Source organism: Chromobacterium sp. S0633 (genome assembly GCF_024158805.1).
Lineage (GTDB): Bacteria > Pseudomonadota > Gammaproteobacteria > Burkholderiales > Chromobacteriaceae > Chromobacterium.
The window spans coordinates 56165-111511 of record NZ_JAMZGH010000024.1; the positions used below are offsets into that span (position 1 = coordinate 56165).

The window sequence follows — 55347 nt, forward strand, 5'->3', positions numbered from 1 at the left end:
TTTCAGGAACTGCTGCGGCGCCACGATGTCCAGCTTTACCGCGGGGCCTATAATCTGGCCGCCCGCGAGCGGGCGGGGTTTTCAGCCAAGGAGCTGGAAGCGCTGCGCGCCTTGTGCGAAGACGACACAGCTCCAGCCGGCTAGAATGCCGGCGGCCTCACCTGGAACGATGAAACATGCTATTGAATTTGTTTAAGAAGATGCAAAGGCAGCGGCGCTTCGCCATGACGGTGCTGCTGCTCAGCACCTTGGCCTTTGCGCTCAGCTCGGCGCTGTGGCGCGGCCTGGACGGCGGCCCCGGCCCCTTGCTGGCCATTCTGTGTCCGCTGGCGATGCTGCTGGCCCTGATCTGCCAGTTCAGCGCTTTGTTGGCATTGGCGAAAAGACCTTAAACCGGAAAAGGATTTTTAAAACAGCGGCTTAAAGTGTTGCTTGCGGACGGCGCGCGGACTTGACTGCCACCGGCAGGCCGCGCATAATCGCCCCCGTATCGATAAGGGTCAGGGCTCCACATTGGGTGGAGCCTTTGCTTTTTGGAATTTTCGGAGAAACCGAGTCATGGACCATCAGGCATTCCTGCGCCAATTGGAAACCAACGCGCTGCCTGCATCCGACTTCAACCACCGCGCGCACCTGTACGCCGCCTGGGCCTACCGCCGCCAATACCCGGCGCCGGAAGCCGCCGCCCGCTGCGCGCGCGCGCTGTCCCGTTTCGCCATGGTGAACGGCGCGGCGATGAAGTACCACCACACCCTGACCATGGCCATCCTGGTGATTCTGTACAGCCGGATGGCCAGCCAGCCGCAGTTGCTGGACGATTGGGAGGCGTTCGCCAGCCACTGCCCGGACATGCTGGCCGACCCCCGCGCCGTGATTCTGCAACACTATTCTTCAGAGCGCCTGGACGACGATTCGGCGCGCAAAGGCTTTGTCGAGCCGGACCGCGAGCCGCTGCCGATGTCCTGTCTGCTGCACTGAGCCCACCGCTCAACGAACCCACAGAATAAACAATGAAAGCACCAGAACTTCTGTTGCCGGCCGGCACGCTGGACAAGATGCGCGCCGCCTACGACTTCGGCGCCGACGCCGTCTACGCCGGCCAGCCGCGCTACAGCCTGCGCGCCCGCAACAACGACTTCAAGCTGGAAGAGCTGAAGCAGGGCATAGACGAAGCCCACGCGCGCGGCAAACTGTTCTTCGTCGCCAGCAACCTCTTGCCGCACAATAGCAAGATCAAGACCTATATGGCCGATATGGAGCCGGTGATCGCGATGAAGCCGGACGCGCTGATCATGGCCGATCCCGGCCTGATCATGATGGTGCGCGAAAAATGGCCGGAAGTGCCCATCCATTTGTCGGTGCAGGCCAATACCGTCAATTACATGGGCGTCAAGTTCTGGCAGAAGCTGGGCGTGTCGCGCATCATTCTGTCGCGCGAACTGAGCCTGGACGAGATCGCCGAAATCCGCCAGCAATGCCCGGACATCGAGCTGGAAGTCTTCGTGCACGGCGCGCTGTGCATCGCTTACTCCGGCCGCTGCCTGCTGTCCGGCTACTTCAATCACCGCGATCCGAACCAGGGCACCTGTACCAACGCCTGCCGCTGGGATTACAAGGTGCACGACACTCAGGGCGACGACGCCGGCGATGTGCAGACCATCCAGTTCGACTTCAACAAGGCGCTGGAAGAGGCCAATCAGAGTTTCGCCTCCTGCGGCGGCGCCGAGCGCCATCCGCTGGCGGACAAGACCTATCTGATCGAAGAAGGCAGCCGTCCCGGCGAACTGATGCCCATCATCGAAGACGAGCACGGCACCTACATCATGAACTCCAAGGACCTGCGCGCGGTGGAGCAGGTGGAGAAGCTGGCCAAAATCGGCGTGGATTCGCTGAAGATCGAGGGCCGCACCAAGAGCTTGTACTACGTGGCGCGCGCGGCCCAGGTCTACCGCAAGGCGATCGACGACGCCGTGGCCGGCCGCCCGTTCGACCTCGGCCTGCTGGCCGAGCTGGACGGCCTCGCCAACCGCGGCTACACCCCGGGCTTCCTGGAGCGTCACCAGACCCAGGAATACCAGAACTACCTCACCGGCCATTCCAAGGCCAAGCAGAGCCAGTACGTCGGCGACGTGCTGTCGGTGGACGCCGACGGCTGGGCGCTGATCGAGGTGAAGAACCGCTTCGCGGTGGGCGATCGCATCGAAGTGATCCACCCCAGCGGCAATCAGATCATCGAGCTGGCGCAGATGACGCGCAAGGACCAGCCGGTGGAAGTGGCGGCCGGCAACGGCATGCAGGTCAAGATCCCCGGCATGCATGGCAAGGAAAAGGCCTTGCTGGCGCGGCTGTTCTGAAGCGCGTCGACGCGGATTTTCGCCTAAGCGGGCGGCCATTGCGGCCGCCCGTTTTTCATGGCCGCCAGCTTGGGAAACGGGCTGTTGAATGTTGAACATAGTTAACGTGACGAGCACAGTCTGTGGTAATCGTGTTTATTTTTTTGCGCGGCAGCATCGATAAAAGTTGCACAGCTCTAAAAACATGGTTAAAAAGTAATGGCGTTACAGATAGATGTGTGAATTTTATTAAACACACACTGGACGCGGAGAGATGAGAAAGAAGAGGGGACGATGGAGGCCGGCCGCAGCCTGTTGGGGGCGGCGCCAGCCGGTTTTCCGCACAGGTTTCCCTTGTCCGCGCGTCGTCGTTTCGACGGCGCGCGGGCCATAATGACCCTTGGCACCTTGTCGCTTGGAGCAGGCGCGTGGAAGTTGTCCGCGATCTCGGGAGCGCTCGCGAGCCGCGCGCCTCATTCCGATGCGCGGCGGCTTGCGGGCCGGCTCTTACAAATCGTAGCGAACGGACAGCTGGAATCTCGCGCGATGCAGTGTAAGTTGGCAATGCGGCGCGTGTCGTCGGCAGTCGCCGGCAACGGCGTTTCGGCGCGCAGGCATCGCCTTGGGCCTTGGGCGGCTTCCGCCGCCAAGGGAGAGGGAGCGGCGTCATGGCCCGGCAACGGGAGAGGAGGGCGGCGCTGAACTTGTCGTCGGTCAGGCCGCGCCTACGCCGGCTGCGGTCGTTCCATTGAGGAAACCTGTCATGAAGAAGCTGGTTCGCAATCTGTGTTGTTCGCTGCTGCTGCTCCCCGCGATGGGCGCGCAGGCGGAAGACAAGGCGCTGAACGTGTACAACTGGTCGGACTACATCGCCAAGTCCACCATCCCCGGGTTTGAAAAACAGAGCGGCATCAAGGTCAAGTACGACGTTTACGACAGCGACGACACCTTGCAGGCCAAGATGCTGACAGGGCGCGCCGGTTACGACGTCGTGGCGCCCACGTCCAACTTCATGGCCAAGCAGATCGAGGCCGGCATCTATCAGAAGCTGGACAAATCCAAGCTGCCCAATCTGGCCAATCTGGACAAGGCCTTGATGGCCAAGATCGTCGACGCGGACCCGGGCAACGCCCACGGCGTGCCCTGGGCCTACGGCACCGACGGCCTGGGCTATAACCTGAACAAGGTCAAGGCGGCGCTGGGCAAGGACACGCCGCTGGACAGCTGGGACATCCTGTTCGATCCCAAATACGTGTCCAAGCTGAAAGGCTGCGGCGTGTCGGTGCTGGACCAGGCCAACGACGTGTTCGCCGTCGCCTTGCACCATCTGGGCAAGGACCCGAACAGCAAGAACCCCGCCGACTACCAGGCCGCCTTCGCCGCGCTGAAGAAAATCCGGCCCTACATCACCCAGTTCAACTCCTCGGGCTACATCAACGACCTGGCCAACGGCGACATCTGCCTGGCGCTGGGCTTCTCCGGCGACATCAACATCGCCAAGCACCGCGCCCGCGAGGCCAAGCGGCCTTACCAGCTGGCTTATGTGATCCCCAAGAGCGGCGCGCCGCTCTGGTTCGACGTGATGGTGGTGCCCAAGGACGCGCCGCATCCGGAGGCGGCGCACAAATGGATCAATTACATCCAGTCGCCGGAAGTCAACGCCGCGATCACCAATGAAGTGTTCTATCCCACCGCCAACGCCGCCGCGCGCAAATTCGTGAAGCCGGAAATCGCCAACGATCCGGCGGTGTATCCGCCGGAGGCGGTGGTGAAGACGCTGTTCCTGCTCAAGCCCTTGCCGGCGGACATCATGCGCCTGCAAAACCGGCTGTGGACACAGCTTAAGACCGGTCATTGACCGCAAGACCGGACCTGACGAACCCATGCCGATCCGCCACCCCGGGCCCGCGTCGCGCGGCCCGCGGGCGGCCGCGTCCGGCGCAGCGTGGAGAATAGTCCCGGGCCATCCAGCCGTCGGCTGTGGGTGGCCTGGAGCCGGCTTTCCGGCCTAGCGAGCAGCGGGCCGGACCGGACTCCGAGGAGAGATCAAGAGGAAGCCGCCCAGCCACCGCCCGCGTCAGACGGGAGGGGCCGCCGGCAAGACAAGCAATGCAAGCCAAGCCGGAACGCGCCGGCCACGTGGTGCTGACATGAAAAGTTTAAAATTAAAACAATGGTTGCCCAGCGGACGGACCACCGTCATCGGCATCCCGTTCATCTTCCTGTTCGTGTTTTTCCTGCTGCCCTTCCTGCTGGTGGTGGGCATCAGTTTCTCGCAGCAGCAACTGGGCATCCCGCCCTACACCCCGCTCACCAAGCTGGAAGACGACGTCTTCTCCATCGCGCTGAACATCAGTCACTACAAGTTCATGTTGAGCGACGACTTGTACTTCGCCACCTACATCAGTTCGGTGAAGATGGCCTTCGTCTCCACGCTGCTCTGTCTGTTGATCGGCTATCCGATGGCTTATTACATCGCCCGGGCCTCAGACCGCGCGCGCGACACCCTGATGATGCTGGTGATTCTGCCGTTCTGGACCTCTTACCTGATCCGGGTTTACGCCTGGATCGGCATTTTGAAGAACGACGGCTTTCTTAATCAGTTCCTGTTGTGGCTGGGCGTGATCGACACGCCGCTGAGGCTGTATCACACCAATTGGGCGGTGTATATCGGCATGGTGTTCTCCTACCTGCCGTTCATGATCATGCCCTTGTACGCCCATCTGGTGAAAATGGACCTGCGCTTGCTGGAGGCGGCCTACGATCTGGGCGCCAAGCCGTGGAAGGCCTTTGTCCAGGTGACCTTGCCGCTGTCCAAGAACGGCATCATCGCCGGCAGCCTGCTGGTGTTCATTCCGGCGGTGGGCGAGTACGTGATTCCGGAGCTGCTGGGCGGTTCCGACACGCTGATGATAGGCCGCGTGATGTGGGACGAGTTCTTCAACAATATGGACTGGCCGATGGCGGCGACGGTGACTTGCGCGATGGTGCTGCTGTTGCTGGTGCCGATGGCGCTGTTCCAGCACTACCAGGTCAAGAATATGGAGGCCGCGAAATGATCAAGCCGAACAAGCCGCTGTCCTTCCTGGTGCTGGGCCTGGGCTACGCCTTTCTCTATCTGCCCATCGCGCTGCTGATTCTGTTCTCTTTCAACGAATCCAAGCTGGTGACGGTGTGGTCCGGGTTCTCCACCAAGTGGTACGCCGCGCTGCTGGAGGACGAGGAGTTGATCAACGCGGCCTGGCTCAGCGTCAAGATCGCCCTGATGACCGCCACCGCCTCGGTGGTGATCGGCACCTGGGCCGGTTTCGTGCTGGCGCGTTTTGGCCGCTTCCGCATGTTTCCCTTGTTCGCCGGCATGGTCAACGCGCCGCTGGTGATTCCGGAAGTGATTCAGGGCATCTCGCTGTTGCTGCTCTTCGTCGCCATGGAGCAGGCTTTTGGCTGGCCGGAGGGCCGAGGGGTGTTCACCATCTGGATCGGTCATGTGATGTTGTGCGTGTCCTATGTCGCCATCGTGGTGCAGTCGCGGGTGAGAGAGCTCAATCTGTCGCTGGAAGAGGCGGCGATGGACTTGGGGGCGCGGCCTTTGAAGGTGTTCTTCGTGATCACACTGCCGCTGATCTCCCAGGCGCTGATTTCCGGCTGGCTGCTGTCGTTCACGCTGTCGCTGGACGATCTGGTGCTGACCGCCTTCCTGTCCGGCCCCGGCTCCACCACCTTGCCCATGGTGATCTTCTCGCGGGTGAGGTTGGGCTTGAACCCGGAAATGAACGCGCTGGCCACCTTGTTCATTCTCTTCGTCTCCGTCGGCGTCATCGCCGCCAACTTCTATATGCGTGCGGCGGAACGCAAGCGCGAGCGCGAAATGAAGCTGGCCTTCGCCCAAGGCTGACCGCGGGGGAGGCGGGCCGGCGCCGTCGGCGAGACGGCGGCGCCGGCCGTCTTTTGTTTTCCTCTTTCATCGGCGACAATGCCGGAATTCTTTCGGTATGGTGACGTCATGTCGCGATTGAAGTCCTGGCTGCAAGACCGCTGGCCGCTGCCCGTCTACCGGCCGGACCCGCGGCAGCCGCATCATCAGGCGGACGGCTACCGCAATCTGTTTCCGTTTCGGCAACCAAGCCTGGCCGACGTGTTGCGCTGGGAGTGGCAGCGCAGCCGCATGCCGGCGGTGAAGCACAGGCTGGAGCGTATCCCGCGCCAGGCGCCGGAGCTGGCCGCGCTGAACGCCAACCGGGACCGGCCGTCGCTGACCTGGGTCGCCCACGCCACCAGCTTCATCCAGCTGTGCGGCAAGAACATTCTGATCGACCCGATCTGGTCGCAACGCGCTTCTCCGTTTCAGTGGGCGGGGCCGGCGCGGCAGTCGCCGCCGCCGATGGCTTTGCGGGAGCTGCCGGCCATCGATCTGGTGCTGATCACCCACAACCATTACGATCATCTCGATTTCAACACCGTGCGCAGTCTGGCGCGCCAGCCGGCCGGCTGTCCGCAGTTCGCCGCGCCGCTGGGCGTGGGCGCGACCCTGCGGCGCGCCGGCGTGCCGGCGTCGCGGATTCAGGAGTTGGACTGGTGGCAGCGTTGCCGTCTGGGCGGCGTGGAGGCGGAACTGACGCCGGCTCATCATTGGAGCAAGCGCTGGATGATGGGCGATGAAAACCGCGCGCTGTGGGGCGGCTTCGCCGTGCGCGGCGACGGGCTTCAGTTCTGGTATCCGGGCGACACCGGTTATCAGGAGTCCTTGTTCCGGCTGATCGGCGAGCGTATCGGCGCTGTGGACCTTGCCTTGCTGCCGATAGGCGCTTACGAGCCGCGCTGGTTTCTTCATCCTCAGCATGTGAATCCGGAAGAGGCGGTGCGCATTCTGCTGGATACCGGCGCGCGAGCCGCCTGGGCGGTGCATTGGGGCAGCTTCATTCTGACCGACGAGCCGCTGGACCAACCACAGGACGATCTCGCCGCCGCGCTAGCGCAATGGAATATCCCCGCATCGAGGTTCCAACTGCCGGCCATGGGCGAAACCCGCTGGTTTTAAGCCCTATCTTGGCAGGAAATCCCAAACGCCGCCGCTTGAGGCTTATTTTACCGACGCGGCTTGGTTGCAAGCATTGCCCCTGATGGCAAGCGGGAATACAATCAACAAGTAGTTTTTTTCAGAAGCGAAGACTAATTTTCGTTTTCGCGGCAATTCTTGGGGCTCTAATGACTATTCTTCAACTCATCAATCAACGGGTGCAGGCCGCTCTGGCGGCAGCCGGCGCGCCGGACGCGCCCGCCGTGGTGCAGCCGGCGTCCAAGCCGGAATTCGGCGACTATCAGGCCAACGGCGTCATGAGCGCCGCCAAACTGCTGAAAACCAACCCGCGCGAACTGGCCCAGAAAGTGGTCGCCGCGCTGGATCTTGCCGGCATCGCCGACAAGGTGGAAATCGCCGGCCCGGGTTTCATCAATATTCATCTAGCCCCTGAATATCTTGCCCGACGAAGCGAAGCCGCCCTGAAAGACGACAAGCTTGGCATCAGCCGCGTTGCGCCGCAGCGCGTGATGGTGGAGTACTCCTCGCCCAACCTGGCCAAGGAAATGCACGTTGGCCATCTGCGTTCCAGCATCATCGGCGACGCGCTGGCCCGGGTGATGGAGTTTGTCGGCCACGACGTGGTGCGCGCCAACCACGTGGGCGACTGGGGCACCCAGTTCGGCATGCTGACCGCCTACCTGGTGGAAACCAGCCACGCCGGCGACGCCGAATTGCAGCTGTCCGACCTGGAAACCTTCTACCGCAACGCCAAAGTGCGTTTCGACGAAAGCGAAGACTTCGCCAACCGCGCCCGCGACTACGTGGTCAAGCTGCAAGGCGGCGACCAGGACGTGCTGAAGCTGTGGGAGCAGTTCGTCGACGTGTCGCTGAAGCATTGCGAGGCGGTGTACCAGAAGCTCAACGTCGGCCTCAAGCGCGAGCACGTGCGCGGCGAGTCCTCGTACAACGACGACCTGCCGGTCATCGTCGACGAATTGCGCGCGGCCAGCCTGCTGAGCGAGGACGACGGCGCCCAAGTGGTGTTCCTGGAAGAGTTCCGCACCCAGGAAGACAAGCCCATGGGCGTGATCATCCAGAAAAAGGACGGCGGCTATCTGTACACCACCACCGATCTGGGCGCGGTGCGTTATCGCCATAAGACCCTGAACCTGGACCGCGTGATCTACGTGGTGGACGCGCGCCAGAGCCAGCATTTCGCCCAGATGTTCTCCATCTGCCGCAAGGCCGGCTTCGCGCCGGAGAGCATGAAGTTGGAGCACGTCGGCTTCGGCGTGATGATGGGCGACGACGGCAAGCCGTTCAAGACCCGTTCCGGCGGCACCGTCAAGCTGATCGAGCTGTTGCAGGAAGCGGAAGAGCGCGCTTTCGCGCTGGTGACGGAGAAGAATCCGGATCTGTCGGAAGCGGAGCGCCGCGACATCGCCGCCGCCGTGGGCATCGGTGCGGTCAAGTACGCCGATCTGTCCAAGAACCGCATGAGCGACTACATCTTCAACTGGGACACCATGCTGGCCTTCGAGGGCAATACTGCGCCCTATCTGCAATACGCCTACACTCGCGTGCAGAGCGTGTTCCGCAAGGCCGACGGCTACGACGCCAACGCCGCCATCGTCATCACAGAGCCGGCGGAGAAGCATCTGGCCGCCGCGCTGGCTCAGTTCGAAGACACTTTGCAGGCGGTGGTGGACGGTTGCTATCCGCACTACCTGTCCCAGTATCTGTACAACATCGCCACGCTGTTCTCGCGCTTCTACGAGGCTTGCCCCATTCTCAAGAGCGAGGGCGAAGTTCGCGCCAGCCGTCTGCAGCTGGCCGCTTTGACCGGCAAGACGCTGAAAACCGGTCTGGATCTGTTGGGCATCAAGGTGTTGGCCTCGATGTAAACCGGTCTTCCCGCTTCAAGCATGCCGCCCGCGCTTTGCGCCGGCGGCATTTTTCATGCGCGTCGGGCGTTCAGCGCGCCGGGGGCGGTTCGCCGGTGCCGGCTTCCGCGTTTGCGCCCGCCGCCGGCTCAGCCTCTTTGGCGCGCGTCGCGTCGCTGAGCATATCCAGCACCTTGGACAGGCCCGCCGGCAGGGGCGGGGTTGAGGTTTCAGGTTTGATCTGATATTTGGGCGGCGGCATTTGCTCTTTCATCTTCACATCCTTGGCGTTGGGGGTGGCGGGCGCGGTCAGTACCGGGCGGAATCTCTTTGTCATGATTCGGCCGGGCCGATGGCTCACTTTTAATGCGATCCGTCCGTGGTGTCCAGCGCAACCTGGTTGCGGCCGTTGGCCTTGGCGCGGTACAGGGCCTGGTCGGCGCGCTTGACCACCGCTTCAGGCTGGGCGTCGGCGGGCCGGGCCATGGCCAGGCCGATGCTGAGGGTGACCTTGCCGGCGTCCGGCGCCGGCGAATGTTCGACGGCGGCGCGGATTTTTTCGGCCAGCACCGCGGCGCCCTTGTCGTCGGTGTCGGGCAGCAGCAGCAGGAACTCTTCACCGCCGTAGCGGGCGGTGAAGTCCGTGAGGCGGGCGGTGGCTTGCAGGAGTCGGGCGATGTGGCATAGCACGCGGTCGCCGGCGTCGTGTCCAAAATGATCGTTGACGCGCTTGAAGTGGTCGACGTCCAGCAACAACACCGAGTAGGGCGCGCCGCTGCGCCCGTAGCGCAGATGCTCTTCCCTGAGCTGCTCGTTGCAGGCCATGCGGTTGTTCAGTCCGGTGAGCGCGTCGCTGCGCGCCTGCTGCGCCAATCGCGTGGCGGTGCGCACCAGCTCGTGGTTGACCTCGCGCAGGGACTCGGTTCGCTCCTCCACGAGCTGCTCCAGCTTGGCGTTGATGTCGGTCAGCTCCTGTTTGCGGGCCAGCAGGGCGGTGGCCATGCTTCGCATCGCCTGCGATAGCTGGCGCAGTTCCTGGGCGCCGCTGGGCAGCGTCCAATCGGCGTGTTCGTCTCCCTGGCCGATGCGTCGGGCGATGCCGGCCAATTGTTCCAGCGGTGTGCTGAACAGGGCGGCCAGCCGATAAACGGCGACCATCAGCAGCAAGGTGGCGACCAGGCCCAGCAGGATCAGGCTGGCGCGCAACTGGTTCAAGGCCGCCAAGGCCTGCCCTTGCGGCTGTCGGACGACCACGCGCCAGTCCAGCCCGGCCTCGCGCACCCAGGCCTCGCTATACAGGTAATTCTTGCCGTCGGGCCAGACGCCGAGCTGAAAATCCCGGCCGGAAGGCAGGGGCGTGGGCGGGCGCTCCTTGCCTATCGCCTCGAAGGGCGACAGCGTATTGTCGCGCTTGTCGATGATGAAGACCTGCTGAGACGTCTTGGCGGGCAGGCGTTCCCGTATCGTTTCCTCCACCCAGGCCCAGAGCGCGTGCGTGGCCAGCACCCCGCGCAATTTGCCGGCGGGGTCGTAAATCGGCGAGGCGAAGTCGACGAAGCGCAGCGGCTCTCCATGGTTCGCGGCGGAGGGCATGAGCTTGGCCAAGAGCACGGCCTGGTGTACGTCGCCGACAAAGGGAGCCTGGCGGCCGTGGATGAACCAGGGGCGCTTGGCCGCGCTTTGGCCCTGCAGCATGCCGCTGGTGGCGGAAACGATGTTGCCGTCCGGGTCGGTGATGCCAATCCAGGCGTAGTAGCGGTAGGCCCGCTTGGTGCGTTCCAGGCTTTGGCGCAGGTCGTCGCCGTCCAGCGGCGCGCGGACGTAGGCGGGCGTCTGCGCCAGCAGCAAGACTTCGCGATGGCGTTCCTGCAGATTGGTGGAGATGGCCTTGGCGATGTTGTCGGCCAGCGCATGCATGGCCACGCCCTGGTTCTGCACGATGCGGCTGCTCAGCACTTGATCCAGGAAGAGCGCGGCCAGCAGCGCCGAGGCGAGAAACAGCCCGCCGAACAGCGCGGTCAGCCGTAGCCGGAAACTGTCCGGCAAATTGGGCAACAGGCGAGGCATGGTCGCTTTGCGGAGATGGGGATGACTGGATTATAGATGGGCGGCGGGGCGGGGGCCGCCTTGCGGAGGCTGAGGCGACAAAAAACCCCGAAAGCTTTGAGCTATCGGGGTTTCCGAGTCTTCATGACGGATCATGAAGCAGTGTGGTGGTGGAGGCGGCGGGAATCGAACCCGCGTCCGAAAGTCCTCTACAGTGAGTTCTACATACTTAGTCGTGTCATTTGGATTTAACCGCTGCCACGCCGACGGACAGGCTGGACTTTGGCGAGTTACCTATTGTTTCGCACTATGCCAAGTAACCCGACATAGCACTAGCAGATGTAAAGTGACACTACAGGGTTTTGACGCCCCCGGCCCATCTGCGAACCGTTGTAGTGTCTAGCTAGCCCTTAGGCTGCCAGAGCGTAAGTTTCGTCGTTTGCGACTAAATAAACTCAGTGTTTTACGGGGTGACTGAAATCCCGGTATGCCCTCATCTGCTTCGCAACCCTCGTCGAAACCAGGTCGCCCCCAGATAAGAATCCAGATTATATAGACAATGCGCGGCCAAGGCTAGTTCCGCGGCGCTTTTCGTACGAATTCAAGCGCCGTCGGGGGCCGGAGCAGGGCGCGGCGTCGGAGAAAGACGACGATTGTCATAGGGTTCCGCTTGAAACAGATTCTAGATTTCCCTTGCAAGCGTCGCCGCGCGGAAAGGGAGAAATCAGACTTTCGGGAATCAAGACCGTGGTCTAGATTGATAGATTTATCGATGCGCCTTTGAGCGGGGCGTCCCGGATTTTCACTTTCCGCTTTTCTGGGACGCGCCGGGTCTTCCGGGAAATTTCAGTTTTTAAGCGTTGTTCCTTCAAGCGTCGAATTCGGCCAGGGCCATTTCAAATTAATGGGCTTTTTACGCGTCAATATTTGCAACTTCAGTTGGATTGACTATGTTGACTTCATGACTGGCCGCAAATGCGTACTTCTCAGCGAGGAGGAAATATGATGGATAAAGAGGCGCTCAGGCAGGAAGCCATGAGATGGCGAAACTGGTTTAGCAAAGGTCAGCGGCTTTGGAGCTTCGCCCATCATACGGCCATTTTCGGATCGATTCTCTGCAGCGTGGTGGTGGGCGGCTTGCTGCAGGTGCAAGGGCATGACCTGAAGGGTTATTCCACGGTGTTGACCTCGATCGCCGCGGCCTTGTCCAGCCTGGCCGCCGCGGGCGGCTTCGAGCGTAAGTGGAAAAGCAACCGCATGAGCCGCAGCCGGGTGGACGGTTTGCTGATCGATATTGAAGCGGGCTCGTACAGCATGTCGGAATTGGCTTGCCAATTGAAGGAAATCATTTCCAAGCATGATCTGGACGTGACTAAAAGAGACAGTATGGAGCCCTTGCTGGTGGAGCATAAAACCAGCAGCACCGTTAAATCTCTGCTTTCCTAAACGGCGTCCCCGCAAATGAAAAAGCACTGAGGGCGGCCATGGCGCTTTGATTGGAATGTAAAAACAGCCTTCGCCGTTTATCCGGCGCGGGCTGTTTTTTTATTGCTTACGGAAAAGCTGCGACGCCGCTAGTGACCGCGGTCCAGTATCAGCTTCAAGCCCAGCGCGATGAACACGCTGCCGGCGATGCGGTCCAGCCACTGGCTGGCGCGGCGGCTCTTGGACAGCCATTGGCCGATGGTGCCGGAGAAATAGCCGAGGCAGCCGAAGATCAGCGCGCCTTGCAGCGTGAAGACCAGGCCGAGCGCGGCGATCTGCAGCCCGGCCGGACCCTGGGCCGGGTTGACGAATTGCGGCAGGAAGGCGAGGAAGAACAGCACCACCTTGGGGTTGATCGCATTGGCGATCAGGCCTTTGCGGAAGGTGGCGGCCAGCGGCGCGGCGTCCCGCCCGGCGGCGCCGGCCTGGAAGCTGGCGCCGGGGCTGCGCAGCGCCTGCCAGCCCAGATAGATCAGATAGCCGCCGCCGGCGAACTTCAGCAGCGTGAAGGCCAGCGGGGAGGCGGCGATCAGCGCGCTGACGCCGAGCGCGGCCAGCACCGTGTGGTTCAGGCAGCCCAAGGCGCAGCCCAGGCCGAAGGCCATGCCCTGGCGGCGGCCGCGGGCGATGCCCTGGCTCAGCACCATCAGATTGTCCGGGCCGGGCGACAGCGTGATCAGCATCGCGGCGGCGGTGAAGGCGAGCAATTGTTCCGGGGTGACGAGCATGGGCTTCTCTGGCGGTGGTTCGTGTCCGGATGATTCCGCATTTGCCGCCGGGAGACAAGCGCTTTGTCCGGCCGCGCCGGTCTCCCTTTGGACTGCGCGTTCAGCCGGCCTCGTCCAGCGCGCTTTCGATTTCGCGGATATGCGCTTGATGGCCCTGGATGCGCTGGCCGGTGGGCGGTCCCTTGAATTGCTTGCGCACGCCCAGCGCGAACCAGAACAAGGCCAGCACCAGCAGCAGCGCGACGGTCAGGTACAAGACCTTCTCATTCGGCGGCTGGATGCCGACGAAGACCAGCACCGCGCCGCCCAGCGTGGCCAGCGCGGCGATGGGTTTGGACGCCCGGCCCAGATCGAACGGCCCCTTGTGGGTCCAGCTGCGGCCCTCGGCGAACAGGCCGGCGGCGGACGGCAAGATGTAGGAGATGTACAGGAACACCGCGGCGCCGGTGGACAGCACCAGGAAGGCGTCGCCGTACAAGGTGGCGGCAATGGCGAGCGCGGCGCTGACCCAGATCGCCGGGCCCGGAGTGCGGTGTTGCGGATGCACCTGGCGCAGCCAGCGCGAGGCCGGCAGGCCGCCGTCGCGGGCGAAGGCGTACATCATGCGCGAGGTGGAGGTCAGGCAGGCCAGGCCGCACAGATAGTTGACCAGAAAGATGCCTATGCCCAGCGCCGCCTTCAAGGCCGGCGGCAGCGCGCTCAGCAGCAGATCGAAAAAGCCCATGCCGGCCTTGACTCCAGCGCCCAGGTCCGGCAGCACCAGCACGAAGGCGCAGATCATCAGATAGCCGAACACGCCGGACCACAGCACCGAGCGCAAGATGCCCTTGGGCACATTGCGCGCCGCTTCGCGGGTCTCCTCCGAGGTGTGGGCGGAGGCATCGTAGCCGGTCAGGGTATAGACGGTGAGCAGCAGGCCGGCCAGGAACACCATCACCGTGTTGTCCATCCGCGGCCAGGCGCCGCCGTCGGCGCCGCTGTAATTGTGGAAGGTCCACAAGCGGGAGAAATCCAGCGGCCCGGGCGCGTAGATCAGCAGCGACACCACCAAGGCCAGGGTGACGACGAAGATCAGATAGCCGGACAGATCGGTCAGCCGGGTGGTGAGCTTGATGCCCAGGTGGTTGAGCCAGGCCTGGCTCAGCGCCACCACGGCGAGGAACAAGGTCTGATGGCCCCAGCCCAGCTGTTCCGGATTCAGGCCCAGCAGCGGCGCGACCAGGGTTTTGAAGAAGGGATCGTAAACGCCGAAATTGACCGCGGCGGTGACGAAGATCAGTCCCAGCAGATTGATCCAGGCGGTGGTCCAGCCCAGGCCCTTGCCGCCCAGAATGGACGCCCAGTGGTAAAGCCCGCCGGCGGTGGGGTAGGCGGAGGCGATCTGGGCCATGGCCGCGGCGACGATGGCGGCGAACAGCGCGCCCAGCGGCCAGCCTATGCCGATGGCCGCGCCGCCGCCGGCGCTGAGTCCGGCCGGGAAGGCGGTGATGCCGCCGGCCAGCACGCAGATGATGGAAAAGGAGATGGCGAAGTTGGAAAAGCCGCTCATGCGTCGGGACAACTCCTGAGCGTAACCCATGCTGTGCAACAGTTTCTCGTCCTCGCCGACGGGCGCGGACTCATGCCGAACTGGTTCCATGATGTTCCTCTCTCATTGTGCATGTCTGTGGTTTTCCGCCTAGGCGCGCGTACGCGCCGGCGCCCGAACGGCGGCGGAGGCCGGCCGGGCCCTGGCCCGGTGATCCGGGCTTCGTGTCTATTTCGGAAGCGAGGCGCGGCGGCGCTCAGCCGGGCGGCGGCGTTCCGCTCATGGTGACCAGCGCGTCGAACAGCCTTTGCTGGCCGCTGTCGCGCTCGGCGGAGAGCTCGGGGTGCCATTGCACCGCGATCAACTGGGGAAAATCGGCGATTTCTATCGCCTCGATCACGCCGTCCGGCGCCCAGGCCACCGGCACCACGCCGTGGCCGGGGCGGTCTATCGCCTGGTGGTGCCAGGACTGGGTGAGGACTTCGGTGCCGATCAGGCCCGCCAGGCAGGAATCGGCGGCGACGCGCACCGGGTGCGGCGTCGGCACGCGCGGCGGCGCGCGATGGGGCACGGCTTCGCCCACCACGTCCGGCAGGTGCAGGTGCAGGCTGCCGCCCAGCACGGTGTTGAGGATTTGCAGGCCGCGGCAGATCGCCAGCGTTGGCAGCTTGCGTTGCAGCAGCGCGCGCGCCAGCGCGATTTCGGTGGCGTCGCGCTCCGGGCTGAGGTTGTAAATGGTCGGGTGGCCGTCGCGGTCGAAGCGGGCCGGATCGATGTCGCCGCCGCCGATCAGCACCACGCCGTCCAGCTTGTCCAGCCAGCCGTCCACCATCTCCGGGCCCAGCGCCGGCAATTGCACCGGCGCGCCGCCGGCGCGCACCACCGCCGCCACGTATTCAAGCGGCGTGTGGTAGCCGTGCTCGGGCGTGGCCGGGTAGGTGGTCAGGCCGATCAGCGGGCGCCTCATCACAGCCTGCCTTGCTGCGCGGCGAGGAAGATCGCGCGGTAGTCGTCGGCGGACAGGGGCAAGGGGTTGCCGCCGTCGCTGGGGTCGGCCTTGGCCATGCGGCCGATGTCGGCGGCGGCGTCCGCGCCGATGCCGATCTCCGCCAGGGTGTGCGGAATGCCCAGGCCGGCGCGCAATTGCAGCACCCAGGCCAGGAAACCGTCGAAGCCGGCGTCGGCCAGGCCCAGGTAGCGGGCGGCGGCGCTCAGCCGTTCGGCTATCGCCGGCCGGTTGCGCACCAGCACATAGGGCAGCAGCACGGCGTTGGCCAGGCCGTGGTGGGTGTCGAACACCGCGCCGATGGGATGCGCCAGCGCGTGCACGCCGCCCAGGCCTTTCTGGAAGGCGGTGGCGCCCATGATGGAACAGGACAGCATCTGGGCGCGGGCTTCCAGATTGCCGCCGTCGGCGTGGGCCGCCGGCAGCCAGTCGTGCGCCAGCCGCATGCCTTCCAGCGCCACGCCCTGGGCGATGGGGTGATAGAACGGGGAGCAGAAGGCTTCCAGATTGTGCACCAGCGCGTCGACGCCGGTGGCGGCGGTCAGCGCCGGCGGCAGGCCGATGGTCAGTTCCGGATCCGCCAGCACCAGCTTGGGCAGCATGGCCGGATGGAAGATGATGACCTTGCGATGCGCGGCCTCGTCGATGATCAGGGACGCTCGGCCCACCTCGGAGCCGGTGCCGGCGGTGGTGGGCACCGCCAGCGTGGGCGCGACGCCGGCGGGATCGACGCGCAGCCAGTTGTCGCCCACGTCCTCGAAGTCCCACAGCGGGCGTTTTTGTCCGGACATCAAAGCGATGGCCTTGCCCACGTCCAGCGCGCTGCCGCCGCCGACGGCGACCACCCCGTCGTGGCGGCCGTCGCGGAAGGCGGCGACCCCGGCGTCGACGTCGCGGCCCACCGGATTGGGGCGCATATCGCTGAACAAGGCCGTCTCCAGGCCGGCGTCGCTCAGCAAGCTCCGCAGCCGGGCCAGCATCGGCAGCCTGGCCAGGCCGGGGTCGGTGACCAGCAGCGGGCGGCGCATGCCCAGTTCGCGGCACAGCGCCGGCAGTTCGGTGGCGCGGCCGGCGCCGAAGCGGATGGCGGTCGGATAGTTCCAGTTGCCTTGCAGTTGCATCGCCTTACCCCTTGAGATGGAAGGATTTGACCCGGGTCAGTTGCTGGTAGCCCAGCGTGGATAGGGAAATGCCGCGGCCGGTGTCTTTGACCCCGGTCCAGGCCAGCGCCGGGTCCAGGTAGTCGCAGCGGTTCATGAACACGGTGCCGGTTTCCAGTTGTTGACCGAGATGGACGGCGGCGTCGCGGTCCGCAGTCCAGATCGAGGCGGTCAGGCCGTAGGCGCTGTCGTTCATCAGCCGCAGCGCCTCCTCGTCGGAGTCCACGGCCATGATGCCGATGACCGGGCCGAAGCTTTCCTCGCGCATCACGCTCATGGCGTGGTTCACGTCCACCAGCACTTGCGGGGCCAGATAGGCGCTGCCGGGCGCGTCGGCGGCGAAATGGCCGGCCGGAATCAGCGCGCGCGCGCCGGCGGCCAGCGCCGCCTGGATCTGGCCGCGCACGAAGTCGGCGGCGCCGGCGCGCACCATGGGCCCCAGATTGGTGTCCGGGTCCAGCGGATGGCCGAAACGATAGGTCCGGGTCAGCTCGACGAAGCCGTCGACGAAGTCGCGGTAGCGCTGGCGCTGCACATAGATGCGCTCGATGCCGCAGCAGGACTGGCCGGAATTGAAGAAAGCGCCGTCCACCAGGTTTTCTATCGCCGCCGGCAGGTCGGCGTCGGCGCGCACATAGGCCGGGTCCTTGCCGCCCAACTCCAGGCCGACGCCGATGAAGCGCTCGGCGGCCGCCCTTTGCACCGCGCGGCCGCCGCTCACCGAGCCGGTGAAGGCGACGAAGTCGATCTCCGGCGCGGCCGTCAGTTTCAAGGTGGCGGCATGGTCCAGTTCCAGGGTCTGGAACACGCCGATGGGCAGGCCGGCGGCGGCGCAGGCCTGGCGGAACAGATCGGCGATCAGCGGGGTTTGCGAGGAATGCTTGAGCAGCACGCAGTTGCCGGCGGCCAGCGCCGGCGCGATGGTGTTGATGGCGGTGAGGAAGGGGTAGTTCCACGGCGCCAGCACCAGCACCGTGCCCAGCGGTTCGCGGCGCAGCCAGCGCTCGAAGCCGGGCTTGGGCGCGGGGTGGAGGTCGGCCAGCGCCTCTTCGGCGATATCCAGCATATGGCGCGCGCGCTCGGCCAGGCCGCCGATCTCGCCGGGGGACTGACGGATGGGCCGGCCTATCTGGCGGGTGACGGCGTCGGCGCAGTCGCTCTTGTGGGCGATCAGCCAGTCCACCGCCCGGCCGATCAAGGCCTTGCGTTCGGCCAGCGGCGTGGTGCGCCAGCCGGCCTGGGCTGCGCGGGCGGCGTCCAGCGCGGCCTGGGTCTGGACCGGGCTGGTGTAGCTGCGCTGCAGCAGGGTGGAACCGTCCAGCGGGGTGATGACGGAGTAGTTTTCGCTCATTTAGATGATCTCGAAGTAGCGTTTCAATTCCCAGTCGGTGACATGGCGCTGGAACTCGCGTTCCTCCCATTCGCGGGTGGCGGCGAAGTGATCGACGAAGTCGTCGCCGAACCAGTCGCGGGCGGCGGCGGAGCCGCGCAGTGCCTGAGCGGCCTCCCACAAGGTGCGGTGAAGTTTCAAATGGGGCGGGGCGTCCAGCAGATAGCCGTTGGCGCTGACCGGTTCTTCCGGCTCGATCCGGTGTTCGATGCCGTAGAGGCCGGCGGCCAGGCCGCTGGCCAGCGCCAGATAGGGGTTGCTGTCGGCGCCGGGCAGGCGGTATTCGACGCGTTGCGATTTGGCGCTGCCGGGAATCGCGCGGATGGCCACGGTGCGGTTGTCCACGCCCCATAGCGAGCTGGTGGGCGCCCAATAGCCGGGCACCAGCCGGCGGAAGCTGTTGACCGTGGGTGCGGCCAGGCTCATGAATTCCGGCATCAGCCGCTGGATGCCGCCGATGAAGTGGCGCATCGCGTCGCTGATCGCGTGTTCGCGGCCCGGCTGGTGGAAGGCGCTGTCGCCGGTGTCGCGGCGGCGCAGCGAGATATGGATGTGGCCGCCCTGGCCAGATTGCTCCTGGTGCCACTTGGCCATATAGCAGAGCATGCGGCCCTGTTTTTCCGCCAGCACCTTGGAGAAGGTCTTGAAACAGACGGCGTTGTCGGCGGCGCGCAAGGCGTTGTCCACGCACAGCGCGGCTTCCAGCGCGCCGGGTCCGGTTTCCTCGTGCAGGCCTTCGATTGGCATCTGCATCTGTTCGCACAGGTCCAGCAGCGCGCGGTAGAAGTCGGTGTTTACCGAGCTGCGCAGAATGGAGTAGCCGAAGGCGCCGCTGCCCAGCGGCTTGGGGTGCTGGTACAGCCGCTGCTGCAGCGCGTCGTTGTCTTCGTCCACCGCCAGAAACTCGTATTCGAAGCCGGCCAGCACGTCGAAGCCCATGTCGCGCGCGCGCTCCAGCACCCGGCGCAGCAGGCCGCGCGGACAGAGGCTTTCCAGCCGGCCCACCACCTCGCCCTGGACGAAGATCATATCGCCTTCCAGCGGCAGGTCGCGGCAGGATGCGGGAATCAGCCGCACCTCGGCGTCGCCGTAGCCGCGGCCCCAGCCGGTGAGCAGGGTGTTGTCGTACAACTTGTCGCCCACGTCCCAGCCGAACACCACGTCGCAGAAGCCGAAGCCGCCTTCCAGGGCGCACAGGAATTTGTCGCGCGACATGTATTTGCCGCACATCACCCCGTCCATGTCCACCAGACCCACCTTGATCTGACTCAGGCGGCGTTCTTCGATCAAAACCTTCAAATCCGCGATTGTCTTTACGTCGCGTGCTTCCATCGCTGTCTCTCCCTGATTGCCGCGGTCTAACTTCCCCGATACCGGCCGAGCGTTCATCGTCTGGCTTGCAACTGTCTGTTTTGGCGGTGATTTGTCGCTGCCTCGTGGGCTGCTTTTTTGTCGCCGCCATGTTGTTTGGGTAGTATTATTCGTTAAAAAAAAATGAATCAAGCCAAATTTGTAATAAATATTAGAATCTGGGCGGCAGTGTGGGCGCAATGACACAATGCCGTTTTTACACCGGCGCTGTTATGCTGCGCGGCACGAGGGCAGTCGTGCATCGCCAAAGGGGCAACAGAATGAGCCAAAGCCGCTCGATCGCGGAGCAAGTCCGCGCGCTGTTCGAAGCGCTGACCCCCACCGAACGCAAGGTGGGACGGGCGCTGCTGGCCAACTATCCGGTGGCCGGCCTGGAAACCATCGCGCAATGGGCGCAGCGCGCCGACGTCAGCGGCCCGACGGTGCTGCGCCTGATCGGCAAGCTGGGTTTCGACAATTACGCCGCCTTCCAGTCCGCGCTGCGCGCAGAACTGGAATTGCGCTTGCAATCGCCGCTGATGCGCCATGATCCGGGGCAGTTGCAGGGTGACCATGATTTTCTGGCCAGCCACGCCGAGCGCATCGCCGAGCTGATGCGCCAGACCGCGGCCCAGGTGCCGCGCGCCGAGTTCGACGGCGCGGTGGACCTGCTGGGCGAGCGCAAGCACCGGATCTGGCTGCTGGGCGGGCGGTTGACCGATCCGCTGGCGGCCTATCTTTGCCACCATCTGAAAGTGGTGCGACCGGACGTGGTGCATTTGCGCGGGGTGCCGGCAAGCTGGGCGGATTCGCTGGTGGACATGGGCCGGCCGGACGTGCTGGTGATCTTCGACATCCGCCGCTACTGGGACGACGCGCTGCGCATCGCGGAAATGGCGGCGCAGCGCAAAGCCAGCGTGCTGTTGTTCACGGATCAGTGGCTGTCGCCGGTGGCGCGCGTGGCGCGCTACACCTTGGCGGCGCACACCGCCGGACCGGCGGGCTGGGACAGCAACACGCCGCTGATGATGCTGGTGGACGCGGTGATCGCCGCCTTGAACGCGCGGCATTGGGACCGCATCAGCGGCCGGCTCAAGGAGGTGGAAGCGATGCGGGCGCGTTTGGGCGAAGGCGGCGAGGGCAACCAACGGGCGGCCGAGTGACAAGGGCGGAGCCAGCCTCTAAAATGTCGGCATCAAGCATTATTAGGAATATTTCATGCCGTCTTTCGATATCGTGTCCGAAGTGAACAAGGTGGAAGTGCGCAACGCCGTGGAGCAAGCCAATAAAGAGGTGTCCACCCGTTACGACTTCAAGGGCAGCGACGCCCGCATCGAAACCGGAGACAAGGAACTGACCTTGTACGCCGACGCCGAGTTTCAACTGGACCAGGTCAACGACATTCTGGTGAACAAGCTGTCCAAGCGCGGCGTGGACGTGCGCTGCATGGAGTACGGCAAACTGGAAAAAGTCAGCGGCAACAAGGTGAAGAAAGTGCTGACGGTGAAGGAAGGGCTGGAATCCGATCTGGCCAAGAAAATCGTCAAGCTGATCAAGGACGCCAAGCTCAAGGTGCAGGCCAGCATCCAGGGCGAAGCGGTGCGCGTGTCCGGCGCCAAGCGCGACGTGCTGCAGGAATGCATCGCGCTGATGCGCAAGGAAATCGCCGACGACAAGGAAAACGGCTTCCCGCTGCAGTTCAACAACTTCCGCGATTGAACGCCGCCGCGCGACATGAACACGCGCGAAATGAAAAAAGGAGCCGACAGGCTCCTTTTTTCATTGCCGTTCCGCTTTAACAGGCGGCGGCGCGGCGCAGCTGCAGCCGCTCCCATACCAGCCGCGCCTGTTCCTCCTCGGCGGCGCCGGTGGGCGGCAGCGGCAGCCGGCATTGGCCCACCGGCAGACCCTGCACCCGCAGCATGGCTTTCACCGACATCGAAAACACCGAAGCGTCGGTGTTGGAGAAGGCGAAGGATTCCTGCAAGCCGGCGTTGACGCGCCGCGCCTGCGCCGTGTCGCCCTGTTCGAAGGCGGCGATCATGCGGGCGAACTCCGGCCCGGTCCAGTGCGTGGAGGTGCCGACCACGCCCACCGCGCCCACCGCCAGCAAGGGCAGGGTCAGCGCGTCGTCGCCGGAGTAGAGCGAGAAATGCTCGCCGGCGGCGGCCAGCAGCGCGGCCGCCGCGGCCGGGTCGCCGGTGGCGTCCTTGAAGGCGACGATATTGTCCACCTCGCGGAACAGCCGCAGCAGCACGTCGGCGGCGATGCGGCGGCCGGTGCGGCCCGGCACGTCGTAGACCATCAGCGGCAGGCGGGTGGCCGCGGCCACCGCGCGGAAATGGGCTTCGATGCCGGCTTGCGGCGGGCGGTTGTAATAGGGGCCGACCACGAAGACGCCGGCGGCGCCCAGGCCGGCGGCCTCGCGCGTTAGCGCGATCGCGTGTTCGGTGTGGCTGCTGCCGGTGCCGGCCAGCACAGGGATGGTGACCGCCTCGCTGACCGCGCGCACCAGATCGCGGCGTTCCTCGTCGCTCAGCGTCGGCGCCTCGCCGGTGGTGGCCGCCACCACCAGGCCGTCGCTGCCGTTGGCCGCCAGATGTCTGGCCAGTTGCCGCGCCGCGTCCAGATTCAGCCGGCCGGCTTCGTCGAAGGGCGTGACCATGGCGGTCAGCACCTTGCCCCAATGTTCTGTCATTTTGCTTCCTTTGTTCTTCTTGGCCGCCTTGGCGGCGGCTGGGGCCGATTCTACTCCTTATTGCGACGCCTTTCCCGCGGTTTCAGCCCAGGCAGGCCTTGAGCGCCGCTTCCAATTCCGGGCGCAGGGCCGCGAGATCCGCGGTCGGCCCTTGGGTCAGCAAGGCCTGCGAAATGCTTCCGTAGCAAAGACAGTGAGCCATGCGCGCGGCGGCGTCCAGCCGCGGCGGCGGCTCGGCGGCGGCGGCCAATGCGGCGCGCCAGATGTCCACGTATTGCTGGTAGTGGCGGCGGTAGGCGTCCATCGGGGAGACCCGGCGCTCCAGCAGGAACAGCGCGTTCCAGGCCGGCGCCTGGCGTTGGATCGTGTCCAGTTGCAAGGCCAGAAGCGCGGCGGCGATATCGCGACGATCCGCGCCTCGGCGGGCGGCGGCGCATTGGCGCAGCGCGCCGGCCAGCGCGTGCACATGCTGATGGATGCACAGCGCGGCCAGGCCGTCCATATTGCGCACGTACTGATAAAAGGTGCCGACCGCCACGCCGGCGATGGCGGCCACCTCGCGCACCGTGGTTTTGGCGTAGCCGCGCGTGAGCAAAACCTGAACAAAGGCCTGTTGCAGCGCGATCAGGCTGGCGCGCGAACGCGACTGGCGCGGACGCCGGCGCGTGGCCGGCGCAGCCTGTTCGGCTTGCTGCGCCGCGGTGGGGGAAACCCGAACATGTCGCATTGCCGCTTTCCTTATACTTTTGTCATGGCCGCGAACGCGGCGCGAGGAGACGGAACGATGATCTGGCAAACCCATGAAGTGAGCAACCAGTACGAAGAACTGGCGGATTACTCGCTGTACGACAGCGACCCGGCTTTGCGCGAGGCGCTGCGGCGCGCCGACGCGGGCTGGGCCGAGGCCGGGCTCAGCGCCTACGGCGAGCGCCTGGGGCGGGCGGACAGCTTCGAACTGGCCGAGCAAGCCAACCGCCATGCGCCGGAGTTGCGGGCTTTCGACCGCCGCGGCCGTCGCGTCGACCAGGTGGATTCCCACCCGGCCTGGCACCAGTTCTTGGCGCTGTATCGTGAGCAAGGCCTGGTGAGCCTGCCTTTCGACAGTCAGCGGCCGGGCCGCTGGACCGCGGCGATGGCCGGCCTCTATCTGCATGGCCAGGTGGAGGCCGGCAGCTTGTGCCCGGCGACGATGACCCAGGCCGCCATTCCCTTGCTGCGGCGCGAGCCGGCGCTGTGGGCGCAGCTGGGCGACAAGCTGTTCAGCCGCGTTCACGACAGCCGCGATCTGCCGCTGGAACGCAAGACGTCGGCCTGGATCGGCATGGGCATGACCGAGAAGCAGGGCGGCTCCGACGTGCGCGCCAACACCACCCAGGCGACGCCCTTGGGCGCCGGGGGCCGCGGCGGAGAATACCTGCTGCGCGGCCATAAGTGGTTCTGGTCGGCGCCGATGTGCGACGCCCATCTGGTGGTGGCCAAGACCGCCGACGGCGCGCCGTGCTGCTTCTATCTGCCGCGCTGGCGGCCGGACGGCGAGCGCAACGCGGTGAGGATCCAGCGCCTGAAGGACAAGGTGGGCAATCGCAGCAACGCCGGTTGCGAGGTGGAGTTCCAGGACGCCTGGGGCGTGCTGATCGGCGAGGAGGGCCGCGGCATTCCCACCATCATCGAAATGGCCGGCTACACCCGGCTCAACTGCGTGATCGGCAGCGCCGCGCTGCTGCGCCAGGGCGCGGTGCAGGCGCTGGCTTACGCGCGGCGGCGCATGGCCTTCGGCAAGCGGCTGGCCGAGCAGCCGCTGATGCGCGCGGTGTTGGCGGACCTAGCGCTGGAAAGCGAGGCGGCGCTGCAATTGGCGGCGCGCTTGTCCGAGGCCTTTGAACGAGAGGATGAGCCGGCGCAGCGGGGTTGGAAGCGCATCGTCACGCCGGCGGCCAAGTTCTGGGTGTGCAAGCGCGCGGTGGAGCTCAGCGGCGAGGCGATGGAAGTGTTCGGTGGCAACGGCTATGTCGACGGACCGATGGCGCGCCTGTATCGCGAAGCGCCGCTGAATTCGATCTGGGAGGGCTCCGGTAATGTGATGTGCCTGGATCTGATCCGCGCGCTGCAGCGCGAGCCCGAAGCCTGGCAGGCGCTGCTGGAGGATTTGGCCGGCCTGTCCGGCGGCGAGCCGGCGCTGGCGGCGGCGCTGGCGCAATTGCGCGAGCTGGCCGCCAGGCCGGCCGAACTTGAGCCTTTGGGGCGGCGTTTCGCCCAATTGCTGGCGCTGACCGCGCAAGCCTGCCTGCTGGCGCGCCATGCGCCGTCGGCTTCGGCCCAGGGTTTTATCGCCAGCCGTTTGGACGACGGGCAATGGGGGCGGGTGGCCGGCGCGCTGAACGGAAGCCGGCTGGATATCGAGGCTATCCTGCAGCGCGCCTTGCCGGTCTGAGTCGGATTCAGAGCGCGTCGCCCGGCACCCGCACCCAACCCTCCATCAACACCCGCGCGCTGCGGCTCATCACCGCCTTGGTCACCGTCCAGGCGCCGTTTTCCTGACGGGCTTCGGCGCCGACGCGCAAGGTGCCGGACGGATGGCCGAAGCGCACCATCCGGCGCTTGCCGCCGCCGGCGGCCAGGTTGACCAGGGTGCCGGGAATGGCCGCCGCGGTGCCTATGGCCACCGCGGCGGTGCCCATCATCGCGTGATGCAGTTTGCCCATGGACATGGCCCGCGCCAGGAGGTCGATGTCGGCGGCGCGCACCGGTTTGCCGCTGGAGGCGGTGTAGTCGGCCGGCGGCGCGACGAAGGCGATCTTGGGCGTGTGCTGGCGGCTGGCGATTTCTCCCAGCGTTTCAATCAACCCCATCTTCAGCGCGCCGTGGGCCCGGATGGCCTCGAGGCGCGCCAGCGCCGCCGGGTCGGCGTTGATCGCGTCCTGCGACTCGGCGCCGCTGTAGCCGATGTCGGCGGCCTTGACGAAGATGGTGGGGATGCCGGCGTTGATCAGCGTGGCCGGGAAGACGCCGACGCCGGGCACTTCCAGCGTGTCCACCAACTGGCCGGTGGGGAACATCGCGCCGCCGTCGCCATCGCCTTCATCGGCCGGGTCCAGGAACTCCAGCGCGATCTCGGCGGCGGGGAAGGTGACGCCGTCCAGCTCGAAATCCCCGGTTTCCTGCACCTGGCCTGCGGTGATGGGCACATGGGCGATGATGGTCTTGCCGATATTGGCCTGCCAGATGCGCACGCTGCACACGCCGTTGGCGGGAATGCGCGCCGGATCGATCAGGCCGCCGGCGATGGCGAAGGGGCCGACTGCGGCGGACAGATTGCCGCAGTTGCCGCTCCAGTCGACGAAGGCTTTGTCTATGCCGACCTGGCCGAACAGATAATCGACGTCGTGACCCGGGCGCGAGGAGGGGGACACGATCACGGTCTTGCTGGTGCTGGAGCTGGCCCCGCCCATGCCGTCTATCTGCTTGCCGTAAGGATCCGGGCTGCCGATCACGCGCAGTAGCAGCGCGTCGCGCGCCGCGCCCGGCCGGCGCGCGGCCTCCGGCAGGTCCTGCAAACGGAAGAACACCCCCTTGCTGGTGCCGCCGCGCATATAGGTGGCGGGGATGCGGATCTGGGCAGACTGAGTCATATGCTGTTTTTCCTGTGCTTGCGGCGGTTCCATGGTCGGGACGCCGCTGTGTTCTATTGTGTCCGGGCGTTTAGCGCTTGCCAGATTGCTTCTAGGACCGCGTCCTGATTGTGCAGAATAGCGTTGTTCCAGAAGCGCATGACTCTGAAGCCCTGCGCCTGCAGCCAAGCGTCGCGAGCGGCGTCGCCGCGGCTTTCATGATGTTGGCCGCCGTCCGCCTCTATGATTAGCCGCGAGCCGAAGTGGACGAAATCGACGATGTAGGGGCCGATCGGCTGTTGGCGGCGGAATTTCTCGCCGTTCAGCCGGTGGGCGCGGAGCTGCTTCCAGAGTCGCTGTTCGGCGTCGGTCATATTGCGCCGTAAGGACTTGGCGAAATCGAGCTGGCCCATACCCCTCTCCCCAACCCCTCTCCCGCAGGGGGAGAGGGGCTTGCTGAGCTGCTGACAGTTAATCTGCCTACCTTACCTTATTGGCAAACCAAGCGATGGAATCATGGGCTCATGCCATAAATAAAATGAAGTTGAAAGTCCCCCTCTCCTGTGAGGGAAGAGGGGCTTGCTGAGTTGCTGACAGTTAACCTGCCTACCTTACCTTGCTTGGCAAACCAAGCGATGGAATCGTCGGCTGATGCCAGAAATAAAATGAAGTTGAAAGTCACCCCTCTCCCCTTGCGGGAGAGGGGCCGGGGGAGAGGGGTTCAGCCTCCCGCCCCCTCCAAAAAGTCCTGCGCGAAACGCTGCAGCACGCCGCCGGCCTCGTAGATCGACACTTCTTCCGCGGTGTCTAGCCTACAGGTTACCGGCGCTTGCTCCGTGCGGCCGTCCTTGCGGTGGATCAGCAGCGTCAGCTCGGCGCGCGGCTGGCGCTGGCCGATCACGTCGTAAGTCTCGCTGCCGTCCAGCGCCAGCGTCTTGCGGTTGACGCCGGGTTTGAACTCCAGCGGCAGCACGCCCATGCCGATCAGATTGGTGCGGTGGATGCGTTCGAAGCCTTCGGCGACAATGGCCTCTACGCCGGCCAGGCGCACGCCCTTGGCCGCCCAGTCGCGCGAGCTGCCCTGGCCATAGTCGGCGCCGGCGACGATGATCAGCGGCTGCTTGCGCCGCATATAGGTTTCGATCGCCTCCCACATCCGCATCGTCTCGCCTTCCGGCTCTACGCGCGCCAGCGAGCCCTGGCGCACCGAGCCGTCTTCGTTCAACACCATTTCATTGAACAGCTTGGGGTTGGCGAAGGTGGCGCGCTGCGCAGTCAGGTGATCGCCGCGGTGGGTGGCGTAGGAGTTGAAGTCCTCCTCCGGCAGGCCCATTTTCGCCAGGTATTCGCCGGCCGCCGAGTCCAGCAGAATGGCGTTGGAAGGCGACAGGTGGTCGGTGGTGATATTGTCCGGCAGCAGGGCCAGCGGACGCATGCCGCGCAGCGTGCGCTCGCCGGCCAGCGCGCCCTCCCAGTACGGCGGGCGGCGGATATAGGTGGACTGCGGCCGCCAGGCGTACAGCGGGCTGGCCTTGGCGGCGCCGTCGCGCCGGATGGCGAACATCGGCTCGTAGACCTGGCGGAAATGTTCAGGCTTGACTGCCTGGCGCAGCACCGCGTCTATTTCCGCGTCGTCCGGCCAGATGTCCTTGAGCCGGATCTCCTTGCCGTCGGCGACGCCGAGCACGTCTTTTTCGATGTCGAAGCGGATGGTGCCGGCGATGGCGTAGGCGATCACCAGCGGCGGCGAGGCCAGGAAGGCCTGTTTGGCGTAGGGGTGGATGCGGCCGTCGAAGTTGCGGTTGCCGGACAGCACCGCCGTCGCGTACAGATCGCGCTCCACGATCTCCTGCTGGATCTTGGGCTCCAGCGCGCCGGACATGCCGTTGCAGGTGGTGCAGGCGAAGGCGACGATGCCGAAGCCCAGCTGTTCCAGCTCGGACAGCAGGCCGGCTTCCTTCAGATAGAGCTCAACCGCCTTGGAGCCGGGCGCCAATGAGGACTTCACCCAGGGTTTGCGGGCGAGGCCCAGCCGGTTGGCCTTGCGCGCCAGCAGGCCGGCGGCGATCACATTGCGCGGGTTGGAGGTATTGGTGCAGCTGGTGATGGCGGCGATGATCACCGCGCCGTCCGGCATCAGGCCTTGGGCCTCCTCCGCGCGCGCCTGCGCCAGATTGACGGCGATGCCGCGTTCGGCCAGCGCCGACACCGGCAGCCGCTTGTGCGGGTTGGACGGGCCGGCCAGGTTGCGGCCGACGCTGGACAGGTCGAAGCGCAGCACTCGCTCGTACACGACGTTTTGCAGCGTGTCGGCCCACAGGCCGGCGGTCTTGGCGTAGCTTTCCACCAGCCGGACCTGCTCATCGCTGCGGCCGGTCAGCTTCAGATAGGAGAGGGTCTGCTCGTCGATGAAGAACAAGGCCGCGGTGGCGCCGTACTCCGGCGCCATATTGGAGATGGTGGCGCGGTCGCCCAGGGTCAGCGCCGCGGCGCCCGGGCCGTAGAACTCCAGATAAGCGCCCACCACTTTCTGCTGGCGCAGGAATTCGGTCAGCGCCAGCACCACGTCGGTGGCGGTGATGCCTGGGCCGGGCTTGCCGGACAGTTCCACGCCGACGATGTCCGGCAGCCGCATCCAGGAGGCGCGGCCCAGCATCACGTTTTCCGCTTCCAGGCCGCCGACGCCGACGGCGATCACGCCCAGCGCGTCCACGTGCGGGGTGTGGCTGTCGGTGCCGACACAGGTGTCCGGGTAGGCCACGCCGTTGTCGGCGTGGATCACCGGCGACATTTTCTCCAGATTGATCTGGTGCATGATGCCGTTGCCGGCGGGGATCACGTCGACATTGTCGAAGGCGCTCTTGGTCCACTCGATGAAATGGAAGCGGTCTTCGTTGCGCCGGTCTTCGATCGCGCGGTTCTTTTCGAAAGCCTGCGGGTCGAAGCCGCCGCACTCCACCGCCAGCGAATGGTCGACGATCAACTGCACCGGCACCACCGGATTGACCTGGGCCGGGTCGCCGCCCTGATCGGCGATGGCGTCGCGCAGGCCGGCCAGGTCCACCAGGGCGGTCTGGCCCAGGATGTCGTGACAGACCACGCGGGCCGGGAACCAGGGGAAATCGCGCTCGCGCTTGCGATGGGCGATCTGCTCCAGGCAGTCGCCCAGCAGCGCCGGTTCGCAGCGGCGCACCAGGTTTTCGGCGTGGACGCGGCCGGTGTAGGGCAGTTGCTCCCAGGCGCCGGGGCGGATGGCGTCGACGGCGGCGCGGGCGTCGAAATAGTCGAGCCCGGTGCCGGGCAGGGGAATGCGGTAAGCGGAATTCATCATGTCTTGGCCAATTTGAAAATCAGGGGCGGGGGCGCGACGGCCCCCGGTCCGGTCAGCGCTGTTCCAGCGGCACGAAGACCTGGTCTTCCGGGCCGACGTAATTGGCGCTGGGGCGGATGATCTTGCCGTCCTGGCGCTGCTCGATCACGTGCGCGCTCCAGCCGCTGGTGCGGGCGATGACGAACAGCGGGGTGAACATGGCGGTGGGCACGCCCATCATGTGGTAACTGACCGCGGAAAACCAGTCCAGATTGGGGAACATCTTCTTGATGTCCCACATCACGGTTTCCAGCCGTTCGGCGATGTCGAACATCTTGCTGTTGCCGGCGGACTTGGACAGTTCGCGCGCCACGTCCTTGATCACCTTGTTGCGCGGATCGGAGATGGTGTAGACCGGGTGGCCGAAGCCGATCACCACTTCCTTGCGCTCCACGCGCTCGCGGATGTCGGCCTCGGCTTCGGCCGGGCTTTCATAGCGTTGCTGAATGTCGAAAGCCACTTCGTTGGCGCCGCCGTGCTTGGGGCCGCGCAAGGCGCCGATGGCGCCGGTGACGGCGCTGTACAAGTCCGAGCCGGTGCCGGCGATGACGCGGGCGGCGAAGGTGGAGGCGTTGAATTCATGCTCGGCGTATAGATTGAGCGAGGTGTGCATCGCGCGTACCCATTCCTGAGACGGTTTTTCGCCGTGCAGCAGGTGCAGGAAGTGGCCGCCTATGCTGTCGTCGTCGGTTTCCACCTCGATGCGCTTGCCGTTGTGGCTGAAATGATGCCAGTACAACAGCATCGAGCCCAGGCTGGCCATCAGCCGGTCGGCGATGTCGCGCGCGCCGGCCTGGTTGTGATCGTCCTTCTCCGGCAGCGCGCAGCCCAGCGCGGACACGCCGCTGCGCATCACGTCCATGGGATGGGCGCTGGCCGGCAGCGCCTCCAGCACCGCCTTCACCGCCGCCGGCAGGCCGCGCAGCGATTTCAGCTTTTTCTTGTAGCCGACCAGCTCGGCCTTGTTCGGCAGCTTGCCGTGAACCAGCAGATAGGCCACTTCCTCGAATTCGCAACGGCCGGCGAGGTCGAGGATGTCGTAGCCGCGGTAGTGCAGATCGTTGCCGCTGCGGCCCACGGTGCACAGCGCGGTATTGCCGGCGGCGACGCCGGACAGGGCTACGGATTTCTTGGGTTTGATGCCAACAACGGTTTCGCTCATGTTTTTCTCCTGATCGCAGACCTGCGGAATGATTATTTTTCGTAGAAAACGGCCAGCCAGACGCTGTCCCGCTCCGGCGCGGTCCAGGCCACGCGGTGGCGTTGGCGCGGCGCTATGGCCACGCAATCGCCCGGCTCCAATCTGAGGCGCCGCGGCGGGTCCTGGTATTCCAGTTCCGCCGCGCCGGACAGCAGCAGCACCCATTCCGCCTCATCCTGTTCGTACCAGAATCCCTCCGGCGAAGCATGGCCGCGCGAGACGATGCGCTCGACGCGGAAGCCTTTCGCGCCGCTGAATAAAGTCTGCAGCAACTCTTCCGGCAACTGCGCCGGGATGTCGCCAAACAGATTATTCAGCACCATGGCCTTCCCGGCGGAACAGCGCGTCCAGTTTTTGTTCGTAGGCGTGGTAGTCCAGATGGCTGTACAGATCGGCGCGCGTCTGCATGGTGTCCAGCACCGCCTGTTGGCCGCCGTCGCGGCGGATCGCGCCGTAAACGCCGAGCGCGGCCTGGCTCATCGCGCGGAAGGCGGACAAGGGATAGAGCACCAGGCCGACGCCGTGTTCGCCCAGCTCGCGGGTATTGAACAGCGGGGTGGCGCCGAACTCGGTGATATTGGCCAGCACCGGCACTTTCACCGCCTCGGCGAAGCGGCGGTACATGGCCAGATCGGTCATCGCCTCCGGGAAGATCATGTCTGCGCCGGCCTCGACGCAGGCGACGGCGCGCGCGATGGCGGCGTCCAGCCCCTCCACCGCCAGCGCGTCGGTGCGCGCCATGATCACGAAGCCGTCGTCGCGGCGCGCGTCCACCGCCGCCTTGACGCGGTCCACCATTTCCTCCTGGCTGACGATGGCCTTGTTGGGGCGATGGCCGCAGCGTTTTTGCTGCACCTGGTCCTCGATATGCACCGCGGCGGCGCCGGCCTTCTCCAGGCTGCGGACCGCGCGGGCGATATTGAAGGCACCGCCCCAGCCGGTGTCGATGTCCACCAGGAGCGGCAGTTCGGTGACGTCGGTGATGCGGCGCACGTCGATCAGCACGTCTTCCAGCGTGGTGATGCCCAAGTCCGGGATGCCGCAGGAGCAGGCGGCCACGCCGCCGCCGGACAGATACAGCGCCTTGAAGCCGGAGTGCTCGGCCAGCCGGGCGGCGTAGGCGTTGACCGCGCCCACCACCTGCAAGGGCTGTTCTTGTGCTACCGCCAGACGGAAGCGTTGGCCGGGAGTGCTCATCGCGTTGGATTCCTAAAAGTTGCGGAGAAACGGCAAAGCCGTGAAGTCGGAAACTATTTGGCTTTGCATTGTTATCTCTATGTCATTCAAGCAAGTGCTTGGTAGGAGTGTAAGGGCTGGTTTGAGCGCTGGCAATACGGTTAAAACAAATGTTCAAGTTTTGTTCGAGGTCTGTTATGTTTCGCTGCTGAATCGCGTGGGGGAACTCATCGCAAGCGCGGTGGTCTAGTCACAGTCCACATACAACGACCACAAACACGACTAGTGGGCAAATCAGGGAGCATAACAACGACATGAGTGATCGGGATCTCGATCAACAGTTGGTGGAGCGTGCCCAGCGAGGTGAAAAAAGAGCTTTCGATCTGCTTGTTGCCAAGTATCAGCGACGTCTCGCCAGGTTGTTGTCGCGGTTTATCCGCGACGGCGCAGACATCGAGGATGTGACGCAAGAGGCGTTTGTCAAAGCGTATCGTGCCTTGCCGTCGTTTCGTGGCGAGAGCGCGTTTTACACATGGCTGTACAGAATCGGCATCAATACTGCCAAGAATTTCCTTAGCGCCTCCGGACGTCGTCCGGTGGTCAACAGCGAGATAGAGGACGAGGACGGCGAGAGCTTCGACATGGCGTCGCAGCTGCCCGACCTGAACACGCCCGAAACCGAGCTGATGAACAAGGAGATTCTGGCAACGGTCAATGCCGCCGTGGAGGCTTTGCCGGAGGAACTAAGAACCGCAATTTCGCTCAGGGAAATGGACGGTCTATCCTACGATGAAATCGCCAAGGTGATGGATTGCCCGATAGGCACCGTGCGCTCGCGGATTTTCCGGGCGCGCGAGGCGATTGCTGCCGAGCTCAGGCCTTTGCTGGATACGGCCAAGAACAGAAGGTGGTAGGTATGAAAGAAACGATATCCGCGATGATGGATGGCGAACTGGACGACTCTGACATAGGCAGAGCCATCGCCTCCATTTCATCTGACAAGCAACTGGATGCCGCCTGGGGCGAGTATCACTTGATTGGCGACGCGATGCGCGCCAACCGCATGGTTGCGCTCAATGTGCGAGAGCAGGTCGCCAGCCGGCTGGCGGACGAGCCCACGGTGCTTGCGCCGCGGCGCTGGTTGCGCCCGGCGCGCGGCCGCGCCGCAGGCGGGGTGGCCTTGGTCGCCAGCGTCCGCACCGCAGGCGCAGTGGCGCTGGCCGCCAGCGTGAGCTTCGCCGCCGTGGTGGGCTGGCAGCAGCTCTCGCATCGCGGCGAGCCGGCCTCGCTGGTGGCGGACAAGGGCGTGCCGGTGCAAGTGGCCCAGCCGGCGCAAGCCAGTCAGCCCGAGCGCGACGACCCCTATCTGCTGGCTCATCAGGAAGTGACCTCCGAACAAGGCAATATGAAAGTATCCTACGGAAACGGAGCTCGCCGTTAAATGCGTGTAATTCCTCTGATCAGTTTGATGGTTGTGGCGGCCGCGCCTGCCGCCCATGCAGAGGATGACTGGCAGCTGCTGCGCAATGTGGCGGCTGCCGGACGCCAGCAGGCGCTGAACGGCACCTATCTGCACCAGATGAACGGCACGCTGGAAACCTTCCACATCGTCAGGGAAGGCCAAGGCGAAGCCATGCGGGAAAAGCGGACGTCCTTGGACGGGCCTTCCCGCGAAATTGTCCGCAAAGGCAATGAGCTGGCCTGTTTCGCGCCGGACAAGAAAGCCTTGAACGCGGCCAAGATCAGCGCGATGCGCCTGTTTCCGGCCTTGCTGCCGGAGGACATGAGCGAGATCAACCAGTCGTATGCGCTCAAGCACGTGGGCAGCGACCGGGTGGCTCAGCGCGATTGCAATCTGCTGGAGCTGCGGCCCAAGGACAGGCAGCGCTACAGCCTGCGCATGTGCGTGGAGCCGCTGACCTCGCTGCCTTTGAAGATGGTGACCTTGTCGCCCAAGGGCGAGGCGGTGGAGCAGTTCACCTTCACCGACATCGACCTGAACGGCCCCAAGGACAAGCGAGCCTATCGGCCCAAGTTCGCGCAGAAGTTTCTGCTGCGCTCCGGCGGCGCGTCGACGCCGCAGGCCGGCGCGCAAGTGGACAACGATGTGTCCGGGCTGCCCAACGGCTTCCATCTGCTGCGCTCGGTGCAGCGCAGTCTGCCGGGCCAGGCGGGCAAGTCGGTGCGCCACATGGTGTATTCCGACGGCTTGGTGATGCTGTCGCTGTTCGTCGAGACGCAGCCGGAAGGCGCGCGGCTGGAACGCAGCAGCAATCTGCACGGCGCCATCAATATGGCCACCGGTCCGCAAGGCAGCTATCAGCTGACCGCGGTGGGCGATATGCCCGAGCCGGCGATGATGGGGCTGCTGAAAGGGTTGAAAGTCAGCCTCAAGCCATGACGGCCAAGCTCGTGGACGTTCCTGCAAGCCCGTCCGGAGGCCCGGCCTCCGGCGGCGCGCTTGCGCGGAACGGACCGGGCGGCGCCGGCGCCTTGACGCCGGCTTTCCAGTTTTTCTCGGCGGCGAACGCCGCGGCCGGGCGCTTGGCGCGCGGCCGGTTCGACGCTGAAATTCCCCAGCCGGCTTCCGCCGGCGCGTCTCAAACACAACATATCAAGATGGAGCGCTCATGCCGGTTAAAAAACTGATTGTTTCCGCCATGCTGGCGGCCTCTATTATGGCGGGCGCGGTGCCCGCTGCAATGGCCGCGGAACTGCCGGACTTCAGCCAGATTGTCTCTAACGAGGGCAAGGCCGTCGTCAACATCAGCACCAAGTCCACGGTGCGCGAGGTTAGCAACGATCTGCCCGAGGGCATGAGCGGCGACCCCTTCTTTGAATTCTTCCGTCGTTTCGCGCCGCCGCGCGCCCAGGAGCGGCAAGAGTCCTCGCTGGGTTCCGGCTTCATCATTTCCGCCGACGGCTATGTGCTGACCAATGCGCACGTGGTGGCCCGCGCCGATGAAATCACCGTCAAGCTGACGGACAAGCGCGAGTACAAGGCCAAGGTGATAGGCTCCGACGCCCGCACCGACGTGGCGTTGTTGAAAATTGAAGCCGACAAGCTGCCGGTGGTGCGCCGCGGCGACGCCAACGCCTTGAAAGTGGGCGAAGGCGTGTTGGCCATCGGCTCGCCGTTCGGCTTCGAGAACACCGCCACGTCCGGCATTGTCTCCGGCAAAAACCGCATGCTGCCGGATGAAACCCTCGTGCCCTTCATTCAGACCGACGCCGCGATCAACCCCGGCAATTCCGGCGGTCCGCTGTTCAACGCCAGGGGCGAAGTGGTGGGCGTCAACTCCCAGATCTTCAGCCGTTCCGGCGGTTTCATGGGCATTTCCTTCGCCATCCCCATTGACGTGGCGATGGACGTGGTGGCTCAGCTGAAGGCCAAGGGCCATGTCAGCCGCGGCAAGATCGGCGTGGTGATCCAGGAGTTGAGCCAGGACCTGGCCGCCTCCTTCGGTCTGGCCAAGCCGGCCGGCGCGCTGATCAACGCGGTGGAGCCGGGCGGGCCGGCGGCCAAGGCCAGCGTCAAACCCGGCGACATCATCCAGCAAGTGGACGGCAAGCCGGTTGAATCCGGCTCCGATCTGCAGCGGCTGATCGGCAGCATTCCGCCCGGCAAGCCGGTGACCTTGGGCCTGTGGCGCGCTCGCGCCGCGGTGTCGGCCAAGGTGGTGCCGGTGGAGCAGCAGGATCAGAATCCGAGGCTGGCGCAGCGCGAATACCGCGGTTCGCAGCAGGAGCGTCCGGCCGAGCAGAGCTTCTCGCAGATCGGCTTGCGCCTGCAGGTGCTGAATCCGGCGCAGTTGCAGCGCGCCGGCATCAAGTACGGCCTGCTGGTGCGCGGCGCCAATAATGTGGCGATGCGCGCGGGCATTCAGCCGGGCGACGTGATCGTGGGCATCGGCAGCGAGCCGCTGGCCAATGTCGAGCAGCTGAAGTCCGCCTTGTCCGCGGCCAAGAAGGGCTCGTCGATCGCGCTGCAAGTGCTGCGTCAGGGGATTACCCAGTTCATCCCGCTGCCGGTGGGCGACGGCAAGTGAGACTGACGCTGTATTTCCGCGAATACTGCAGCTTGTGCCATCAGATGCTGGCCGAGCTGCAGCCCTGGCGCGAGCGCTACGGCTTCGAGCTGGACGTCGTCGATGTCGACGCCGACCCGGAGCTGGAGCGCCGCTTCAACGAACTGGTGCCGGTTCTGATGGCGGATGAGACCGAAATCTGCCATTGGCGCCTGGATCAGGCCGCATTGGCTGCACATTTGGGCGAAATCGGCTAAAATCCGCGCCAGTGTGAGTTTATATCGGGGGCACTTGGGTGCCCCCGCTTGCTGGATGGGCTGTTAACGGCTTTAGAGGTCGCAATCCTGATGATGAGCCGCTTTCATCAGGCCCGCGGCTTCCATCGGCAGTTCCGGGCACGCTAGCGTGCCCTTATCTTTTGCTGGATATCATGAAAAACATTCGAAATTTCTCGATCATTGCCCATATCGACCATGGCAAATCGACCCTGGCCGACCGCTTCATTCAATTCTGTGGCGGCCTGGAAATGCGCGAAATGAGCGCCCAGGTGCTGGACTCGATGGACATCGAGAAAGAGCGCGGCATCACCATCAAGGCGCAGACCGCGGCCTTGAGCTACAAGGCGCGCGACGGTCAGGTCTATAACCTGAACCTGATCGACACCCCCGGGCACGTGGACTTTTCCTATGAAGTGTCGCGCTCGCTGTCCGCCTGCGAAGGCGCGCTGCTGGTGGTGGACGCCTCGCAAGGCGTGGAAGCGCAGACCGTGGCCAACTGCTACACCGCTATCGAGCTGGGCGTGGAAGTGGTGCCGGTGTTGAACAAGATCGACCTGCCGGCCGCCGAGCCGGAGCGCGTCAGCCAGGAAATCGAAGACATTATCGGCATCGAGGCGGCGGACGCGGTGCGCGCTTCGGCCAAGTCCGGCATCGGCATCGAGGACATTCTGGAAGAAGTGGTCAGCAAGGTTCCGCCGCCAAAGGGCGATGCGGGCGGCCCTCTGAAGGCTTTGATCGTCGACTCCTGGTTCGACAACTACGTCGGCGTGGTGATGCTGGTGCGCGTGATCGACGGTTCGCTGAAGCCCAAGGACAAGATCAAGTTCATGGCCACCGGCGCCGAGCATCTGTGCGAGCAGGTGGGCGTGTTCACGCCCAAGTCCGTCCAGCGTCCGAATCTGAACGCGGGCGAGGTGGGTTTCGTCATCGCCGGCATCAAGGAATTGAAATCGGCCAAGGTCGGCGACACCATCACCCTGGTGTCCAAGCCGGCCACCGAGGCGCTGCCGGGCTTCAAGGAAGTGCAGTCCCAGGTATTCGCCGGCCTGTATCCGGTGGAAAGCCACGACTACGAGGCGCTGCGCGACGCGCTGGAAAAACTGCAGCTGAACGACGCTTCGCTGAAGTACGAGCCGGAAGTGTCGCAGGCGCTGGGCTTCGGCTTCCGCTGCGGCTTCCTCGGCCTCCTACACCTGGAGATCGTGCAGGAGCGCCTGGAGCGCGAGTTCGACATGGACCTGATCACCACCGCGCCCACGGTGAACTACGAAGTGGTGATGAAGGACGGCGTGGTGGAAGTGGTGTCCAACCCGTCGCGGATGCCGGACGCCGGCAAGTACGACGAGTTGCGCGAACCCATCATCACCTCCACCATCCTGGTGCCGCAAGACTATGTCGGCGCGGTGATGACGCTGTGCAACCAGAAGCGCGGCGTACAGCGCAATATGCAGTACATGGGCCGTCAGGTGATGCTCACCTACGATCTGCCGATGAACGAAGTGGTGATGGACTTCTTCGACAAGCTGAAGTCCACCAGCCGCGGCTACGCCTCGCTGGATTACGAATTCAAGGAATTCCAGAGCGCCGATCTGGTCAAGCTGGATGTGCTGGTCAATGGTGAGAAGGTCGACGCGCTGTCGCTGATCGTGCACCGCGCCTCCAGCGTCTACCGCGGCCGCGAACTGGTGTCCAAGATGCGCGAACTGATTCCGCGTCAGATGTTCGACATCGCGGTGCAGGCGGCCATCGGCGGCCACATCATCGCGCGCGAGACGGTCAAGGCCTTGCGCAAGAACGTGTTGGCCAAGTGCTACGGCGGCGACATCACCCGTAAGAAAAAACTGCTGGAGAAGCAGAAGGCGGGCAAGAAGCGCATGAAGCAGGTGGGCAATGTGGAAATTCCGCAGGAAGCATTCCTGGCAATCCTTCAAGTAGGGGACAAATAAGTGGGCGGAAATCTGTTCTGGGTGTTTGTCGTGGCGGTGGCGATCGGCGGCATGCTGATCGCTTTTGGCGGCAAGAAGCAAGAGGGCGCCAAGGATTGGCCGCAGGCGGTGCAGTGGGGCTATCTGGCGGTGCTGATCGGCGGCTTCGGCCTGCTGTCCAACTATATGAGCTTCACCGCGGTGATGCTGGTCTTCGTGCTGATCACCGGCGCGGTATGGCTGGCGGACAAGCTGGTGCTGGCCAAGCGCCGCGCGGCGGAGACCCCGGCCGGCCATTTCGTCGACTATTCTCGCGGCTTCTTCCCGGTGATCCTGGTGGTGTTCCTGCTGCGCTCCTTCATCGCCGAGCCGTTCCAGATTCCCAGCAGCTCGATGCGTCCGGGCCTGGTGGTGGGCGATTTCATCTTGGTGAACAAATTCACCTACGGCTTGCGCGTGCCGGTGCTGAACACCGTGTTCGCGCCGGTGGACAAGGTGGAGCGCGGCGACGTGGTGGTGTTCAACTTCCCGCCCAACCCCAAGGTCAACTACATCAAGCGCGCCATCGGTCTGCCGGGCGACGTGGTCGAGTACCGCGACAAGCGCCTGAGCGTCAACGGCAAGCCGCTGCCGGACGCCGACGACGGCAGCTATGAATACCTGGAGCAGGGCCTGATGATGGTCAATGCCCAGCGCTATAAGGAAACCATGGGGCAGCGCACCTACTCGGTGCTGAACAATGCCGGCACCCCGGTGGTGGCCTTGAGCCAGGTGCAGGACTTCCCGTACCGCGACAACTGCCGCTATGATGACAATGGCTTTGTCTGCAAGGTGCCGGCCGGCCATTACTTCATGCTGGGCGACAACCGCGACAACAGCCTGGACGGCCGCTACTGGGGCTTCGTCAACGACAAGCTGATGGTGGGCAAGGCCTTCATGATCTGGATGAACTTTGGCGACCTGTCCCGCATCGGCAAAACCATTCACTGATAAACGCAAGATCGCAAGCTCGGAGCGCATTATGCATTTCAGTCGTCAGAAGGGCCTGTCGCTGTTTTCCGTACTGCTGGTGATGATCGTGCTGGGCGCGGTCCTCGTGCTGGGCATGAAGGTGATGCCGGTGTACTCGGAGTACGCCGAGGTGCGCCAGGCGATCACCGCCTTGTCCGCTCAAAGCAATGTCGGCGAGCTATCCGTTCGCCGGGATTTCAACCAGCGGGCCGCCGTGGCCGGCATCGCCTCGATCAAGGGTGAAAACCTGGTAGTGGTGACCGGCGGCAATTACGTGTACATCCGCGCCGCTTATCAGCGCGAAGTGCCCTTGTTCTCCAATGTCAGTCTGCTGTTCAAATTCGATACCCAAGCGGGCCAGCCCCCGCAATAAGCCAAGTGATACCAACCGACAATAGATTCCGGCGCCTGAGTCAGGCGCTGGATTACGCATTTCAGAAGCCGGAGTTGCTGCGCCAAGCCTTGACGCATCGCAGTTACGGCGCCGGCAACAACGAGCGTTTCGAATTCGTGGGCGACAGCATCCTCAACTACACCGTCGCCCGCATGCTGTTCGATCAATTTCCCAAGCTGACCGAGGGCGAGCTGTCGCGGCTGCGCGCCAATCTGGTCAACCAGAACACCCTGGCCGAAATCGCCCACGAGCTGAAGCTGGGCGATTACCTGTACCTGGGCGAGGGCGAGCTGAAAAGCGGCGGTTTCAACCGTCCGTCCATCCTCGCCGACGCGCTGGAAGCCACTTTCGCCGCGGTCAGCTTCGACTCCGATTTTCTGCGCGCCGAGCAAGTGGTGCGCAGGCTCTACGCCGAACGCGTGTCCTCCATCGACACCAGCCGCCAGGCCAAGGACGCCAAGACCCGTTTGCAAGAAGCGCTGCAGGCGCGCAAGCTGGCCTTGCCCAAATACCGGATACTGTCGCAAAGCGGCGAAGCCCATGAGCAATGGTTCCGCGTGGAATGCGACCTGGGCGAGCTGGCGATAGGCTCCACCGGCGAAGGCGGCAGCCGCCGCGCCGCCGAACAGCAGGCCGCCGAAGCGGCGCTGATCCTGCTGGAACAAAAACTCGCTGCGAGCAAGAAACGTATATGACTGACATCCAATATCACTGCGGCTTCGTCGCCATCGTCGGCCGTCCCAACGTCGGCAAGTCCACGCTGATGAACCATCTGATCGGCCAGAAGATCAGCATCACGTCCAAGAAGGCGCAAACCACGCGTCACCGCGTCACCGGCATCCACACCGAGAACAACGCCCAGTTCGTCTTCGTCGACACCCCGGGTTTCCAGACCTTTCACAAGGGCGCGCTCAATGAAACCCTGAACAAGAGCGTCAAGGACTCGCTGGGCAGCGTCGATTGCGTGCTGTTCGTGCTGGAGGCGATGCGCTTCACCGGCGCGGACCGCGAAGTGATGGCCTTGCTGCCCAAGCGCACCCCGGTGATTCTGGTGGTGAACAAACTGGACAAGGCCAAGGACCGCGACGCGCTGCAGGCCTTCATCGCCGAGGTGCAGGCGGAATTCGCCTTCGCCGGCGTGGAGGTGGTCAGCGCCAAGCACGGCCAGCGCCTGAGCGAGCTGCTGGAGCAAGTGCGTCCGCATCTGCCGGAATCGATGCCGCTGTATCCGGAAGACATGGTCACCGACAAGAGCGAACGCTTCCTGGCCGCCGAGATCGTGCGCGAGAAGCTGTTCCGCTACCTGGGCGAAGAGCTGCCGTACGAAATGAACGTGGAAGTGGAAATGTTCGAAATGGACGGCGAGCTGCGCCGCATCCATATCGGCGTGCTGGTGGACAAGGAAAACCAGAAGCCCATCGTCATCGGCCGCGGCGGGGAGAAGCTGAAGAAAATCTCCACCGAGGCGCGGATGGACATGGAAAAATTGTTCGACGGCAAGGTCTTCCTGCAGGTCTGGGTCAAGGTCAAATCCGGCTGGGCCGACGACGTCCGCTTCCTGCGGGAATTCGGCCTGGACTGAAGCCCTCATGCACTATCATTTGGCGCCGTCCTGTTGGACGGTGATTTTTTCTCTGCAGCAAGGGCAGGACTTGCCCGGCAGCCGCGACTTGCTGGAGCGCATCGCCCGGCTGGCGGCCTGCCAGGCCGGCTTCCTGGGTCTGGAGCGCGGAGAGCCGGGACGGGACACCGTGTCCTACTGGGACAGCGTCGAGGCCATCGCCGCCTGGCGTCAGTGCGCGGAGCGCCTGATCGCCCAGCGCTACGGACCGGAAGCCTGGTATCGGGTGTTCGCCTTCAATGTGAGCGCGGCCGCGGTGTGCCCGCGGCCGGCGGCCGGGGGCGCCGGATGAGCCAGCCGGGCAGGGTGGATCGCCAGCCGGCCTATGTGCTGCACGCGCAGCCCTACCGGGAAACCAGTTTGCTGGTGGAGGTGCTCAGCCGCGATCACGGCCGTTTTTCGGTGGTGGCGCGCGGCGCGCGGCGGCCGCGGGCCGATCTGCGCGGCCTGCTGCTGCCTTTCCAGCCCTTGACCCTGTCCTGGTTCGGCAAGGCCGAACTGCGCACCCTGCACAGCGCGGACTGGGACGGCGGCGTGCCGCAGCTGTCCGGCCTGCCGCTGATCTGCGGTTTTTATCTGAACGAACTGATGATGAAGCTGACCGCGCGCGACGACCCCGAACCGCGCGCCTTCGCGGTTTACGACGCGGCGGTGCGCGGCCTGGCGCGGCAAGGCGGTCTGGCCGCGGTGCTGCGCCGCTACGAATTGCGGCTGATCCAGGTGTTGGGCTATGCGCCCAGCCTGCTGCGCGACGGCGACGGCGCGGACGTGGACGCCGGACTTGATTATTGGTGCCAGGGCAACGCCGCGCCGGAGCGCGACGCCGGCCAGAGCCTGGAGCGCGGGCTGCGGCTCAGCGGCGCCAGCCTGCTGGCGATAGAGGCCGACGATTACGCGGCTGCGGCCACCCGGCTTGAAGCGCGGGCGCTGATGCGAGTATGGTTGACCGCTTTATTGGGCGAGGAGCCGCTGGCTTCGCGCGAACTGTTACAGGCCGTCAATTCGCTGTCGGATTGAGGCCAAGCTATCGGGAGTGAATATGATTCTGTTGGGCGTAAACATCGATCACGTCGCCACCTTGCGCCAGGCGCGCGGCACCCGTTATCCCAGCCCGGTGGAGGCCGCGCTGGTGGCGGAAACCGCCGGCGCCGACCTGATCACTCTGCATCTGCGCGAGGATCGCCGTCACATTCAGGACGCCGACGTGGTGGCGATGCGCCAGGTGGTCAAGACCCGGGTCAACCTGGAAATGGCGATGACCGAGGAAATGCTGGCCAATGCGCTGGCGGTGAAGCCGGAAGACGTGTGCCTGGTGCCGGAAAAGCGCGAGGAAGTCACCACCGAGGGCGGCCTGGACGCCATCGGCCATTTCGCCGATGTCAGCCGCTACACCCGCAGTCTGCTGGACGCCGGCATCCGCGTGTCCATCTTCATCGATCCGGACCGCGCGCAGATCCAGCGCGCCTGGGACGCCGGCGCGCGCGTGGTGGAATTGCACACCGGCGCTTACGCCGACGCCCATGACGCCGCGGCGCGCGACGCCGAGCTGGCGCGCATCCGCGACGCCGCCGCCTTCGCCGCCGAGCTGGGCATGGTGGTCAACGCCGGCCACGGCCTCAACTACCACAATGTGCAGCCGATCGCCGCCATTCCGCAGATCGCGGAACTGAATATCGGCCACGCCATCGTCGCCCAGGCGCTGTTCGTCGGCTTCGCCGAGGCGGTGAAGGAGATGAAGGCGCTGATGGCGGCCGCGCGCGGCTGATTCCGGTGCCCACTGTCGTCACCCACGCCCTGGCCGGCGCGACGCTGGCCGGCCTGTGCGCGCCGCGTCCGCTGCGCGCCCCCGGCATGGCCGGCTGGCTGCTGCTGTGCGGCGCGGCGGCGATGCTGCCGGATCTGGACGTGATCACTTTCAAGCTGGGCATTCCCTATGCCAGTCCCTGGGGGCATCGCGGCATCTCTCATTCGCTGACGCTGGCCTTGATCGCCGGCGGCGTGCTGGCCGCGCTCGGGCGCCGCTGGTGGTCGCGGCTGGGTCTGGGGCCGCTACGCGCTTTTGTCGTGCTGAGCCTGGCGGTGGCCTCCCACGCCTTGCTGGACATGTGGACCGACGCCACCCATGGCCCGGCTTTGGCGATGCCCTGGCATCCGGGGCGCTTCTTGTTTGATTGGCGGCCTATCGAAGGCTCGCCGCTGACGCCCGGCCGCTGGCTGGGCCCCAAGGGGCTGCGGGTGCTGAGTTCGGAGCTGCTTTACGTCTGGCTGCCCTGTCTGCTGCTGTGGCTGTCCCGCGCTTTTTGGCTGCGCGGACGCGGAGAGGGCGGACGATGATTTACGGGATCGGCACCGATCTGGTGGACATCGAGCGCATGCGGGGGATGTTCCAGCGCTGGGGCTTCAAGCTGGGGCGGCACATGCTGGCTCCGGCCGAGCGGCGGGCTTTCGCCGACAGTGCCGATCCGGCGCGCTTTCTGGCCAAGCGCTTCGCGGTTAAGGAGGCTCTGGCCAAGGCGCTGGGCACCGGGGTGCGCGCGCCGGTGTTGCTGACGGCGATCTGGGTCGAGCATGATGAATGGGGCAAGCCGCTATTGGCGCTAAGCCCTGAATTGGAAGAATTTTTAAGCCAGCGCGGCGTGGGCGCGCGTCATCTGTCCATCAGCGACGAACGCGGCCACGCGCTGGCTTTTGTGGTGCTGGAGCGCTCCGCGCCCGGCTAAGAACGTGTTTACGATCTCGCGAGCAAGGGCGAGACAAGGCGTTGCGGCTGAAAAAGCGGAGTGTACACACGGTACATGGGCATTTTGAAGACGTGCTCACCGTGTAACGCTCCACAAGGCGTTGCGGATCGTAAACAGGTTCTAAGAGAGAAAGCAAACCGATGCAGCAGACTCAACAGAGCGCGGCCTTGCCGCGCGGGCCGGTAATGGCGGGCGTGGCCGGCCTGCGGCTGACGGACGAAGAGAAACAGCGCTTGGCGCATCCGCTGGTGGGCGGGGTGATCCTGTTCCGCCGCAACTTCCAGGACATCGAGCAGCTGAAGGCGCTGACTGCGGAAATCCGCGCCTTGCGCAGCCCGCATCTGCTGATCGCGGTGGATCACGAGGGCGGCCGGGTGCAGCGCTTCCTCGACGGCTTCACCCGTCTGCCGCCGATGCAGGTGCTGGGCAGGATGTGGGAGCAGGACCGCGCGGCGGCCTTGGAGCAGGCGGAGAACGTGGGCTATGTATTGGCCGCCGAGCTGTCCGCCTGCGGCGTCGACCTGTCCTTCACCCCGGTGCTTGACCTGGATTGGGGGCGCTGCGCGGTGATAGGCAACCGCAGCTTCCACCGCGATCCGGCCATTGTGGCCGAGTTGGCCGAGGCGCTGCAGCGCGGCCTGGCGCGCGGCGGCATGTCCACTTGCGGCAAGCACTTCCCCGGCCATGGCTTTGTCGAGGGCGACAGCCATCATCTGATGCCGGAGGACGGCCGCAGCCTGGCCGAGCTGGAGGCGGACGATCTGGTGCCCTTCGGCCGCCTGGCGGCCGCCGGCATGGGCTCGGTGATGCCGGCGCATGTTCTGTACCCGGCGGTGGACGCGCAGCCGGCCGGTTTCTCGCCGGTGTGGCTGCAGCAGGTGCTGCGCGGCCGGCTGGGTTTTGACGGCGTGATCTTCTCCGACGCCTTGGACATGGAGGGCGCGGCCGGTGCCGGCGACTTCGTGCAGCGCGCCGACGTGGCCTTGGCCGCTGGTTGCGATATGGTGCTGGTCTGCAACGATCCCCGGCAGACCGATCTGATTCTGGCCCATCTGCGGCCGCCGGCGCAGCCGGAACTGGCGCGGCGGCTGGAGCGCATGGCCGGCAAGGCGGCGGATTGGGCGGCGGAGCTGGCCGGCCCGGCCTTCGCCGCGGCGCGCACCCAGGTGGAGCGTTTGAACATGCCTGCGGACGCGATGCGCGGGCCGGATGTGGGCGAGGCCAATTAAGCGTGACGCTTGCTTAGAGCGGCTAACAAACCCCTGATGCTGCGTTGCGCCGACTTGTCGTACTCAAGTACTGCCTGCCTGCGTCGGCGCGCCTTGTCTCAGCCGTGAAACTGACAATGTTAGCCGCTCTTAAAGGGGGAGCGGAAAACGTCTTTTGCCACGGAAACACACGGAAAAACACGGACCAAAGACGGTAGAAGGTTTCGTGGGTTGCTTGGCCGAAGGAGTTGTCTGTTTCCGTGTCTTCCGTGTGTTTCCGTGGCTAATAAAGGTGGCTAAACAAACTGCACCGGCACGTAGAAGTCTCGCCCCGGGCGGCTGACCAGCACTTGCGGCTGGCCCTGGATCACCGCGCGGAAGGCGCGCGGCAGCCGGCGCCAGTCCATGAACTTCATCTTGATGCTGTCGTACTGCGCTTGAGTGTGTTCCATGGTGTTCTCCCGAAGGTTCAGTCCACTTTGTGGATGACGTTGGTGACGACGCCCCAGATATGGAAGGCGGCGTCTTCCGGCACCGGAATCGGCTGAAATTCCGGGTTTTCCGGCAGCAGGCGGATGCCCTTGGCGGTTTTTTCCAGCCGCTTCACCGTCAGTTCGCCATTGAGCGCCGCTACTACAACCTTGCCGTTGCGCGCCTCCGTCGCGCGGTCCACCACCAGCAGGTCGCCGTCGTGGATGCCGGCGCCCAACATGGATTCGCCCTTGACCGTGACGAGGAAGGTACTGCCCGGCCGCGGCGCCAGCCTGGCGTTGAGGTCCACGTCGTCTTCCTTGAGATCGTCCGCCGCCACTGGCGAGCCGGCCGGCACGCTGTTGGCGAACAGCGGCAGCGAAAGTTCGCTGAGGTGGCGCGCCAGGGTGCGCACGTCGTCGGCCTGGGCGTTGTGGGCGGTGCGCCAGCTGCGGTAATCGCGCAGCCAGTCTTCCAGCACCGGTTTCAACGGCTCCGGCACGCGGAGGGCGACGGTCTTGTCGCCGCCGTAGCTGGATTTGCGGCCGGCGCCGCTGCGTTTGCCCCCATGGCTCATTGGCTAATCCTCTGTAATGCAAGCAGATTTGATTGTGTACATTATCAAAGCCCAGGGCAAGTTTTTTTTGAGCGCGCCGGCGGCGGGCGCAAAAAAGCCCGCTGAGGCGGGCGGGTTTCGGCGGGCGGGCGGCGGCTTCAGAGCCGGTAGAAGCAGCGGGCGCAAACCGCGCGGTAGCGGGCGTTGCCGCCGATTTCCACCTGCGGGCCTTCCTTGACGCGGCGGCCGTCGGCGTCGATGCGAATGTGCATGGTGGCTTTTTTGCCACATTCGCAAATGGTCTTGATCTCTTCGATTTCGTCGGCCAGCGCCAGCAGCATGCCGGAGCCGATGAAGGGCTCGCCGCGGAAATCGGTGCGCAGGCCGAAGCAGATCACCGGGATGTTGCGGGTATGGGCCAGCTCATGCAACTGGTGTACCTGTTCCGGGGTGATGAACTGGGCTTCGTCGATCAGGATGCAGGCGGTCTGGCCGAAATCCTCGGCCAGGAAGTTCAGCTCCGGCGAGAAGGTGCGGGCGTCGCGCTGCAGATTGAGGCGGGAGGTGATCTTGCCGAAGCCGTAGCGGTCGTCCATCGCGCTGGTGAACAGCGCCACGGTCTTGCCCATGGATTCGTAGTTGTTGGCGATTTGCAGCAGCTGGGTGCTCTTGCCGCTGTTCATCGCGGCGTAGCGGAAAAAGAGTTTTGCCATCGATGGGTTCTCGCTGGGGCTTAGAGATCGCCGCCGGTTTCCAGCACATAGCTGGCGCCGGCGTCCTGCGCCAGGTGCTGGGCGAGGTAGGGCAGCACTTCGCGCAGCGTCTGCGGCAGCGTCCACGGCGCGTTGAGGATGAACATGCCGCTGCCGTGCATGCCGAAGCCGTCGCTGGACGGCTTTTGCACATGCAATTCGGCGCGCAGCCAGTTCTTGGCGCCCAGCTTCTTCATTTCCTTGGGCAGCTCCTTCATCTCCGCGCGTTGCAGGCAGGGATACCAGACCGCGTAGACGCCGGTGGCGAAGCGCTTCAGGCTTTCCTTCAGCGCGGTGATCACGTGCTGGTAATCGCGCTTGTCCTCGTAGGGCGGGTCGATCAGCACCAGCGCGCGGCGCGGCGGCGGCGGCAGAATCGCCTTGATCGCCTCGAAGCCGTTGGCTTGCTGGATTTGCACGCGGCGGCCGGCGTCGGCGAAGGTGTCCGCCAGCAGCTGGTGGTCGGTGGGGTGCAGCTCGAACAGACGCAGCTTGTCGCTGGCCGGCATCACTTCCGCCGCGCACCAGGGCGAGCCGGGGTAGAGCTTGAGTTCGCCGTCGGCGTTCAGGCTGCGCACCACGTCGACGTAGTTGGCGACGGCTTCCGGCAGGTCCTCGCGCCGCCACAGGCGGGCGATGCCGGATTCGAATTCGACGTTCTTGGTGGCGTAACCTTCCACCAGCGAGTAGGCGCCGGCGCCGGCATGGGTGTCGATATACCAGTAGGGCTTGGCTTTCTGGCCCAGGTAGTTCAGGAGCTCGATCTGGATCAGATGCTTGAGCACGTCGGCGTGGTTGCCGGCGTGGAAGGCGTGGCGGTAACTAAGCATGGCTGCGGGATATGGCGTTCGTCAGCCGCGAATTGTACCGGATTCGGCGTGGCCGCGCAGCGCGTCCTCCAGCGCGGCGCGCCAGCCCAGTTGTTCTGCAAGCTGCATGAAATCGTCGGCCGGCGGCGCTTGCAGCCAGAGCGGCTGCCCGCTGTCAGGGTGGCTCAGCCGCATTGCGACGCAGGCCAGCAGCAGGCGCCGGCTGCCGAAATGCTCGGCGAACATGCGATTGTGGCGGCCCTTGCCGTGGGTGGCGTCGCCGATGATGGGGTGGGCGATGTGCTTCAGATGACGGCGCAGCTGGTGGCGGCGGCCGGTGTGAGGCGTCAGCTCCAGCAGGCTGTAGCGGCTGCTGGGGTAGCGTTCGACCTCGATCGGCAGCTCGATGCGCGCCAGCGTGCGGTAATCGGTGACGGCGGCCTGCGGCGCGGTGTCCACGGTTTCGCCTATCCATTCCAGATCGTCTGGGCGCCGGCTCAAGGGGTAGTCGATGCGGCCGGCGTCGTCGGCGTGGCCGCGGACCACGGCGACATAGCGTTTGTCCACCTGCTGGCGTTCGAACTGCCAGCTCATTTCGCGGCACATGTCCTTGTCCAGCGCGAACAGCAGCACGCCGGAAGTGCCCTTGTCCAGCCGGTGCACCGGGTAGACCCGCTGGCCGATCTGGTCGCGCAGCAGCTGCACGGCGAAGCGGGTTTCGTTGCGGTCCAGCGCGGTGCGGTGCACCAGCAGGCCGGAGGGCTTGTGAATGGCGATCAGCCGGTCGTCGCGGTAAAGAATGGGCAGCATGGGGCGGCTTGAAGCGGGTGGGGAAGGCCGGCATTGTAGGCGTTGCCGGCCGGCTTTGGAAGGCGCGCGGGCGACGGGCGATGCCCTTGTGCTGTAGTTTTATGTCTTACGCTTCCATTACGCGAAAACAACAGCGTTTTGTCATGCTATTGGCGTTTTTGTGCGCGGACTCGGGCTTTGCCGGCTTTCGTTGCGACATGATATTTCAAAGTAGAGAGGAAGTTGTTTACAGGCCATGGGTGCGTCATTACAATTCGCCGCGCTCAAACAAGAATGACAGGGCGGCGTCTGTGCCGATTGCGATCCCGTTTGCCACGGGATGGCGGCAGGACCGCATCCGCGCAACCAGACGTGTAGTTGCGACGCTACATGACAAAGGGTTGGCGGGCGCTTTGCTTCGCTGCACGACACGGGAACCACAGGGGGTGATCGACGTGCGGGTTGACCAACAAACTCCATAGAGTCATAGAGATGAAAATCCAGCTGAAACGAATGAGCTTTGCCGTAGCGGCCGCGGTGTTGTCCACTTCCGCCTTCGCCAAAGAATTCTCGCCCGCCGTGGTCTACGACATGGCCGGCAAGTTTGACAAGAGCTTCAACGAGTCCGCGTACAACGGCGCCGAGCGTTTCAAGAAGGAATTCAAGATCAACTACCGCGACGGCCAGATCGCGTCCGAAGCCCAGAAAGAACAGCTGCTGCGCAATATGGCGCGCCGCGACGCCGACATCGTGGTGGCGATCGGCTTCTCCTTCACCCAGGCGGTGGAAACCGTGGCCAAGGAGTTCCCCAAGGTCAAGTTCACTCTGATCGACGCCGTGGCAAAAGGTTCCAACGTTCAGAGCATTGTGTTCAAGGAACAAGAAGGCGCCTTCCTGACCGGCGTGGCCGCGGCGATGGCCTCCAAGAGCGGCAAGGTGGGCTTTGTCGGCGGCATGGACGTGCCGCTGATCCGCGCTTTCGGCTGTGGCTATGTGCAGGGCGTGAAGTTCACCAACAAGAACGCCAGCGTGATCCAGAACATGACCGGCACCACTCCGCAGGCCTTCAACGACCCGGCGCGTGGCACTGAGCTGGCCAAGAGCCAGTTCGACCGCGGCGTGGACGTGGTGTTCGCCGCCGCCGGCGGCACCGGCCTGGGCGTGCTGCAAGCCGCCAAGGCCGCCGGCAAGTACTCCATCGGCGTGGACAGCAACCAGAACCATCTGTACCCGGGTTCGGTGCTGACCTCCATGGTCAAGCGCGTGGACGTGGCGGTGTTCAACACCTTCAAGGACGCCAAGAACGGTTCCTGGAAGCCGGAAGTCAAGGTGCTGGGCCTGAAGGAGGCCGGCGTGGATTGGGCGCTGGACGCCAACAACCGCAAAGTGATCACTCCGGCGATGGAGAAGAAGATCAACGCGGCCAAGGCGGACATCATCGGCGGCAAGATCAAGGTGGTGGATTACCGCGCCAACAACAGTTGCCCGATGCAATAAGCTGAGCTGAGTTTTCCCTGATCCGTTTCGGGGACGCAGGCACGATGCATTCCATCGTGCCTGTTTGTTCATGCCGGAGCGGAATCAGGTTGACCCTAACCAGGGAATATGAATAAGCATGACCGAGTTTGCCATTGAGCTGGCGGGCATCAACAAGAGTTTTGGTGCCGTCAAAGCCAACCGCGACGTCTCGATGAAAATCGCCAAGGGCACCGTCCATGGCGTCATCGGCGAAAACGGGGCCGGTAAATCCACGTTGATGAGCATTCTGTACGGCTATTACCAGGCCGACAGCGGCGCCATCCGGGTGAACGGCAAGGAAGCGCCGATCCGCAACAGCCAGGAAGCCATCGCGCTGGGAATCGGCATGGTGCATCAGCATTTCATGCTGGTGGACACCTTTACCGTGCTGGAAAACATCGTGCTGGGCGCCGAAGGCGGCCTGGTGCTGAAAAAGGGGCTGGACGAGGCCCGCGAGCATCTGAAAGAGCTCAACCGCAATTACTCGCTGGAGGTGGATCCGGACGCGCTGGTGGGCGATCTGGGCGTGGGCCTGCAGCAAAGGGTGGAAATCCTCAAGGCGCTGTACCGCGGCGCCGACGTGCTGATTCTGGACGAGCCCACCGCGGTGCTGACGCCGCAGGAAGCCGATCACCTGTTCCACATCCTGCGTTCGCTGAAAGCGCAGGGCAAGACCGTGATCCTGATCACCCACAAGCTGCGCGAGGTGATGGACATCACCGACGGCGTCAGCGTGATGCGCGCCGGCACCGTGGTGGCCAATGTCGCCACCTGCGACGTGGACAAGGAAAAGCTGGCGGACTTGATGGTGGGCCGCAAGGTCAGCCTGAAAGTGGACAAGGCCGAGCGCGAGCCGGGCGCGGCGGTGCTCAGCGTCAAGAATCTGTGCCTGACCGACGCGCGCGCGGTCAAACTGCTGGACCAGCTGAATTTCGAAGTGCGCGCCGGCGAGATCGTCGGCATCGCCGGCGTGTCCGGCAACGGCCAGTCGGAACTGTTGGAAGTGCTGGCCGGCATGCTGGAGCCCAGCGCCGGCGAGATGGTCTACAAGGGCGAAGACCTGCTGCGCCGCCGTTGCGGCGGCGAGCCGCGCGCCGCGCTCTACCGCAAGCTGGGCATCGCCCACGTGCCGGAAGACCGCTCGCGAGAGGGCCTGGTCAAGGCCTTCTCCAGCTATGAAAACGCCATTCTCGGCTATCACGGCGAAACCGGCCTGGGCCGCGGCCCGTGGTATTCGCGCAAGCGGCTGTTGGCGCGCACCCGCGACTTCATCCAGCAATTCGACATCCGCCCGGGCAATCCGCTGCTGCGCGTGGGCCTGCTCTCCGGCGGCAATCAGCAGAAAGTGGTGCTGGCGCGTGAAATCCACGCCAATCCGGACCTGTTGCTGATCGGCCAGCCGACGCGCGGCGTCGACATCGGCGCGATTGAATTCATTCACAAGCGGCTGGTGGAACTGCGCGACGAGGGCAAGGCCATTTTGCTGGTCTCGGTTGAACTAGAAGAAATCCTGGCGCTGGCCGACCGCATCCTGGTCATGGCCGGCGGACAGATCACCGGCGAAGTGGCGGCCAAGGACGCCGACACCATTTCGCTGGGCCTGCTGATGGGAGGGCACAAGCATTGAAATTCGGACAACCTTCCACCTTGCCGCGCTGGGCGCAGCTGACGGTGCTGCCGGCGCTTAATCTGATGGCGGCGCTGCTGGTGACCGGCCTGGTCACCTGGCTGATAGGCGAAGACCCTTGGGAATGCCTGAAGCTGCTGATCAACGGCGCCTTCGGCTACGGCGAGGGCATAGGCTACACCCTGTTCTACACCACCGGCTTCATCTTCACCGGTCTCGCGGTGGCTACCGCCTTCCATGCCGGCCTGTTCAATATCGGCGGCGAAGGCCAGACTTATCTGGCCGGTCTGGGCGTCACCCTGGTGGTGCTGGGCTTCGACCACAGCCTGCCGCCGGCGGTGCTGGTGCCGCTGGCCATCCTGGCGGCGATGGGCTTCGGCGCGGCCTGGGCCTTCGTGCCGGGCTGGTTGCAGGCCAAGCGGGGCAGCCACATCGTGGTGACCACCATCATGTTCAACTTCATCGCTTACTCCTTGATGTTGTACCTGATCAGCCATCACTTGATCGAGGCCGGCTCGCAGAACCCGACCACGCGCGAATTCGGCCAGGCGGCCTGGATTCCCGCCATCCATGAAGTGGCGGCGCGCTTTGGCGTGGAGATTCCCACCTCGCCGCTGAACCTGAGCTTCGTGATGTCCTTGCTGGCCGCCGCGCTGTTCTACCTGGTGGTGTGGCATAGCCGCTGGGGCTTCGAACTGCGCACCGTGGGCACCAGCGAACCGGCCGCCCGCTACGCCGGCATGAGCGTCAGCCGCGTCATCATCCTCGCCATGTGCGTGTCCGGCGCGTTGTCCGGCCTGGCCGCGGTCAACGAGCTGATGGGCTCCGCCCACCGCATGAACGTGATGTTCACCAACGGCGTGGGCTTTGTCGGCATCGCCGTGGCGCTGATGGGGCGCAACCACCCGGTGGGCATCATCCTGTCCGCGCTGTTGTTCGGCGCCTTGACCCAGGGCGGCTCCGATCTGTCCTTCGAGAAGCCGATGATCACCCGCGAGATGATCATCTTCATCCAGGGTCTGATCATCCTGTTCTGCGGCGCGCTGGAAAACCTGTTCGAGCCGTTCATCGCCGGCCTGTTCAAGCGCAAGGACGACAAATAATGGAAATCTTCTTCAGTCTGCTCGATTCCACGCTGCGCGTGGCCACGCCGCTGATCCTGGCCGCGATGGCCGGCATGTTCTCCGAACGTTCCGGCGTGGTGGACATCAGCCTGGAAGGCAAGATGTTGGTGGCGGCCTTTGCCGCGGCCGCCGCGGCCTTCGCCACTCAGAACCCGTGGATAGGCATGGCCTGCGGCATCGCCGCCTCGGTGGCGATGGCGATGATCCACGCCTTCGTGTCCGTCACCTACAACGGCAATCAGCTGATTTCCGGCATGGCGCTCAACACCGTCGCTTCCGGCATCACCCCGGTGCTGGGCCTGGCCTGGTTCCAGCAGGGCGGCAATACCCCGCAGCTGCCGGACGAAGGCCGCTTCCACGAGATCGCGCTGCCGTTCGCCCATGAGCTGCGCGAGGTGCCGCTGCTGGGCCAGCTGTACAGCAAGCTGCTGTCCGGCCACAGCATCCTGGTGTATCTGACTCTGTTCCTGATCGTGCCGCTGGTGGCCTGGGTGCTGTACAAGAGCCGCTTCGGCCTGCGTCTGCGCGCCGTGGGGGAGAACCCGCACGCGGCGGACACCGCCGGCATTTCGGTGGCCAGGGTGCGCTACACCGCCTTGTTCTGGGGCGGCGTGTTGTGCGGCATCGCCGGCACCTATCTGTCCGTGTACCAGACCGGCAGCTTCATCAAGGAAATGACTGCGGGCAAGGGCTTCCTGGCGCTGGCCGCGTTGATTTTCGGCAAATGGAAGCCGCTGCCGGCGGTGCTGGGCTGCCTGGTGTTCGCTTTCGCCGACGCCATCCAGATCCGTCTGGAAGGCGTGGCGCTGCCGGGCATCGGCCAGATCCCGTCCCAGGCCATCGCGGTGATTCCCTATGTGCTGACCGTCTTGCTGCTGGCGGGCTTCGTCGGCCGCGCGGTGGCGCCCAAAGCGATAGGCATTCCCTTCGTCAAGAGCCGTTGACCGGCTTTTGAGCCAGGTCGGAAACCGCCAGTGGGCTTTGCCCCTGGCGGTTTTTTGTTTTATATCGCATACGGGAACCTTGCCGTCGTTTGTTATTCATAGTGATTCCCAATCTCAACTGCCATTGCGTCGCCAGGCGGTTGTTCAGAAAATTTGAATCTTTTGCGCTAATAATTTCGCTATGACGGCAATGGGCGCGCTTTTATGATTAACGGGCATGATAAGTTTTAATCTGCCGCTCATTTGTAATAAGGAATTCGATGCAACGCTACAGTCCGACACAGATAGCCCTGCACTGGCTGATTGCGCTGTTGATCATTGCCGCCCTGATCATGGGCTGGTATTTCAACAGCATGCAAATCACTTCGCCGGCCAGTTTCAAACTGAAAGCCTCTTTGATCGCCTGGCACAAATGGGTGGGCATCAGCGTGCTGGCGCTGGCCGTGCTGCGCCTGGTCTGGCGCGCGCGCCGCGGCGCGCCGGCGCCTTTGCCCGGGCAGCCGGCCTGGCAGCTCAAGGCCGCCGGTCTGATCCACGTGCTGCTGTACGCGCTGATGTTGGCCATGCCCTTGGTGGGCTGGCTGATGAGCTCGGCCAAGGGCTACCCGGTGGTATGGTTCAACCTGGTGCAACTGCCGGACCTGGTGGACAAGAACGAAGCGCTGGGCCATGTGCTGGGCTGGAGCCACGCGCTGATGGCTTACGCCATCGTCGCCATCGTCGGCCTGCACGCGCTGGCGGCATTGAAACATCACTTTATCGATCGCGACGCCACACTGGCGCGGATGTTGCCGTCCTGTCGCAAAGGAGATCCTCAAGCATGAAATTTCTGACTTCCCTCGCCCTGAGCGCCGCCGTGGCGCTGGCCATGGCGCCGGCCCAGGCCGCGCAAACGCTGAACGCGGCCAAGAGCACGCTGGGCTTTACCTTCAAGCAGATGAACGTGCCCACCGAAGGCCGCTTCAAGAGCTTCGCCGCCAACGTCAGCTTCGACGCCGCCAAGCCGGAGGCCACCAAGGCGGTGTTCACCGTGGACCTGGGCAGCGTGGACGTGGGCAGCGCCGACGGCAACACCACGGTGCGCGGCGCGTCCTTCTTCAATATCGCCAGCCTGCCCAAGGCCACCTTCACCGCCAAATCGGTGAAGGCCCTTGGCGGCGGCAAGTTCGAAACCCGCGGCACCCTGAGCCTGAAGGGCGTCAGCCGCGAGGTGGTGTCCACCTTCACCGCCGCCAGCGCGGGCAATGAAACCACGCTGCAAGGCAGCTTCCCGCTGCAACGCCTGCAGTTCAAGGTGGGCGACGGCGCTTGGGACGACACCGAGGCGATCGCCGATCTGGTGACCGTCAAATACAAATTCGTTCTGACCGGCAAGTGATCTTGCCTTTCTTTACCCTGGAGAAAACCGACGTGACGACCAAAATGAAGACTCTGTTTGCCGCCGTGATGACGCTGGGCGTGCTGGGCAGCGCGCAAGCCGCCCCGGTCACTTACGAAGTGGACAGCTCGCACACCCATGCCGGCTACTCGCTGAGCCACCTGGGCTTTTCCACGCTGAGCGGCCGTTTC

General features: G+C 64.6%; 57 protein-coding genes and 1 other RNA gene (2 of these 58 only partly in view). 36 read left to right on the forward strand and 22 right to left on the reverse strand.

Going from position 1 to position 55347, the window contains the following annotated elements:
* The 9 genes from NK214_RS14995 to argS form a co-directional block, all read left to right on the forward strand.
* Window positions 1-144 carry the 3' end of a ferritin-like domain-containing protein gene (locus tag NK214_RS14995; protein WP_227107938.1) on the forward strand. 690 nt of this gene lie to the left of the window's left edge, so the window shows 144 of its 834 coding nt (coding positions 691-834); the start codon falls outside the window, past its left edge; the stop codon is at window positions 142-144.
* Between the two features lie 32 nt (window positions 145-176).
* A complete protein-coding gene (locus NK214_RS15000) occupies window positions 177-392 on the forward strand; it encodes a hypothetical protein (protein WP_227107940.1) in 216 nt (71 codons plus the stop codon).
* A 166-nt stretch (window positions 393-558) separates the two neighbouring features.
* On the forward strand, window positions 559-978 hold the full coding sequence (locus NK214_RS15005; protein ID WP_107799591.1) for a hypothetical protein: 420 nt from the start codon (window positions 559-561) through the stop codon (window positions 976-978).
* 32 nt (window positions 979-1010) lie between these two features.
* Window positions 1011-2354 (forward strand): tRNA 5-hydroxyuridine modification protein YegQ, encoded by a 1344-nt coding sequence (yegQ, locus tag NK214_RS15010; protein WP_107799590.1) that lies wholly within the window; start codon window positions 1011-1013, stop codon window positions 2352-2354.
* A gap of 742 nt (window positions 2355-3096) precedes the next feature.
* Window positions 3097-4191, forward strand: a complete 1095-nt coding sequence (locus NK214_RS15015) for a polyamine ABC transporter substrate-binding protein (RefSeq protein WP_107799589.1) — start codon at window positions 3097-3099, stop codon at window positions 4189-4191.
* Window positions 4192-4483: 292 nt separating this feature from the next.
* Window positions 4484-5392: an ABC transporter permease subunit gene (locus tag NK214_RS15020; protein ID WP_107799588.1), complete on the forward strand. Its 909-nt coding sequence runs from the start codon at window positions 4484-4486 to the stop codon at window positions 5390-5392.
* Entirely contained in the window at window positions 5389-6228 is an 840-nt protein-coding gene (locus NK214_RS15025) for an ABC transporter permease subunit (protein WP_107799587.1), read from the forward strand. The genes NK214_RS15020 and NK214_RS15025 overlap by 4 nt, the downstream gene beginning before the upstream one ends.
* Before the next feature lie 108 nt (window positions 6229-6336).
* Window positions 6337-7371: an MBL fold metallo-hydrolase gene (locus NK214_RS15030; RefSeq protein ID WP_253314888.1), complete on the forward strand. Its 1035-nt coding sequence runs from the start codon at window positions 6337-6339 to the stop codon at window positions 7369-7371.
* A 167-nt stretch (window positions 7372-7538) separates the two neighbouring features.
* A complete protein-coding gene (argS, locus tag NK214_RS15035) occupies window positions 7539-9257 on the forward strand; it encodes an arginine--tRNA ligase (protein ID WP_235088265.1) in 1719 nt (572 codons plus the stop codon).
* Window positions 9258-9327: 70 nt separating this feature from the next.
* Here the strand turns inward: argS and NK214_RS15040 are convergent, their stop codons facing one another.
* From NK214_RS15040 to ssrA, 3 genes are all read right to left on the reverse strand, one after another.
* Window positions 9328-9597, reverse strand: coding sequence for a hypothetical protein (locus NK214_RS15040; RefSeq protein WP_253314889.1), 270 nt, complete (start codon window positions 9595-9597; stop codon window positions 9328-9330).
* 2 nt (window positions 9598-9599) lie between these two features.
* Window positions 9600-11303 (reverse strand): diguanylate cyclase, encoded by a 1704-nt coding sequence (locus tag NK214_RS15045; RefSeq protein WP_253314890.1) that lies wholly within the window; start codon window positions 11301-11303, stop codon window positions 9600-9602.
* Between the two features lie 147 nt (window positions 11304-11450).
* Window positions 11451-11815: a transfer-messenger RNA gene (gene ssrA / locus NK214_RS15050) on the reverse strand.
* Window positions 11816-12284: 469 nt separating this feature from the next.
* Here ssrA and NK214_RS15055 point away from each other — a divergent pair.
* Window positions 12285-12728 carry a hypothetical protein gene (locus NK214_RS15055; RefSeq protein ID WP_146176650.1) on the forward strand — a complete coding sequence of 148 codons (444 nt, stop codon included), beginning with the start codon at window positions 12285-12287 and terminating at the stop codon, window positions 12726-12728.
* Window positions 12729-12856: 128 nt separating this feature from the next.
* On the opposite strand, the gene NK214_RS15060 is transcribed toward NK214_RS15055, so the two are convergent.
* The 6 genes from NK214_RS15060 to NK214_RS15085 all read right to left on the reverse strand — a co-directional run bounded on the left by NK214_RS15060 (window position 12857) and on the right by NK214_RS15085 (window position 19911).
* Window positions 12857-13495 carry a LysE family translocator gene (locus NK214_RS15060; protein ID WP_227107952.1) on the reverse strand — a complete coding sequence of 213 codons (639 nt, stop codon included), beginning with the start codon at window positions 13493-13495 and terminating at the stop codon, window positions 12857-12859.
* A 100-nt stretch (window positions 13496-13595) separates the two neighbouring features.
* On the reverse strand, window positions 13596-15134 hold the full coding sequence (locus NK214_RS15065) for an amino acid permease (RefSeq protein WP_235088968.1): 1539 nt from the start codon (window positions 15132-15134) through the stop codon (window positions 13596-13598).
* Between the two features lie 145 nt (window positions 15135-15279).
* On the reverse strand, window positions 15280-15990 hold the full coding sequence (locus NK214_RS15070) for a gamma-glutamyl-gamma-aminobutyrate hydrolase family protein (protein WP_107799420.1): 711 nt from the start codon (window positions 15988-15990) through the stop codon (window positions 15280-15282).
* Complete coding sequence (locus NK214_RS15075) at window positions 15990-17150, reverse strand: iron-containing alcohol dehydrogenase (RefSeq protein WP_253314891.1); 1161 nt, start codon at window positions 17148-17150, stop codon at window positions 15990-15992. The genes NK214_RS15070 and NK214_RS15075 overlap by 1 nt, the downstream gene beginning before the upstream one ends.
* Before the next feature lie 4 nt (window positions 17151-17154).
* Window positions 17155-18540 carry an aldehyde dehydrogenase family protein gene (locus tag NK214_RS15080; protein WP_253314892.1) on the reverse strand — a complete coding sequence of 462 codons (1386 nt, stop codon included), beginning with the start codon at window positions 18538-18540 and terminating at the stop codon, window positions 17155-17157.
* Window positions 18541-19911, reverse strand: a complete 1371-nt coding sequence (locus NK214_RS15085; protein WP_253314893.1) for a glutamine synthetase family protein — start codon at window positions 19909-19911, stop codon at window positions 18541-18543.
* Between the two features lie 299 nt (window positions 19912-20210).
* On the opposite strand from NK214_RS15085, the gene NK214_RS15090 reads away from it, so the two are divergent.
* Window positions 20211-21092: a MurR/RpiR family transcriptional regulator gene (locus tag NK214_RS15090; RefSeq protein WP_158274281.1), complete on the forward strand. Its 882-nt coding sequence runs from the start codon at window positions 20211-20213 to the stop codon at window positions 21090-21092.
* A 55-nt stretch (window positions 21093-21147) separates the two neighbouring features.
* Window positions 21148-21648, forward strand: coding sequence for a YajQ family cyclic di-GMP-binding protein (locus NK214_RS15095; RefSeq protein WP_019099884.1), 501 nt, complete (start codon window positions 21148-21150; stop codon window positions 21646-21648).
* A 76-nt stretch (window positions 21649-21724) separates the two neighbouring features.
* Here NK214_RS15095 and dapA read toward each other — a convergent pair whose 3' ends face one another.
* Together dapA and NK214_RS15105 are read right to left on the reverse strand one after the other, a co-directional pair.
* Window positions 21725-22627 carry a 4-hydroxy-tetrahydrodipicolinate synthase gene (gene dapA / locus NK214_RS15100; protein WP_227107962.1) on the reverse strand — a complete coding sequence of 301 codons (903 nt, stop codon included), beginning with the start codon at window positions 22625-22627 and terminating at the stop codon, window positions 21725-21727.
* An 82-nt stretch (window positions 22628-22709) separates the two neighbouring features.
* Window positions 22710-23354: a TetR/AcrR family transcriptional regulator gene (locus tag NK214_RS15105; RefSeq protein WP_253314894.1), complete on the reverse strand. Its 645-nt coding sequence runs from the start codon at window positions 23352-23354 to the stop codon at window positions 22710-22712.
* Between the two features lie 57 nt (window positions 23355-23411).
* On the opposite strand from NK214_RS15105, the gene NK214_RS15110 reads away from it, so the two are divergent.
* Window positions 23412-25058, forward strand: a complete 1647-nt coding sequence (locus tag NK214_RS15110; protein WP_253314895.1) for an acyl-CoA dehydrogenase family protein — start codon at window positions 23412-23414, stop codon at window positions 25056-25058.
* 7 nt (window positions 25059-25065) lie between these two features.
* On the opposite strand, the gene prpF is transcribed toward NK214_RS15110, so the two are convergent.
* From prpF to prpB, 6 genes are all read right to left on the reverse strand, one after another.
* Complete coding sequence (gene prpF, locus NK214_RS15115) at window positions 25066-26256, reverse strand: 2-methylaconitate cis-trans isomerase PrpF (RefSeq protein WP_253314896.1); 1191 nt, start codon at window positions 26254-26256, stop codon at window positions 25066-25068.
* Between the two features lie 53 nt (window positions 26257-26309).
* On the reverse strand, window positions 26310-26648 hold the full coding sequence (locus NK214_RS15120) for an endonuclease domain-containing protein (protein ID WP_253314897.1): 339 nt from the start codon (window positions 26646-26648) through the stop codon (window positions 26310-26312).
* Between the two features lie 308 nt (window positions 26649-26956).
* Window positions 26957-29563, reverse strand: coding sequence for a Fe/S-dependent 2-methylisocitrate dehydratase AcnD (gene acnD, locus NK214_RS15125; RefSeq protein ID WP_253314911.1), 2607 nt, complete (start codon window positions 29561-29563; stop codon window positions 26957-26959).
* Window positions 29564-29618: 55 nt separating this feature from the next.
* Window positions 29619-30767, reverse strand: coding sequence for a 2-methylcitrate synthase (gene prpC / locus NK214_RS15130; protein ID WP_253314898.1), 1149 nt, complete (start codon window positions 30765-30767; stop codon window positions 29619-29621).
* 32 nt (window positions 30768-30799) lie between these two features.
* The gene (locus NK214_RS15135) at window positions 30800-31129 is read right to left on the reverse strand and encodes a cupin domain-containing protein (RefSeq protein WP_253314899.1); all 330 of its coding nucleotides are present in this window, start codon (window positions 31127-31129) and stop codon (window positions 30800-30802) included.
* Window positions 31116-32003: a methylisocitrate lyase gene (prpB, locus tag NK214_RS15140; protein WP_253314900.1), complete on the reverse strand. Its 888-nt coding sequence runs from the start codon at window positions 32001-32003 to the stop codon at window positions 31116-31118. Before prpB ends, NK214_RS15135 begins: the two co-directional genes overlap by 14 nt.
* A gap of 293 nt (window positions 32004-32296) precedes the next feature.
* On the opposite strand from prpB, the gene rpoE reads away from it, so the two are divergent.
* From rpoE to nagZ, 16 genes are all read left to right on the forward strand, one after another.
* Window positions 32297-32896 (forward strand): RNA polymerase sigma factor RpoE, encoded by a 600-nt coding sequence (rpoE, locus tag NK214_RS15145; RefSeq protein ID WP_043641588.1) that lies wholly within the window; start codon window positions 32297-32299, stop codon window positions 32894-32896.
* A gap of 2 nt (window positions 32897-32898) precedes the next feature.
* Window positions 32899-33423, forward strand: a complete 525-nt coding sequence (locus tag NK214_RS15150) for a sigma-E factor negative regulatory protein (RefSeq protein WP_107799407.1) — start codon at window positions 32899-32901, stop codon at window positions 33421-33423.
* Window positions 33424-34383 carry a MucB/RseB C-terminal domain-containing protein gene (locus NK214_RS15155; protein ID WP_107799406.1) on the forward strand — a complete coding sequence of 320 codons (960 nt, stop codon included), beginning with the start codon at window positions 33424-33426 and terminating at the stop codon, window positions 34381-34383.
* Between the two features lie 229 nt (window positions 34384-34612).
* On the forward strand, window positions 34613-36031 hold the full coding sequence (locus NK214_RS15160; RefSeq protein WP_253314901.1) for a Do family serine endopeptidase: 1419 nt from the start codon (window positions 34613-34615) through the stop codon (window positions 36029-36031).
* The gene (locus NK214_RS15165; protein WP_107799404.1) at window positions 36028-36267 is read left to right on the forward strand and encodes a glutaredoxin family protein; all 240 of its coding nucleotides are present in this window, start codon (window positions 36028-36030) and stop codon (window positions 36265-36267) included. The genes NK214_RS15160 and NK214_RS15165 overlap by 4 nt, the downstream gene beginning before the upstream one ends.
* Before the next feature lie 173 nt (window positions 36268-36440).
* The gene (gene lepA, locus NK214_RS15170) at window positions 36441-38234 is read left to right on the forward strand and encodes a translation elongation factor 4 (protein ID WP_107799403.1); all 1794 of its coding nucleotides are present in this window, start codon (window positions 36441-36443) and stop codon (window positions 38232-38234) included.
* Complete coding sequence (gene lepB, locus NK214_RS15175; protein ID WP_253314902.1) at window positions 38235-39203, forward strand: signal peptidase I; 969 nt, start codon at window positions 38235-38237, stop codon at window positions 39201-39203.
* A gap of 31 nt (window positions 39204-39234) precedes the next feature.
* Window positions 39235-39597 (forward strand): DUF4845 domain-containing protein, encoded by a 363-nt coding sequence (locus NK214_RS15180; RefSeq protein WP_235088951.1) that lies wholly within the window; start codon window positions 39235-39237, stop codon window positions 39595-39597.
* Window positions 39594-40313 (forward strand): ribonuclease III, encoded by a 720-nt coding sequence (gene rnc, locus NK214_RS15185; RefSeq protein WP_370445214.1) that lies wholly within the window; start codon window positions 39594-39596, stop codon window positions 40311-40313. Before NK214_RS15180 ends, rnc begins: the two co-directional genes overlap by 4 nt.
* Window positions 40310-41200, forward strand: a complete 891-nt coding sequence (era, locus tag NK214_RS15190; RefSeq protein WP_048410780.1) for a GTPase Era — start codon at window positions 40310-40312, stop codon at window positions 41198-41200. Before rnc ends, era begins: the two co-directional genes overlap by 4 nt.
* A gap of 7 nt (window positions 41201-41207) precedes the next feature.
* Window positions 41208-41531 (forward strand): antibiotic biosynthesis monooxygenase, encoded by a 324-nt coding sequence (locus NK214_RS15195; RefSeq protein ID WP_107799400.1) that lies wholly within the window; start codon window positions 41208-41210, stop codon window positions 41529-41531.
* Window positions 41528-42256: a DNA repair protein RecO gene (gene recO / locus NK214_RS15200; RefSeq protein ID WP_107801790.1), complete on the forward strand. Its 729-nt coding sequence runs from the start codon at window positions 41528-41530 to the stop codon at window positions 42254-42256. Before NK214_RS15195 ends, recO begins: the two co-directional genes overlap by 4 nt.
* Window positions 42257-42278: 22 nt before the next feature.
* A complete protein-coding gene (pdxJ, locus tag NK214_RS15205) occupies window positions 42279-43004 on the forward strand; it encodes a pyridoxine 5'-phosphate synthase (RefSeq protein ID WP_107799399.1) in 726 nt (241 codons plus the stop codon).
* Window positions 43005-43009: 5 nt separating this feature from the next.
* Window positions 43010-43573: a metal-dependent hydrolase gene (locus tag NK214_RS15210; protein WP_253314903.1), complete on the forward strand. Its 564-nt coding sequence runs from the start codon at window positions 43010-43012 to the stop codon at window positions 43571-43573.
* Window positions 43570-43959, forward strand: coding sequence for a holo-ACP synthase (acpS, locus tag NK214_RS15215; protein WP_253314904.1), 390 nt, complete (start codon window positions 43570-43572; stop codon window positions 43957-43959). Before NK214_RS15210 ends, acpS begins: the two co-directional genes overlap by 4 nt.
* A 161-nt stretch (window positions 43960-44120) precedes the next feature.
* A complete protein-coding gene (gene nagZ / locus NK214_RS15220) occupies window positions 44121-45209 on the forward strand; it encodes a beta-N-acetylhexosaminidase (protein ID WP_253314905.1) in 1089 nt (362 codons plus the stop codon).
* Between the two features lie 275 nt (window positions 45210-45484).
* On the opposite strand, the gene NK214_RS15225 is transcribed toward nagZ, so the two are convergent.
* The 5 genes from NK214_RS15225 to NK214_RS15245 form a co-directional block, all read right to left on the reverse strand.
* Window positions 45485-45640: a hypothetical protein gene (locus NK214_RS15225; RefSeq protein ID WP_167604380.1), complete on the reverse strand. Its 156-nt coding sequence runs from the start codon at window positions 45638-45640 to the stop codon at window positions 45485-45487.
* Between the two features lie 17 nt (window positions 45641-45657).
* On the reverse strand, window positions 45658-46236 hold the full coding sequence (locus tag NK214_RS15230) for a LexA family transcriptional regulator (protein ID WP_107799396.1): 579 nt from the start codon (window positions 46234-46236) through the stop codon (window positions 45658-45660).
* Window positions 46237-46373: 137 nt separating this feature from the next.
* The gene (locus NK214_RS15235; protein ID WP_227107985.1) at window positions 46374-46928 is read right to left on the reverse strand and encodes a thymidine kinase; all 555 of its coding nucleotides are present in this window, start codon (window positions 46926-46928) and stop codon (window positions 46374-46376) included.
* 20 nt (window positions 46929-46948) lie between these two features.
* Window positions 46949-47797 (reverse strand): 23S rRNA (adenine(2030)-N(6))-methyltransferase RlmJ, encoded by an 849-nt coding sequence (locus NK214_RS15240; protein WP_253314906.1) that lies wholly within the window; start codon window positions 47795-47797, stop codon window positions 46949-46951.
* Window positions 47798-47818: 21 nt separating this feature from the next.
* Complete coding sequence (locus NK214_RS15245; protein ID WP_253314907.1) at window positions 47819-48586, reverse strand: tRNA pseudouridine(65) synthase TruC; 768 nt, start codon at window positions 48584-48586, stop codon at window positions 47819-47821.
* Window positions 48587-49078: 492 nt separating this feature from the next.
* Between NK214_RS15245 and NK214_RS15250 the strand changes: the two genes are divergently transcribed.
* The 7 genes from NK214_RS15250 to NK214_RS15280 all read left to right on the forward strand — a co-directional run.
* The gene (locus NK214_RS15250) at window positions 49079-50062 is read left to right on the forward strand and encodes a BMP family protein (RefSeq protein ID WP_107799392.1); all 984 of its coding nucleotides are present in this window, start codon (window positions 49079-49081) and stop codon (window positions 50060-50062) included.
* Window positions 50063-50180: 118 nt separating this feature from the next.
* Entirely contained in the window at window positions 50181-51710 is a 1530-nt protein-coding gene (locus NK214_RS15255; protein WP_253314908.1) for an ABC transporter ATP-binding protein, read from the forward strand.
* Window positions 51707-52813, forward strand: a complete 1107-nt coding sequence (locus tag NK214_RS15260; protein ID WP_233246676.1) for an ABC transporter permease — start codon at window positions 51707-51709, stop codon at window positions 52811-52813. Before NK214_RS15255 ends, NK214_RS15260 begins: the two co-directional genes overlap by 4 nt.
* Window positions 52813-53778, forward strand: a complete 966-nt coding sequence (locus NK214_RS15265; RefSeq protein ID WP_107799390.1) for an ABC transporter permease — start codon at window positions 52813-52815, stop codon at window positions 53776-53778. The genes NK214_RS15260 and NK214_RS15265 overlap by 1 nt, the downstream gene beginning before the upstream one ends.
* Window positions 53779-54038: 260 nt before the next feature.
* Window positions 54039-54602, forward strand: coding sequence for a cytochrome b (locus NK214_RS15270; protein WP_107799389.1), 564 nt, complete (start codon window positions 54039-54041; stop codon window positions 54600-54602).
* The gene (locus NK214_RS15275; RefSeq protein WP_227107992.1) at window positions 54599-55156 is read left to right on the forward strand and encodes a YceI family protein; all 558 of its coding nucleotides are present in this window, start codon (window positions 54599-54601) and stop codon (window positions 55154-55156) included. Before NK214_RS15270 ends, NK214_RS15275 begins: the two co-directional genes overlap by 4 nt.
* A gap of 32 nt (window positions 55157-55188) precedes the next feature.
* On the forward strand, window positions 55189-55347 hold the 5' portion of the coding sequence (locus NK214_RS15280; protein ID WP_233246675.1) for a YceI family protein. The gene runs 423 nt beyond the window's last position; only the first 159 of its 582 coding nucleotides appear in the window; the start codon lies at window positions 55189-55191; its stop codon lies beyond the right edge, outside the window.

Excerpts from the sequence above, each read along its gene's own strand:
- NK214_RS15030 (WP_253314888.1), top strand. The coding sequence starts at position 6,337 with ATGTCGCGATTGAAGTCCTGGCTGCAAGACCGCTGGCCGCTGCCCGTC.
- rpoE (WP_043641588.1), top strand. The coding sequence starts at position 32,297 with ATGAGTGATCGGGATCTCGATCAACAGTTGGTGGAGCGTGCCCAGCGA.
- NK214_RS15045 (WP_253314890.1), bottom strand. The coding sequence starts at position 11,303 with ATGCCTCGCCTGTTGCCCAATTTGCCGGACAGTTTCCGGCTACGGCTG.
- NK214_RS15245 (WP_253314907.1), bottom strand. The coding sequence starts at position 48,586 with ATGCTGCCCATTCTTTACCGCGACGACCGGCTGATCGCCATTCACAAG.
- NK214_RS15135 (WP_253314899.1), bottom strand. The coding sequence starts at position 31,129 with ATGGTGCTGAATAATCTGTTTGGCGACATCCCGGCGCAGTTGCCGGAA.
- NK214_RS15110 (WP_253314895.1), top strand. The coding sequence starts at position 23,412 with ATGATCTGGCAAACCCATGAAGTGAGCAACCAGTACGAAGAACTGGCG.
- NK214_RS15080 (WP_253314892.1), bottom strand. The coding sequence starts at position 18,540 with ATGAGCGAAAACTACTCCGTCATCACCCCGCTGGACGGTTCCACCCTG.
- NK214_RS15005 (WP_107799591.1), top strand. The coding sequence starts at position 559 with ATGGACCATCAGGCATTCCTGCGCCAATTGGAAACCAACGCGCTGCCT.
- NK214_RS15120 (WP_253314897.1), bottom strand. The coding sequence starts at position 26,648 with ATGGGCCAGCTCGATTTCGCCAAGTCCTTACGGCGCAATATGACCGAC.
- argS (WP_235088265.1), top strand. The coding sequence starts at position 7,539 with ATGACTATTCTTCAACTCATCAATCAACGGGTGCAGGCCGCTCTGGCG.
- acnD (WP_253314911.1), bottom strand. The coding sequence starts at position 29,563 with ATGAATTCCGCTTACCGCATTCCCCTGCCCGGCACCGGGCTCGACTAT.
- era (WP_048410780.1), top strand. The coding sequence starts at position 40,310 with ATGACTGACATCCAATATCACTGCGGCTTCGTCGCCATCGTCGGCCGT.
- NK214_RS15055 (WP_146176650.1), top strand. The coding sequence starts at position 12,285 with ATGATGGATAAAGAGGCGCTCAGGCAGGAAGCCATGAGATGGCGAAAC.
- NK214_RS15240 (WP_253314906.1), bottom strand. The coding sequence starts at position 47,797 with ATGCTTAGTTACCGCCACGCCTTCCACGCCGGCAACCACGCCGACGTG.
- NK214_RS15090 (WP_158274281.1), top strand. The coding sequence starts at position 20,211 with ATGAGCCAAAGCCGCTCGATCGCGGAGCAAGTCCGCGCGCTGTTCGAA.
- NK214_RS15150 (WP_107799407.1), top strand. The coding sequence starts at position 32,899 with ATGAAAGAAACGATATCCGCGATGATGGATGGCGAACTGGACGACTCT.
- NK214_RS15085 (WP_253314893.1), bottom strand. The coding sequence starts at position 19,911 with ATGGAAGCACGCGACGTAAAGACAATCGCGGATTTGAAGGTTTTGATC.
- NK214_RS15265 (WP_107799390.1), top strand. The coding sequence starts at position 52,813 with ATGGAAATCTTCTTCAGTCTGCTCGATTCCACGCTGCGCGTGGCCACG.
- recO (WP_107801790.1), top strand. The coding sequence starts at position 41,528 with ATGAGCCAGCCGGGCAGGGTGGATCGCCAGCCGGCCTATGTGCTGCAC.
- NK214_RS15255 (WP_253314908.1), top strand. The coding sequence starts at position 50,181 with ATGACCGAGTTTGCCATTGAGCTGGCGGGCATCAACAAGAGTTTTGGT.
- NK214_RS15020 (WP_107799588.1), top strand. The coding sequence starts at position 4,484 with ATGAAAAGTTTAAAATTAAAACAATGGTTGCCCAGCGGACGGACCACC.
- acpS (WP_253314904.1), top strand. The coding sequence starts at position 43,570 with ATGATTTACGGGATCGGCACCGATCTGGTGGACATCGAGCGCATGCGG.
- NK214_RS15065 (WP_235088968.1), bottom strand. The coding sequence starts at position 15,134 with ATGGAACCAGTTCGGCATGAGTCCGCGCCCGTCGGCGAGGACGAGAAA.
- NK214_RS15095 (WP_019099884.1), top strand. The coding sequence starts at position 21,148 with ATGCCGTCTTTCGATATCGTGTCCGAAGTGAACAAGGTGGAAGTGCGC.
- prpC (WP_253314898.1), bottom strand. The coding sequence starts at position 30,767 with ATGAGCGAAACCGTTGTTGGCATCAAACCCAAGAAATCCGTAGCCCTG.
- NK214_RS15270 (WP_107799389.1), top strand. The coding sequence starts at position 54,039 with ATGCAACGCTACAGTCCGACACAGATAGCCCTGCACTGGCTGATTGCG.
- NK214_RS15025 (WP_107799587.1), top strand. The coding sequence starts at position 5,389 with ATGATCAAGCCGAACAAGCCGCTGTCCTTCCTGGTGCTGGGCCTGGGC.
- nagZ (WP_253314905.1), top strand. The coding sequence starts at position 44,121 with ATGCAGCAGACTCAACAGAGCGCGGCCTTGCCGCGCGGGCCGGTAATG.
- prpF (WP_253314896.1), bottom strand. The coding sequence starts at position 26,256 with ATGACTCAGTCTGCCCAGATCCGCATCCCCGCCACCTATATGCGCGGC.
- lepA (WP_107799403.1), top strand. The coding sequence starts at position 36,441 with ATGAAAAACATTCGAAATTTCTCGATCATTGCCCATATCGACCATGGC.
- pdxJ (WP_107799399.1), top strand. The coding sequence starts at position 42,279 with ATGATTCTGTTGGGCGTAAACATCGATCACGTCGCCACCTTGCGCCAG.
- NK214_RS15225 (WP_167604380.1), bottom strand. The coding sequence starts at position 45,640 with ATGGAACACACTCAAGCGCAGTACGACAGCATCAAGATGAAGTTCATG.
- NK214_RS15230 (WP_107799396.1), bottom strand. The coding sequence starts at position 46,236 with ATGAGCCATGGGGGCAAACGCAGCGGCGCCGGCCGCAAATCCAGCTAC.
- NK214_RS15180 (WP_235088951.1), top strand. The coding sequence starts at position 39,235 with ATGCATTTCAGTCGTCAGAAGGGCCTGTCGCTGTTTTCCGTACTGCTG.
- NK214_RS15000 (WP_227107940.1), top strand. The coding sequence starts at position 177 with ATGCTATTGAATTTGTTTAAGAAGATGCAAAGGCAGCGGCGCTTCGCC.
- NK214_RS15250 (WP_107799392.1), top strand. The coding sequence starts at position 49,079 with ATGAGCTTTGCCGTAGCGGCCGCGGTGTTGTCCACTTCCGCCTTCGCC.
- NK214_RS15160 (WP_253314901.1), top strand. The coding sequence starts at position 34,613 with ATGCCGGTTAAAAAACTGATTGTTTCCGCCATGCTGGCGGCCTCTATT.
- NK214_RS15195 (WP_107799400.1), top strand. The coding sequence starts at position 41,208 with ATGCACTATCATTTGGCGCCGTCCTGTTGGACGGTGATTTTTTCTCTG.
- NK214_RS15075 (WP_253314891.1), bottom strand. The coding sequence starts at position 17,150 with ATGCAACTGCAAGGCAACTGGAACTATCCGACCGCCATCCGCTTCGGC.
- NK214_RS15155 (WP_107799406.1), top strand. The coding sequence starts at position 33,424 with ATGCGTGTAATTCCTCTGATCAGTTTGATGGTTGTGGCGGCCGCGCCT.
- NK214_RS15275 (WP_227107992.1), top strand. The coding sequence starts at position 54,599 with ATGAAATTTCTGACTTCCCTCGCCCTGAGCGCCGCCGTGGCGCTGGCC.
- NK214_RS15070 (WP_107799420.1), bottom strand. The coding sequence starts at position 15,990 with ATGAGGCGCCCGCTGATCGGCCTGACCACCTACCCGGCCACGCCCGAG.
- NK214_RS15235 (WP_227107985.1), bottom strand. The coding sequence starts at position 46,928 with ATGGCAAAACTCTTTTTCCGCTACGCCGCGATGAACAGCGGCAAGAGC.
- NK214_RS15015 (WP_107799589.1), top strand. The coding sequence starts at position 3,097 with ATGAAGAAGCTGGTTCGCAATCTGTGTTGTTCGCTGCTGCTGCTCCCC.
- prpB (WP_253314900.1), bottom strand. The coding sequence starts at position 32,003 with ATGAGCACTCCCGGCCAACGCTTCCGTCTGGCGGTAGCACAAGAACAG.
- yegQ (WP_107799590.1), top strand. The coding sequence starts at position 1,011 with ATGAAAGCACCAGAACTTCTGTTGCCGGCCGGCACGCTGGACAAGATG.
- NK214_RS15060 (WP_227107952.1), bottom strand. The coding sequence starts at position 13,495 with ATGCTCGTCACCCCGGAACAATTGCTCGCCTTCACCGCCGCCGCGATG.
- NK214_RS15105 (WP_253314894.1), bottom strand. The coding sequence starts at position 23,354 with ATGCGACATGTTCGGGTTTCCCCCACCGCGGCGCAGCAAGCCGAACAG.
- dapA (WP_227107962.1), bottom strand. The coding sequence starts at position 22,627 with ATGACAGAACATTGGGGCAAGGTGCTGACCGCCATGGTCACGCCCTTC.